Genomic DNA, 52233 nt, shown 5'->3' with positions numbered 1-52233 from the left:
GGCTTTTTGCTTTCTGCCGCCACCTTGCGGAGCATTTCCGGTCGATTGTCTCCGCGCAGTGTCAGTACACACTCGACGGCCTCCGCACCACCCCGCCACGCTCGATATTTCCACCCCCCCCCCCCCCCCCCCCCCCCCCACCCCCCCCCCCCCCCCCCCCCCCCCCCCCCCCCCGCCGCTGCACGACCCGCGCCGCCGCCTGCGCTGCCGCCGCAATCAGTCAACGCTATCCAGTTCCAGTCCATGTCGAAAACGCCACACGAGGCGCCCGCACTCACCGCTCACGAGGATCACCCCGGCTGGCGCGCCTACCTGAACACGCACATGCTGATCTGCGTGTTCCTCGGTTTCACGTCGGGTCTGCCCCTCTTCACGCTCGTCTACCTCGTGCAGGCCTGGCTGCGCTCCGAGGGCGTGAACCTGAAGGAAATCGGCCTGTTCGCGCTGATCCAGTTCCCGTACACGTGGAAGTTCCTGTGGGCGCCGCTGATGGACCGCTACGTCCCGCGCCTGCCCGGCTGGCGGCCGGGCCGCCGGCGCGGCTGGCTGCTGCTCACGCAGCTGCTGGTCGCGGGCGCGATCGCCGCGCTCGGCTTCGTGTCGCCGCGCGACTCGATCTGGACGGTCGCCGCGCTCACCACGCTCGTCGCGTTCTTCGGCGCAAGCGCCGACATCGTGATCGATGCGTACCGCCGCGAATTGCTGCGCGACACCGAGCAGGGCCTCGGCAACGCGATCCACGTGAATGCGTACAAGCTCGCCGCGCTGATTCCCGGCTCGCTGGCGCTGATCCTGTCCGACCACCTGCCGTGGGACGTCGTGTTCGCGCTCACCGGCGCGTTCATGCTGCCTGGCATCCTGATGACGCTCGTGGTGCGCGAGCCCGAAGTGATCGGCGCGCCGCCGCGCAACCTGCGCGACGCGATCGTGCTGCCGTTCCGCGAATTCATCCAGCGCGACGGCTGGGCCGGCGCGCTGCTCGTCATCGCGTTCATCTTCCTGTTCAAGATCGGCGACACGATGGCCACCACGCTGTCGACGTCGTTCTTCCTCGACATCGGCTTCTCGCGCACCGAGATCGGCATCGTCGCGAAGACCACCGCGCTCGTCGCGAGCGTCGCCGGCGGCATCATCGGCGGCGTCTGGCTCGTGAAGATCGGCATCGGCCGCGGGCTGTGGATCTTCGGCGCGCTGCAGATGGTGTCGACGCTCGGCTTCGCGTGGCTCGCGCAGCTCGGCCCCGGCTCGCCCGTGCTCGCGGTGCTCTACGACTTCACCGTATCGACGAGCCATGCGATCGCGTCGGTGCTGTCGGTGTTCGGCATTGCGGTCACCCCGCAATTCAGCCCGATGACGGTCGCGCTCGCGCTCGTCTACGGCGTCGAAACCTTCACCACCGGCCTGACGATGGCCGCGTTCGTCGCGTACATCGCGAGCACGACCGACCCGCGCTATACGGCCACGCAGTTCGCGCTGTTCACGAGTCTCGCGTCGGTGCCGCGCACGCTCGCGTCGGCCGCGAGCGGCTTCATCGTCGCGAAGATCGGCTGGTTCGACTACTTCATCGTGTGCACCGCGCTCGCGATTCCCGGCATGCTGCTGCTGTTCAAGATCGCGCCGTGGAACGGGACCGCCCGCAATGGCGAGGCCAGCCGTGCGCAGTAACGGCCTGCACCGCCTCGCGCGCGTTGCGGCTTCGTTGAGCGTCGGCGCCGCGGCGCTCGCCGCGGGGTTCGCCCATGCGACCGACACCGCCGCAGGCTCCGCGCCGGCCGCTGCTTCACCGTCGGCGAATTCAACGCCCGCCGCCCCTGCTCAGCCGCCCACCGCCGAACCCGCGCAGCCGACCGGCGCCGCCGCATCGACGAAGGCGTATGCGCAGACATCGCAGCAGGTCCGCTACGGCGACGCCATTGCCTTCCGCACGCTGATCCCGTCGCCGCTGCTCGAGCAGCTCACCGCGAACGAATACGCGCAGATCGTGCAGGCGGCCGCCGACAGCAACCGCCTGCTGCCGGCGAACCAGCCGCGCGTGAAGCGCCTGCGCGCGATCGTCGCGAAGCTCGCGCCGTATTCGGTGAAATGGAACGACCGCGTGAAGAGCTGGGCGTGGGACGTCAACGTGATCCGCTCGCGCGACATTCGCCTGACCTGCCTGCCGGGCGGCAAGGTGCTCGTGTACGGCGGCCTGCTCGACCGCGTCCGCCTGAACGACGACGAGCTCGGCGTACTGCTCGCGCACGGCATCGCGCATGCGCTGCGCGAACACGCGCGCAGCAACTTCAGCGCGACCTCGCAGACGTCGCTGCGCGCGGCCACGTTGCCGCCGCTGTTCGGCGTCGGCGAGCCGCTGCCGCAGGCACTGAATCTCGGCGAACGCCTGCAGTCGCTCCACTACGACCCGACCGACGAGACCGAAGCCGACGTGATCGGCGGCGACATCGCCGCCCGTGCGGGCTTCGATCCGCGCGCGGCGATCACGTTGTGGGACAAGCTCGCGGTCGCGACACGTGGCAACAAGGCAACGGGCTTCATCTATACGCACCCGTACAGCACCGCCCGCCGTCAGGACCTGCTGAACCGCCTGCCGGATCTCATGCCGCTGTACGCGAAGGCCGTGGGCAAACGCGTCGACACACTGCCCGACTACGCGGGCATCAGCGCGCAGCGGCGCAAGGTCGTGCGGCGCTGAGCGACCCGCGCGGCCGCTCGCGACGCCGCCCTACCCATCCACCTCCGCCGCGACCGGCCGGGCGCCGCTTTCGCGCATCCAGCGCACCTCGTCACCCGGGCTGCGGCCGAACAGCCGTTTGAACTCGCGGCTGAACTGCGACGCGCTCGCATAGCCGACACGCAAGGCCGCCGCACCGGCGCCGACGCCGTCCTGCACCATCATCAGCCGCGCCTGGTGCAGCCGCGCGGCCTTCACGTACTGCATCGGCGACGTCGCCGTCACGTGCTTGAACTGCGCGTGGAACACCGCGAGGCTCATGCCCGCCTCGCGCGCGAGCGTCTCGACGTCGAGATCGGCCTTCAGGTCCGCATGGATGCGCCGCAGCGCCTTCGCGATGCGGCCGAAGTGATGCTGCTGGACGAGCGCCGCGCGGATCGCGTCGCCCTGCTCGCCCGTCAGCACCCGATACGCGATCTCGCGCATGATCGCGGGGCCCAGCACGCGCGTGTCGTGCGGCGACGCGAGCGCTTCGAGCAGTCGCAGCACGGCATCCGCCAGCGGCGCGTCGAGCGGCGTCGAATCCACGCCGAGCGGCTCGCTGACGGGCGCACCGAGCGTCTCGTCGAGCAGGATCGCGAGCTCGGCGATCACCGCGAGATCGACGCGGATCGAGATCGCGAGAAACGGCTCGTCCTGGCTCGCGAAGGTCTCGCATTCGAACGGCAGCGGCACCGACAGCACGAGATACTGCTGCGCGTCGTACACGAACGAACGCTCGCCGAGATAGCCGAGCTTGCGCCCCTGGCACACGACGACGATGCTCGGCTCGTACAACACGGGCATGCGCGGCGCCGGACGGCTCACGCGGATGAAGCGCACGCCGTCGAGCGCCGCGAGCGTGTCGCCCTCGTTCGGCGCGAGGCGCGTATGCAGCTCGACCATGCGGCGCTGCACACGATCGCCCGTGTCGGTGAAAAGGGGCTCGAAGCTCATCTGCGTGGTCCTGTCCGGCAAGAGAATCTGGCTCGCAATGTAGCACCTTGAACGTGTTTTGACGGCTGTTTGCATGCAGTTCGAGAGGAATAGGCAAATCTTCCAGACCTTCGGGTATTTCACTGCGGCGCCGCGCTCCTTACGATGACGTCCTGCCTCGCCGCATCGCCACATGATGCGACGGCAGTCTGTTTCGCCGGATGCTTTCCGGACAAGGAGCCCATCGCATGAGCACTACCTATGCCTACGCGGCGACCGATTCGCGCTCGCCGCTCGCCCCGTTCGAATTCCAGCGTCGCGCGCTGCGCGACCTCGACGTCCAGATCGACGTCCTCTACTGCGGCGTCTGCCACTCGGACCTGCACCAGGCCCGCAACGAATGGCGCAACACGATCTATCCGGTCGTGCCGGGCCATGAAATCGTCGGCCGCGTGACCGCGACCGGCCCGGATGTGACGCGCTTCAAGGTCGGCGAGCTGGTCGGCGTCGGCTGCCTCGTCGATTCGTGCCGCACCTGCGCGAGCTGCGAAGAAGGCCTCGAGCAATATTGCGAAAACGGCTTCGTCGGCACCTACAACGGCCAGGATCGCGTGACGGGCGACATCACGTTCGGCGGCTATTCGACGCAGCTCGTCGTCGACGAGGCGTTCGTGCTGCGCGTGCCCGAGACGCTCGACCCGGCCGGCGCCGCGCCGCTGCTGTGCGCGGGGATCACGACCTACTCGCCGCTGCGGCAGTGGAACGTCGGCCCCGGCAAGAAGGTCGGTATCGTCGGGCTCGGCGGCCTCGGCCACATGGGCGTGAAGCTGGCGCGCGCGATGGGGGCGCACGTCGTGCTGTTCACCACGTCGCCGTCGAAGATCGAGGACGGCAAGCGGCTCGGCGCGCACGAAGTCGTGATCTCGAAGGACGAGGCGCAGATGAACGCGCACCTGAACAGCTTCGACTTCATCCTGAACACGGTCGCCGCGCAGCATGACCTGAACCCGTTCCTGCACCTGCTGAAGCGCGACGGCACGATGACGCTGGTCGGCGCGCCGGAGCACGACCATCCGTCGCCGCAGGTGTTCAACCTGATCTTCAAGCGCCGCCGCCTCGCCGGCTCGCTGATCGGCGGGATCGCGGAAACGCAGGAGATGCTCGACTTCTGCGCGGAGCACGGGATCACGTCGGATATCGAAACGATTCCGATGCAGCAGATCAATGCGGCCTACGAGCGGATGCTGAAGAGCGACGTGAAGTACCGGTTCGTGATCGACATGGCGTCGATCAAGCAGTAAGCGCCGAAGGCGACACGCACGATCGCCGCTCCAAACGAAACGGGCCGCATGTTCGACATGCGGCCCGTTTTCGCCTCCGGCTGCTGCGCGCGCGGCGCAGCGCGGAACGTCACTCGCGGAACATCACTTCTTGTAGTCGTAGTCCACCGTCAGCGGCGCATGGTCGCTGAACTTGATGTCCTTGAAGATCGACGTGCTTTTCGCGGTGCCGGCGATACCCGGCGTCGCGATCTGGTAATCGATCCGCCACCCGACGTTCTTCGCATACGCCTGGCCGCGGTTGCTCCACCACGTGTACTGCTCCGGGCGCGGATCGAGCGTGCGGAACACGTCGACATAGCCGACATCGTCGAACAGCTTCGTGAGCCACTCGCGCTCTTCCGGCAGGCAGCCCGAATTCTTCTGGTTGCTCTTCCAGTTCTTGATGTCGATTTCCTTGTGGACGATGTTCACGTCGCCGCACAGGATCACCTCGCGCTTCTTCTTCAGCGCGGCGAGGTGCGGCATGAACTCGTCCATGAAGCGGTACTTCGCCTGCTGGCGCTCTTCGCCGCTCGAGCCGGACGGCACGTACACCGACACGACCGACAGCTTGCCGTAGCGCGCCTCGACATAGCGCCCTTCGGCATCGAATTCGCTGCTGCCGAAGCCGATGATCACGTCATCGGGCTCGCGGCGGCTGTACACGCCCGCACCGCTGTAGCCCTTCTTCTCGGCGTGGTGGAAATAGCTCTTGAAGCCGTGCGGCTCGACGAATTCGCTGGGCAGGTCGTCGGCCGAGACCTTGATTTCCTGTACGCACACGCAATCGGCGTTCTGTTCGCCGAGCCACTCGAAGAAGCCCTTCTTCGCGGCGGAGCGGATGCCGTTCAGGTTGGCGGTAATCACTCGCATCATGTCGGATTCCGTTCAGTTCGATGTTTTTCAGGGGGGCAGCTTAGCGGATCTTCACGCCTTCGAGTTCGGGCTTCGGCGGCGGGAATTCCAGCTTCATGTCGGTCATCGTGCGCAGCAGCAGCTCGGCGATCATCACGTTGCGGTGCGTCTTCGAGTTCGCCGGGATCACGTACCACGGCGCATGCTCGGCGGACGTCGCGGCGAGCGCGTCGCGGTAGGCGGACTGGTACGCGTCCCAGTGCTTGCGCGCGTCGAGATCGGAGATGTCGAACTTCCAGTGCTTGGCCGGATCGTCGATACGCGCCTGCAGCCGCGCGCGCTGCTCGTCCTTCGAGATGTGCAGGAAGCACTTGATGATCGTCGTGCCGTTCTCGACCAGCATCGTCTCGAAATCGCGGATCTGCCGGTAGCGGCGCTCGCATTCCTTCGTGTCGATCAGGTCGAGCACGCGCGGCACGAGCACGTCTTCGTAGTGGCTGCGGTTGAAGATCGCGAGCTCGCCCGCGGCCGGCACCTGCGCATGCACGCGCCACAGGAAGTCGTGCGCGGCCTCGATCGGCGTGGGCGCCTTGAACGGCACGACGCGCAGGCCGAGCGGATCGACCTCGCGGAACACCGCGCGCACGGTGCCGTCCTTGCCGCTGGTATCCATCCCCTGCAGCACGAGCAGCACGCGCTTCTTCTGCTGCGTGTGCAGGCGCTCCTGCTGCACGTCGAGCTCGGTCGACACGGCCGACAGCCGTGCGCGGTCGTCGTCCTTCGAACCGGACGAGAACGGCTTCGCGGCCGGGTCGAACGCATCGAGCTTGAATGCTGCGGCTTCCTTCTCGCGCGTGCAGTACGGCACGCGGAAATCGTCGAGCGACGGTTGTTTCGCCATTCGTTCCTCCGTTGGACGCTGTAGTGCATACGATAACGCATCCACCAAACGCAACGGGCCGCCCCGATCCGGTTCGGGGCGGCCCGTCGTCATGCGCGGGTCAGGCGCGCGGTCATGCTCAGCCGAGCTTCTTCTTCAGCAGTTCGTTGACCTGCTGCGGATTGGCCTTGCCCTTCGTCGCCTTCATTGCCTGGCCGATCAGCGCGTTGAACGCCTTTTCCTTGCCCGCGCGGAATTCCTCGACCGACTTCGCGTTCGCCGCGAGCACTTCGTCGATGATCGCTTCCAGCGCGCCGGTGTCGGAGATCTGCTTCAGCCCCTTCGCGTCGATGATGCGGTCGGCCGCCCCTTCGTCGTCGGCCTTCTCGTCCCAGATCGTCGCGAAGATTTCCTTCGCGATCTTGTTCGAGATCGTGCCGTCGGCGATGCGCTGCAGCACGAGTGCGAGCTGCGCGGCCGAGACCGGAATCGCGTCGATTTCGATGCCGTCGCGGTTCAGCTGCGACGAAACGTCGCCCATCAGCCAGTTCGCGGCAATCTTCGCATTCGCGGTGCCGGCCTTCGCGACCACGGCCTCGAAGTACGCGGCCATCGCCTTGCTCGACGTCAGCACGCCTGCGTCGTACGCGGACACGCCGTATTCGTCGGCGAAACGCTGCTGCATCGCGGCCGGCAGCTCGGGCATCCCGGACTGCACGCGCTCGATCCAGTCCTGGCCGATCACGAGCGGCATCAGGTCGGGGTCGGGGAAGTAGCGGTAGTCGTGCGCGTCTTCCTTGCTGCGCATCGAACGCGTCTCGCGCTTGTCCGGATCGTAGAGGCGCGTTTCCTGCACGACTTCGCCGCCGTCCTCGATCAGCTCGATCTGGCGACGCACTTCGTAGTTGATCGCTTCCTCGAGGAACCGGAACGAGTTCAGGTTCTTGATTTCCGCGCGCGTGCCGAACTTCTCCTGGCCGACCGGGCGCACCGACACGTTCGCGTCGCAGCGGAACGAGCCTTCCTGCATGTTGCCGTCGCAGATACCGAGCCACACGACGAGCCCGTGCAGCGCCTTCGCGTAGGCCACGGCCTCGGCCGCGCTGCGCATTTCCGGCTCGGTGACGATCTCGAGCAGCGGCGTGCCCGCGCGGTTCAGGTCGATCCCGGTCATCCCGGCGAAGTCTTCGTGCAGCGACTTGCCTGCGTCTTCCTCGAGGTGCGCGCGGGTCAGGTTGACGGTCTTCTCATACGCTTCCTTGCCGGCCTTCTCGTTGGCGGGCACCTGAATCGTGATCCGGCCGCCCTGCACGACCGGAATCTCGTACTGGCTGATCTGATAGCCCTTCGGCAGATCGGGGTAGAAATAATTCTTGCGCGCGAAGATGCTGCGCGGCGCGATGGTCGAGCCGATCGCGAGGCCAAAGCGGATCGCGCGTTCGACCGCGCCGCGGTTCAGCACCGGCAGCACGCCCGGCAGCGCCAGGTCGACCGGGCAGGCCTGCGTGTTCGGCTCGGCGCCGAACTGCGTCGATGCGCCCGAGAAAATCTTCGAGACGGTCGACAGTTGCGCGTGCGTCTCGAGACCGATGACGACTTCCCATTGAGTTGCCATATGCTTACACCCCTGCCGGAACTTGCTTGTGCCAGTCGGTCGCGCGCTGGAACGCGTCCGCGACCTGCAGCATCCGGGCTTCGTTGAAATAGTTGCCGATGATCTGCAGGCCGACCGGGCGCTTCGCATTCGCGCCCGCGCCGAAGCCGCACGGCACGCTCATGCCGGGCAGGCCGGCGAGGCTCACCGACAGCGTGTAGATATCCGCGAGATACATCCGCACCGGATCGTCGCCCTTCGAGCCGAGATCCCATGCGACCGTCGGCGACGCCGGGCCCATGATCACGTCGCAGGACTTGAACGCTTCCTGGAAATCGTTCGCGATGATGCGGCGAATCTTCTGCGCCTGCAGGTAGTACGCGTCGTAGTAGCCGTGCGACAGCACGTACGTGCCGACCAGGATCCGGCGCTTCACTTCAGGCCCGAAGCCTTCCGCGCGCGACTTCTTGTACATGTCGAGCAGGTCGCCGTACTGCGCGGCGCGGTGGCCGAAGCGCACGCCGTCGAAACGCGACAGGTTCGACGACGCTTCAGCCGGCGCGATCACGTAGTACACGGGGATCGACAGTTCCGTCTTCGGCAGCGACACCGGCACGAGCGTCGCGCCGAGCGCTTCGTATTGCTTCAGTGCCGCGTCGATCGCCGCGCGCACGTCGTCGGCGAGGCCATCGCCGAAATACTCGTTCGGCAGGCCGATGCGCAGGCCCGCGAGCGGCTTGCCCGCGTCGTTGCCGGCGGCCCACGGCTGGCCGAGGTGGCGCGTGAAATCCTCGTCGTCGCGCTCGAGGCTCGTCGAGTCGCGCTCGTCGAAGCCGGCCATTCCGTTCAGCAGCAGCGCGCAGTCGGACGCGCTCTGCGCCATCGGGCCGCCCTGGTCGAGCGACGACGCGAACGCGATCATCCCGTAGCGCGACACGCGGCCGTAGGTCGGCTTGATGCCCGTCACGCCCGCGAACGACGCGGGCTGGCGGATCGAGCCGCCGGTGTCGGTGCCGGTCGCGGCCGGCGCGAGGCGCGCGGCCACCGCGGCCGAGCTGCCGCCCGAGCTGCCGCCCGGCACCGCGTTCGTGTCCCACGGGTTCTTCACCGCACCGAACGCCGAATTCTCGTTGGACGAGCCCATCGCGAACTCGTCCATGTTGGTCTTGCCGAGCGTGACCATGCCGGCCGCCTGCAGGCGGGCGACGACGGTCGCGTCGAAGGGGCTCTCGTAATTCGCGAGCATCTTCGAGCCGGCGGTCGAGCGCCAGCCGCGCGTGACGAAGACATCCTTGTGCGCGATCGGCAGGCCGGTGAGCGCGCCGCCCGCGCCGCGCGCGAGCTCGGCATCGGCGGCTTTCGCCTGCGCGAGGGTGAGATCGGCGTCGACGTGGACGAACGCGTTCAGGTCGCGCGCGGCTTCGATCCGTTTCAGGTAGAGCTGCGCGAGCTCGACGGCCGAGCATTCCTTGGCGGCAAGCGCGGCGCGCAGTTCGGTCAGGCTTTTTGCGTGCATTGAGTGGTTTTCCTGGGAATTCTGGGTGGCGCGCGGCGCAGCAGCGGCGGCGCGCTTGTCATCGAATGCTTACTCGATCACCTTCGGCACGAGATAGAGGCCGTCCTGGACGGCCGGCGCCGGACGCTGGTTGTCGTCGCGATTGACGACTTCCGTCACGGCGTCGTCGCGCAGGCGCTGCGCGACTGCCTGGATCTGTTCGATCGGGTGGGCGAGCGGCGCGATGCCGGCGGTGTCGACCGCCTGCATCTGCTCGACGAGGCCGAAGAGTTCATTGAGCTGGCCGAGCATGTGCTCGGCGTCGGCGTCGGCCATTTCGAGTCGCGCCAGGTGCGCGATGCGTTTCACATCGGTCAGGGTCAGGGCCATGCGATCACCGGAAAAACAAGGCTGCGCAGCGCATCGAAAGCAGCGCTGCGGCGGGGGGTTGGAGGGTGCGATCCCACCCTCAAAAATCGGGGCCGAAGCGGCAAAAATACCGCCCGTTTCGATTCAAATACCGTGAAATTATAAGGTATCATTACGCGTTCGACCCAAACCCGGCAGCCTTTTCCCGCACCGTTTCGCCCCGCTTCGGCAGGCCGTGCGTGCATCGTGCGATCCCCGGTAGACATCACTCGCAGCTTCGTGCGCCGCGGCGGCCGCTTCCGCCACGCTTCCCGAGGCTGTTATTTTTTCCGCTGCCGCCCTCAGCGCTCGCTATGCAGGGCCGGCCCAGAGCGAAACAGGATTCTGAATGTTCGGTTTTTTGCGCAGCTACTTCTCCAACGATCTCGCGATCGACCTCGGCACCGCAAACACCCTGATCTACATGCGCGGCAAGGGCATCGTGCTCGATGAGCCCTCCGTCGTGTCGATCCGCCAGGAAGGCGGCCCCAACGGCAAGAAGACCATCCAGGCAGTCGGCAAGGAAGCCAAGCAGATGCTCGGCAAGGTGCCGGGCAACATCGAGGCGATCCGCCCGATGAAGGACGGCGTGATCGCCGACTTCACCGTCACCGAGCAGATGATCAAGCAGTTCATCAAGACGGCCCACGAGTCGCGCATGTTCTCGCCGTCGCCGCGCATCATCATCTGCGTGCCGTGCGGCTCGACCCAGGTCGAGCGCCGCGCGATCAAGGAAGCCGCGCACGGCGCCGGCGCCTCGCAGGTCTACCTGATCGAAGAGCCGATGGCCGCTGCGATCGGCGCGGGCCTGCCGGTGTCGGAAGCCACCGGCTCGATGGTCGTCGACATCGGCGGCGGCACGACGGAAGTCGGCGTGATCTCGCTCGGCGGCATCGTGTACAAGGGTTCGGTGCGCGTCGGCGGCGACAAGTTCGACGAGGCGATCGTCAACTACATCCGCCGCAACTACGGGATGCTGATCGGCGAACAGACCGCCGAGGCGATCAAGAAGGAAATCGGCTCCGCGTTCCCGGGCTCCGAAGTCAAGGAAATGGAAGTGAAGGGCCGCAACCTGTCGGAAGGCATTCCGCGCAGCTTCACGATCTCCAGCAACGAAATCCTCGAAGCGCTGACCGATCCGCTGAACCAGATCGTGTCGTCGGTGAAGATCGCGCTCGAACAGACGCCGCCGGAACTCGGCGCCGACATCGCCGAACGCGGGATGATGCTGACGGGCGGCGGCGCACTGCTGCGCGACCTCGATCGCCTGCTCGCGGAAGAAACCGGCCTGCCGGTGCTCGTCGCGGAAGATCCGCTCACCTGCGTCGTGCGTGGTTCGGGCATGGCGCTCGAGCGCATGGACAAGCTGGGCAGCATCTTCTCGTACGAGTGATCGTCCAGGCAGTTCCCTGACATGACGCAACCGCGGCGTGGCCGGCTCGCTCGTTTAGAACGAACCGCCGCGCCGTTTGCGCGTCTGAGCATCATTTAACCGATCATTCGCGCCCGGCGCCGACCATGGAATACAGTCCGCCGCCCCTCTTCAAGCAAGGTCCGCCCGCGCTCGCGCGGCTCATCTTCTTCGTTGCCCTCGCCATCGCGCTCCTCGTCTCGGACGCGCGCTTCAGCACGCTCGAAATCGTCCGCGGCGTGCTCGGCACCGTGCTCTATCCGCTGCAGCGCGCCGCGCTCGTGCCGCGCGACCTGTTCATGGGTGCGGCCGACATCGCCGTCACCGGCGCATCGCTGCGCCACGAGAACGACGACCTCCGCAAGCGCAACCTGCAGCTGTCCACGCAAGCCAACCAGGCCGCCGTGCTCACGCAGGAGAACGCGCACCTGCGCGCGGTGCTCGAACTGCGCCAGCACATCGCGACGCAATCGACGCCGGCCGAGATCCAGTACGACACGAGCGATCCGTTCACGCAGAAGATCGTGATCGGCCAGGGTTCGCAGCAGGGCATCCAGAACGGCGCGCCCGTCGTGAGCGAAAACGGCGTGGTCGGCCAGGTCACGCGCGTGTTCCCGCTGCAGTCCGAAGTCACGCTGGTCACCGACCGCGATCTCGCGATTCCCGTGCAGGTGCTGCGCACCGGCCTGCGCAGCGTGATCTACGGCACGCCGAAGGGCGATTCGCTCGATTTGCGCTTCGTGCCGACCAGCGCGGATCTCGTCGTCGGCGACGAGCTCGTCACGAGCGGCCTCGACGGCGTCTATCCGCCCGGCCTGCCGGTCGCGAAGGTCGTGCGCGTCGACAAGCTCGCCGATACGGCGTTCGCGCGCGTGACCTGCGCGCCGATCGCCGCCGTGCGCGGCGCGCGCCAGATGCTCGTGCTGCATTACCAGAACGACATCCCGCCGCGCCCGGCCGAGCCCGATCCGGCCGCCGACAAGAACACGAAGGGCAAGAAAGGCGCGAAAGCCGCCGCGAAGGGCGAGAAGAGCGAAAAGGCCGACAAGGCTGACGCGAACGCGAAGCCGGCCGCCGCGGCCCAGCCCGGCGCGAAGCCTGCGGCGCCGGCCGCGCCGGCCAAGCCCGCCGCCACGCCCGCGAAGCCCGGCGCCGGGCAATCAGGAGCCCAGCGATGAATCGCCCGCAATACATCCTGCAGCCGGTCAATCCGTACTTCATCGTCTTCAGCCTCGCCGCCGCGTTCCTGCTGAACCTGATGCCGTGGGGCCGCCTGCCCGGCGTGCCCGACTTCGTCGCGCTCGTACTGCTGTTCTGGAACATCCACCAGCCGCGCAAGGTCGGGATGGGCGTCGCGTTCGCGCTCGGCATCCTGATGGACGTGCATGACGCGGGGCTGCTTGGCGAGCATGCGCTCGCCTATACGCTGCTGTCATATGGTGCGATCACGATCCACCGCCGCGTGCTGTGGATGCCGATCGGCGTGCAGGTGCTGTACGTCACGCCGCTCCTGGTCGTCGCGCAGCTCGTGCCGTTCCTGATCCGCCTCGTGATGGGCGCCGCGTTCCCGGGCTGGCGCTACCTGGTCGACGGCTTCGTCGAAGCCGCGCTGTGGCCGATCGCGAGCCACCTGCTGCTGATGCCGCAACGCCGCCCGGTCGATCCGGACGATACGCGCCCCATCTGAGCCAGGGGCCTGCCTTGAATACCCGCCGCCTCCACGCCCGCCGCGCGCCGCGTTCCGGGGCGGCACCTCGCCCGCGCCCGCTCGGCGTGCGCGTGCCAGATAGACCCTAGCCGCATGACCGAATTCAACGACACCCAACAGCAGCTCTCGAAGTTCCGCCTGCGCGTCGCGGCGGCGGGCGTGTTCGTGTTCGTCTGCTTCGGGCTGCTCGCGAGCCGCTTCTTCTACCTGCAGTTGATGCAGCACGGCAAATACGCGCTGCAGGCCGAGGAAAACCGCATCTCCGTCGCGCCGATCGTGCCGAACCGCGGGATCATCACCGACCGCAACGGCGTGATCCTCGCGAAGAACTATTCGGCGTACACGCTCGAGATCACGCCGTCGAAGCTCGACGACACGCTCGACAACACGATCGACAAGCTGTCCGAGATCATCCCGATCGACGCGCGCGACCGCCGCCGCTTCAAGAAGCTGCAGGAAGACTCGAAGAACTTCGAGAGCCTGCCGATCCGCACCCGCCTCACCGACGCCGAAGTCGCGCGCTTCACCGCGCAGCGCTTCCGCTTCCCCGGCGTCGACGTGCGCGCACGGCTGTTCCGGCAATATCCGCTCGGCACGACGGCCGCGCACGTGATCGGCTACATCGGCCGGATCTCGAAGCGCGACCAGGATCGCATCGACGCGATGAGCGACGACAACGACAGCGATCAGGAAAACTACGATCCGCGCCGCGACGCGAACAACTACAAGGGCACCGACTACATCGGCAAGATCGGCGTCGAGCAGAGCTACGAGACCGAGCTGCACGGGCTGACGGGCTTCGAGGAAGTCGAGGTGACGGCCGGCGGCCGGCCCGTGCGCACGCTGTCGCGCACGCAGGCGACGCCCGGCAACAACCTCGTGCTGTCGCTCGACATCGGGCTGCAGCAGGTGGCCGAGCAGGCGTTCGCCGGCAAGCGGGGCGCGCTGGTCGCGATCGAGCCGAAGACGGGCGACGTGCTCGCGTTCGTGTCGTCGCCGAGCTTCGACCCGAACTCGTTCGTCGACGGCATCGACCAGCAGACCTGGGACGAGCTGAACAACTCGACCGACAAGCCGCTGCTGAACCGCCCGCTGCACGGCACCTATCCGCCCGGCTCGACGTACAAGCCGTTCATGGCGCTCGCCGGCCTGACGCTCGGCAAGCGCACGCCGGGCTGGGGCTTCCAGGATCCCGGCTACTTCACGTTCGGCGGCCACACGTTCCGCAACGACGTGCGCTCGGGCCAAGGCTGGGTCGACATGAACAAGGCGATCATGGTGTCGAACGACACCTACTTCTACATGCTCGCGCGCGACCTCGGCGTGAATTCGATCGCGAACTTCATGAAGCCGTTCGGCTTCGGCCAGATCACCGGGATCGACATCCAGGGCGAGGCGCGCGGGATCCTGCCGTCGACCGACTGGAAGAAGAAGGCGTTCAAGAAGGCCGCGCAGCAGAAGTGGTTCGACGGCGAGACGATCAGCCTCGGGATCGGCCAGGGCTACAACTCGTTCACGATCCTGCAGCTCGCGCACGCGACCGCGACGCTCGCGAACAACGGCGTCGTGATGAAGCCTCACCTCGTGAAGGAAGTCGAGGATCCGATCACGCGCGGGCGCCGCCTGACCGTGCCGAAGGAAAGCGAAACGATCCCGCTCAAGCAGGCCGACATCGACGTCGTGAAGCGCGGGATGGAGAACGTGATCGAGAACCCGTCCGGCACCGCGTACAAGGTGTTCCGCGGCGCGCCGTACCTCGCCGCCGGCAAGACCGGTACCGCGCAGGTGTTCTCGCTGCAAGGCTCCAACTACAAGGGCCACCTGCTCGCCGAGCACCTGCGCGACCACGCGCTGTTCATCGCGTACGCGCCGGTCGACCATCCGCAGATCGCCGTCGCGCTGGTTGTCGAGAACGGCGGCTGGGGTGCGCAGGCCGCCGGCCCGATCGCGCGCCGCGTGCTCGACTTCTTCCTCGTCGACCGCCAGAACCCGCAGAACGAGGCCGCGGCCGTGGCTGCCGCGGCGTCGGCGACCGAACCCATCAACGCACCGGTGACCGGCGACGCGAACAAGCCGGCTGCCGTCGCCGCCGGCTTCACCGCGCTGCCGCAGCCGGTCGTTCCGACCGCGGCCAGCGCGGCGGAAGCGGCATCGGCCGCGGCCGCCTCCGAAGCTGCGGCTGCCGCGAGCGCCAGCGCTGCCCCGCCGGCCAGCGCCGGTGCCGCTGCGCCGAGGGCCGCGAGCCTGCCGCCGATCAGGCGCCCGCACCGGCCACGCCGGCCCGCCAGCGATGCGCAGCCGCTCGTCGCCACGCCGCGCGACGACAATCACCGTGCAACGGCCCCCGCGAAGGCGGCGGACGCCGGCACCGCTCATTAACGGAGAAAGGCATGCAATTCGACAAGCGCGCCTGGCTCGACAAGATCAAGCAGATGTTCGCGGGCTTCGACCGCCCGCTCGCCCTCATCGTGTTCCTGCTGCTGTGCGTCGGCATCGTCACGCTGTACAGCGCGGCGATCGACATGCCCGGCCGCGTCGAGGACCAGTTGCGCAACATCCTGCTGACGTTCGTGCTGATGTGGGTGATCGCCAACATCCCGCCCACGACGCTGATGCGCTTCGCGGTCCCGCTCTACACGTTCGGGGTCGCGCTATTGATTGCGGTCGCGCTGTTCGGGATGACCAAGAAGGGCGCGAAGCGCTGGCTGAATGTCGGCGTCGTGATCCAGCCGTCGGAAATCCTCAAGATCGCGACACCGCTGATGCTCGCGTGGTACTACCAGCGCCGCGAAGGCGGGCTGCGCTGGTACGACTTCATCGTCGCGTTCGGGATCCTGCTGGTACCGGTCGGGCTGATCGCGAAGCAGCCCGACCTCGGCACGGGCCTGCTCGTGTTCGCGGCCGGTTTCTTCGTGATCTATCTCGCCGGCCTGTCGTTCAAGCTGATCGTGCCGGTGCTCGTCGCGGGCGTGATCGCGGTCGGCTCGATCGCCGTGTTCGAAGAGCGCATCTGCCAGCCCGAAGTGCAGTGGCCGCTGATGCACGATTACCAGAAGCACCGCGTGTGTACGCTGCTCGACCCGACTTCCGATCCGCTCGGCAAGGGCTTCCACACGATCCAGGCCGTGATCGCGATCGGCTCGGGCGGCGTGCTCGGCAAGGGCTACCTGAAAGGCACGCAGGCGCACCTCGAATTCATTCCGGAGAAGCACACCGACTTCATCTTCGCGGTGTTCTCCGAGGAATGGGGGCTCGTCGGCGGGCTCGTGCTGCTGACGCTGTACATGGCGCTGATCGCACGCGGGCTCTATATCGCCGCGCAGGGCGCGACGCTGTTCGGCCGCCTGCTCGCGGGCTCGCTCACGCTCGCGTTCTTCGTCTATGCGTTCGTCAACATCGGGATGGTGAGCGGCGTGCTGCCGGTCGTCGGCGTGCCGCTGCCGTTCATGAGTTATGGCGGCACCGCGCTCACGACGCTCGGCATCGCGATCGGGATGATCATGAGCGTCGGACGGCAGCGGCGGTTGATGAAGAGTTGACCGCGCGGCACGCACCGCATAAAGAAAAACGGCGCTTCGGCGCCGTTTTTTTCCACTGTGCATGGCGAACACGGCAGCCCTTCGCAGCGCCGCTCCCGCTCACGGCGGCGGCACGTGCGCCCCGCCCGGCTCCGCGCCGGCGCCCGATGCCGGCCCCTGCGCCTTCAGCCGCGCACTCAGCTCCTTGAATTTCAGCCCGGCCGTCTCGTCGCCCTGCGCGGCCGCCGCCGCGTAATACGCCCGCGCGATGTTGAGGTTCTGCGCGACACCGTCGCCGCCGCGCTCGTAGAACGATGCGGTCACGTACTGCGCGGTCGGCTCGCCCGCGTCGGCGGCCTGCTTGTACCACGTGAACGCCTGCCGGTTGTCGCGCGGCGTGCCGCGCCCGTCGAGGAACTGGTTCGCGAGCGACAGCTCGGCCTGCACGTGCCCCTGCTTCGCCGCTCGCAGGAACCAGCGGTGCGCTTCGGCCGGATCGCGTGCGACGAACTCGCCGTCGTCGAACATCCGGCCGTATACGTACTGCGCATGCGACATGTTCGCGTCGGCCGCGCGCTTCAGCCAGCGCAGCCCTTCGTCGACGTTCGCGGTCACGCCTTCGCCCGTCAGCAGCATCATCGCGTAGTTGAATTGCGCGAGACGGTCGCCGCGCTCGGCCGCGTCGTGGAACTGCACCAGCGCCGCACGAAAGTCGCCGGCGTTATAGTCGGCGACCGCCGACTGCGTCTCGTGCGACGGATCGGGCTTCGCTTGCGGCGCGCCCTGCGCGGCGGCCGCGATCCACACGATCCACAGGCCGAACACCGCGCCGACCTGCCGGCGCCTCCCCAACCCACCCTGCGCGCGCCCACGGCACGCGCCATCGCCACCGCTCATGACCGCACCTCCTGCAGCGCCTGCCGCGTGGCGCGCAACAACCAGCTGACGTCGGCCGACACCGTGATCATCCGGTAGCCGGCCTCGCGATACTGGCGCGCGGCAGCCGTATCGCCCGCGAAGATCCCCACCGCGACGCCCGCCTGCCGGCCGGCCGCGAGCACGCGCGCCATCGCGGTTTCGACGTCCGGGTGACGGATGTCGCCAAGGTGCCCGAGGCTCGCCGCAAGATCGGCCGGGCCGACGAACAGGCAATCGATGCCGGGCAGCGCCGCAATCCGCTCGACTTCGTCGACGCCGCGCGCCGATTCGATCTGCACGATCACCGCGACCTGCGCATTCGCCGTCTGCACGTAGTCGCGACGCATGCCGAACGCCGCCGCGCGCACCATGCCGGCGACGCCGCGCAGCCCGTCCGGCGAATCGGGCGACGGATAGCGCGTGAGCCGCACCGCGTGCGCGGCGTCGTCGAGCGTCTCGATGCAGGGAAACATCAGCGTGCGTGCGCCCGCATCGAGCGCGCGCTTCACGAGCCACGGCTCACGCGCCGGCACGCGCACGACGGGCTCGCTCGGCAGATGGGCCGCAGCGATCGCGCGCAACTGCGATGCAACATCGCGGCTGTCGTTCGGCGCGTGTTCCATGTCGATGCAGAGCCAGTCGTAGCCGGCATGCGCGAGCGCTTCCGCGGCCGAGTCGCTGCCGAGCGACAGCCACAGGCCGTACAGCGGCTCGTCGCCGTCGCGCAGGCGTTGTTTGAGGGAATTGGTGAGCGTGCTCATCGATACGGCCTCCTGGACGGAACGGCAATCGAACGGGACAAGCAACGGGCAAAACGGAGCGCGACACGCCGGGCAGCATTGCACGGCGGCGCCGGGACCGGGCCCTGGAACGTTGGTCGGTTGTGGGCGGCCGATCTGACAGCGCCGGCCGAACGACCGCGCACGGCAGCGTTTTTCGGCGCCACGCAACGATCATAGCGCGGCGTTACGCGGAATGTGGAAACGGACGGGGAGCGAGGCGGGACGGGGCCGCGGGGTGCGGCGTCAGGCAGCCCGCACCGGCTGGCGGGGCTGCCGGGAAGGCGGGATCAGCGGCCGGGCTGGCGCTCGACGTCGGCCCAGCAGTTCGGCGTTTCGTACAGGCGCACGCGCTCGAGCCGCAGGTTCACGCCGTAGTGTGCGTCGTACACGTTCGCGAGGATGTCGAACGCGATCGCCGCGAGGTTCTCGACGGTCGGAATCCGGTCGATCACGACCGTCTTGTGGTCGGCCATCTGCTCGAGGAACGAGCGCACGACGTCGTCGCGCGCATAGACCAGGAACGCGTGGTCCCACTTGCCGACCAGGTGCTCCATCGCGAGCGCCTTCACGTCGGCGAAATCCATCACCATGCCGCGGTCGGGCGCCCCCTCGGTATCGACGAGATCGCCGCGCAGCGTGACTTCGAGCACATAGCGATGGCCATGCAGGTTCCGGCACTGGCTGCGGTGGTCGGGAATGCGGTGGCCCGCGTCGAATTCGAGTTTTCGGGTAATCAGCACGATGTCAAAAGCCGGGGCTCAGGGAATGTTCAGATATTTATGGGTCTGCATGGACAGCCGCCACTGCGGATGACGCTTGCACCAGTCGATCGCGAGCTTCGTATTGAGGTCGCGCGACGGGCCGTCCATCGGCTGGACGAGGTAATACTCGAAGTCGAGCTTCGCGTAGTCGGCCAGCCGCTGGTTGTCCTGCGGGATCACGACCTTCAGCTCGTTGCCCTTCGTGACGACGAGCGGCGCGTCGGCCTTCGGGCTCACGCAGATCCAGTCGATCGATTCGAGCACCGGCAGCGAGCCGTTGGTCTCGATCGCGATCTCGAAGCCGGCCGCGTGCAGCGCGTCGACGAGCGGCTGGTCGAGCTGCAGCATCGGCTCGCCGCCCGTGCAGACGACGAAGCGGTGCGCCTCGCCCTCCGGCCACAAGCCGGCGATCGTCGCAACGAGCGCGTCGGCATCCTTGAACTTACCGCCGTTCTCGCCGTCGGTGCCGACGAAGTCGGTATCGCAGAAGCGGCACACGGCCTCCGCACGATCCTCTTCGCGGCCCGACCACAGGTTGCAGCCGGCGAACCGGCAAAACACGGCCGGCCGGCCCGCGTTCGCGCCCTCGCCCTGCAACGTGTAGAAAATTTCCTTGACCGCGTAAGTCATCGTCCTTCGTCCGGCTCGCGCCGCTCGTTGTCGATCAGAATCCGTTAATCACCAGGCGCTGCCGTTGCCGCTGCATCACAGCGGCGCTTCGGTCACCCGCTCGCCCCTCAGGTAGGCCTCGTAGCCGCGCTTGCGCAGCTTGCAGGCCGGGCATTCGCCACAGCCGAAGCCCCAGTCGTGCAGTTCCGCGCGCTCGCCCACGTAGCACGTGTGCGTCTCGACGCGGATCAGTTCGACGAGCGCTTCGCCGCCGAGCTGTTCGGCGAGCTGCCAGGTTTGCGCCTTGTCGAGCCACATCAGCGGCGTCTCGAGCACGACGCGCGTATCCATCCCGAGGTTCAGCGCGACCTGCAGCGCCTTCATCGTGTCGTCGCGGCAGTCGGGATAGCCCGAGAAATCCGTCTCGCACATCCCGCCGACCAGCACACGCAGCCCGCGGCGATAGGCGATCGCCGCGGCGATCGTCATGAACATCAGGTTGCGGCCCGGCACGAACGTGTTCGGCAGGCCGTTCGCCGCCGTCTCGATCTCGATCGTGCGCGTCATCGCGGTATCGCTGATCGCACCGAGCACCGACAGGTCGATCATGTGATCGTCGCCAAGCCGGTTCGACCAGGCGGGAAAGTCACGCTTCAGCGCTTCGCGCACGCCTTCGCGACATTCGAGCTCGACGCGGTGGCGCTGGCCGTAATCGAAGCCGAGCGTCTCGACCGTCTGATAGCGTTCGAGGGCCCATGCCACGCACGTGGCCGAGTCCTGCCCGCCGGAAAACAACACGAGCGCGCCGTCTTTAGCGTCTGTCCGAATCACCGTGATACTCCGTGAATGTGTAGGCTCGCGTCGCGCTGCGCCCCGGGGCCGGCTGCCGCCGGGCGGCCCGACGCGTGCCGGCCTGGGCCGGCTCGACCAGTATAGGCAGCGCAATTGGCCGCGAACGCGGCGGAGCGCTTATACCGCCCATCGCGCGGCATCGTTGCCGCGCGCCACGGCGGCGCCACGCTGGCAGCCTGCCGTGCGCATGAAGCGATGCGCTAAGTTATTGAGCGGACAAGGATTTTATCATGCCCTCATGAACACTGCCGGGCACATCATCCCACGCCACTGGTCACGCAAACCCCACCACAAACGAAAAACCCCAAGAATCTTCCGATTCTTGGGGTTTTAATTCTGGTGGCCTGGGTCGGAATCGAACCAACGACACGCGGATTTTCAATCCGCTGCTCTACCAACTGAGCTACCGGGCCAACGAAGAAGAGAAAGTATATCCACCCTTCGTTACTTGATCAAGTACTTTCACGAAATATTTTATACGGCACCTTCGGACGGCTTCTTGCCGAGCTCGACACCGAGCTGCTTGAGCTTGCGATACAGGTGCGTGCGCTCGAGGCCCGTCTTCTCCGCGACGCGCGTCATGCTGCCGTTTTCGCGCGCGAGGTGATATTCGAAGTACGCGCGCTCGAACGCATCGCGCGCTTCGCGCAACGGGATGTCGAACGGGATCGCGGCCGTCTGACCCGCGAGGCCGAGTGCCGAAGCCATGTCGTCGCCGAGCGTCGGCAGCGCAGCCGCGGACGCAACGGCCGCGGGCCCCGCCGCCTGCCCCGCACCGGCCTTCGCCGCCGCGTTCGCGGACACCGGCGCCGCACCGCGTGCGAGACCGTGCTCGACGGACTTCAGCAGCTTCTGCAGCGCGATGGGTTTCTCGAGGAAATCGAGCGCGCCGATCTTCGTCGCCTCGACGGCCGTATCGATCGTCGCGTGCCCGGACATCATGATCACGGGCATCGTCAGCAGCCCCTGCGCTGCCCACTCCTTGAGCAACGTCACGCCGTCGGTATCGGGCATCCAGATATCGAGCAGCACGAGATCGGGCGCCTGATTCAACCGGTATTCCCGCGCGGCCTGCGCGTTCTCCGCCGCCTCGACGACGTGTCCTTCATCGCTGAGGATCTCCGAGAGCAATTCCCGGATGCCCATTTCATCATCTACCACCAGGATGGTTGCCATTTACGCTGCCTTTGTCTGCTCACTTGCTTTTGTCTTGGCGGGGGCCGTCCCGTCCTGCACGCCCGATTCGGCGCCTGGCGCATCGCTCGCCATCTGCAGGAACAGGATCGACACCTGCGCACCCTCGACGGTCTCGCCGTGCATGCGATTGCGCAAATCGATCCGCGCACCGTGCTCATCAACGATCTTCTTGACCGTGGCCAACCCCAGACCCGTGCCCTTCGCCTTCGTCGTCACATAAGGCTCGAACGCGCGAGTCAGGATGCGCGCCGGAAAACCGGGCCCGTTGTCGGACACGGTAAGACGTACCGCGACGCGCGTTTTGCCCTCGGCGTCGGGATCGCCATATTCTACTGTCTTGGTTTCGATCAACACACGCGGATGCGCCGACTCCGCGACCGAATCCTGCGCATTCTGCAGCAGGTTGTGAATCACCTGGCGCAGTTGCGTCGCATCACCGCGTATCACCGGCAGCGACGGCGCGAGCTCGGCGACGATCGCGCTCTTGCCTTCGCCCACCCCGTACAGCCCGAGCACCTCGCTCGCCAGTTCGTTCAACTGCAGGTTCGAGAGCACCGCGGGCGGCGTGCGCGCGTACTCGCGGAAATCGTCGACCATTCGCTTCATCGCGGCGACCTGATTGACGATCATCGTCGCGCCGCGCTTGAGCACATCGGCATCGGGCGGGGCGAGCTTGTCGGACAGCTTCATCTGCAGCCGCTCCGCCGACAGCTGAATCGGCGTCAACGGATTCTTGATCTCGTGCGCGAGCCGGCGCGCGACCTCGCCCCACGCGACCGAACGCTGCGCGGAAATCACGTCGGAGATGTCGTCGAACACGACGACGTAACCGGACGTCTGCGGATCGTCGGCCTGCCCCTCGACCGTCGACACGAGGCGCGTGCCGCGCACGAGCAACGTCAGCGGATCGGCTTCGCCCGGCACCTCGATCGCGAACTGCTGCTGCCAGTGGCCGCGATCGCCGCTGCCGCCGTCGGACGCCGCCTCGCGATCGGCGAACGCCTTGCGCACCATCGCGCCGAACCCGGCGGCCACGCCGATCCGGTCGAGCGTCGTGCCGATCAGCGCGTTGAACGGCTGCCGGAAAATCCGCTCGGCGCCGCGATTGGCCGTCGTCAGCCGGAACTGCCGGTCGAGCACGAACACGCCGGCCGTCAGGTTCGCGAGGATGCTCTCGAGATACGTCTTCGAATGCTCGAGCGCGACGCGGTTTTTCTCGACCGCGAGCCGCGCCTCGGACAACTGACGCGTCATCGCATTGAACGACTGTGTGAGGAAGCCCAGCTCGTCGCGCGTCTTGATCTCGCGCTTCGGCGTGTAGTCGCCTTCGGTGACCTCCTTCGTGCCCTGCGCGAGCAGGAACAGCGGCCGCGCGAGCTGCTGGCCGAGCGCGAGCGCGAGCATCATCGCGATGAAGGTCGCGAGGAACAGCGCCAGCGTCAGCGTGCCGATGTACATCTTGCGCAGCCCCGTGCGGCCGAGCGACTTTTCCTGGTACTCGCGATACGCGCGCTGCACGGCGTCCGCGTTGTGGGCAAGCGTCGGCGGCACCGGCTGCGTGAGCTGCAGGAAGCGTTCCGCCGGCTGCAGCAACGACGTCGATGCATCGGGAATCGGCCGCACGACGCGCAACCGCAGCGCGCCCTTCGCGCCGTGCGCGCGCGGGTCGCCGTCGACTTCACCCTCGATCGCCGCGTACGCGCCGTGTTCGCGCGCCTGGTTCAGCATCAGCGGCGTCGGCAGGTCGTCCGGAATCAGTGCCGCGAAATTGCCCGACGCCTGCGCGACGATATGCAGGTCGGGGGCCGCACCCGAGCCGCCGCGGCTCGGCTCGACGATCGTCGCGTCCTGCACGCCGAACTGGTCGCGCAACCGCAGCAGCGTGAGCGTCGTGCCGTTGGTGTTCACATCGACGCTCGCGAGCTGGTCGGACATCAGCCGCGCCTTCGTCTGCAGATCGGACAGCGAAGCATCGAGCATCCCGCGGCCGAGGTTCAGGCCGGCCGTCAGCGCCGTCTCGACGTTCACGTCGAACCACGACTCGATACTGCGCGACACGAACTGGTACGACACGATGTAGATGATCCCGCCCGGCACCACGCCGACGAGCGCGAAGAACACCGCGAGCTTCGCGAGCAGCCGCGTGCCGAACTTGCCCTTCCTCAGGCGCACGACGATCATCCCGATCAGCCCGAGCACCACGAGCAGGAACACGAGCGCGACGACGATGTTCGTCGCGTACAGCCACGAGTAGTAGCGGTCGAAGAATTCGGTGTTCGCGCTCGCGGCCGCGAGCAGCACGAGCAGCAGCAGCGCGGTGAGCGCGACGGTCGAGACGATCACGCGAATGAGGAGGCTCTTCCCGCTGGCCGCGCGGCGCACTTTATTTAGCACGTTCGGTCACCGTGAAGTTGAAGCGCTTCCAGTCGGACCCGAGCGTCCAGTCGCGGTTGTTCACGGCATCGACCTGGAACGGCTTCGGCATCAGCGCCGTATCGAGCTGCATCCGCACCGATGCCGTGTAGGTTTCACCGGCGCGCACCTGGTTGCGGTCGATCACATGCCACGACGTGATGTGACGGACCACCGCGAGCGCATCCTTCAGCGACGGGAAACCGAGCTGCAGGCCGCCCGTCGACACGCGATATTCGCGCGTGAGCGGCTGGAACGACAGGCGGATCGTCTGCGTCACCGCCACCGGCTGCTCGTCGAACCAGTACCAGCGCGCACGGCTCAACTCGAAGTCGGTCGTGAAATAAAGCGGAATGCCCTTGTTGACGGCATCCTCGAGGTTCGGGTTCAGCTCGAAATCGAAGCGTGCGTCGAGCGCCCAGCCGCTTCCGTCGGACTGGAGCGACGCGCGCTGCACGGCGATCGACTCGGCATGCGCCGGCCGGACGACAGCCAGGCACAGCGTCAACGCGACCATCAGGACGGCCGCGAGCCGAAGTGGAAAAAGGTGTTTGATCGTCACCGTTTCTGAAACCGCGCGTAGAAAAATCCGTCGTGATCGGTGTTCTGGTCGAGTGCGCCGGCGGCCGCCCCTCCCTGCACTCCGCCCGGCAGCAGTTGGCCGGGGGCGTCCAATCGTACCGCATCTTCACAGGCCGCTTCAAACCAGCGGGCCTGCCATTCGCCTTCCTCGGGGAAGACCGAACAGGTCACGTAAAGCAGTTCGCCGCCCGCCTTCACGAGCGGCCACAACGCCGCCAGGATGCGGCGCTGTTCCGCGACGAGCGCCGGGATGTCGGCCTCGCGGCGCAGCCAGCGAATGTCGGGGTGCCGACGCACGATGCCGGACGCCGAGCACGGCACGTCGGCGAGGATGCGGTCGAACGGGCGCCCGTCGTACCAGGCGTCGGGGGCGCCCGCATCGCCGACACGCACGTCCGCTTCGAGCGACAGCCGCACGAGGTTCTCGCCGATCCGTGCCGCGCGCGCGGCATCGCTTTCCAGCGCGACGACTTCCGCATCGGCCAGCTCGAGAATGTGGCCGGTCTTGCCGCCGGGCGCCGCGCATGCGTCGAGCACGCGCATGCCGTCGCGCGCGCCGAGCCATTCGGCTGCGAGCTGCGCGCCGGCGTCCTGCACCGACACGACGCCATCGGCAAACCCCGGAATGCGATCGACCGGCAGCGCCGATGCGAGCCGCACCGCATGCCGGCCGATCGCGGTCGCCTCGATCCCGTTCTCGCGCAGCGTATCGAGATACGCGTCGACGCTCGCGCGGCGCGCGTTCACGCGCAGCGTCAGCGGCCCTTGCCGCTCGCCGGCCGCGAGGATCGACTGCCATGCGTCGGGCCACGCGCGCTTCACCGAGTCGACCCACCACGCGCGGTAGTTCCAGCGCGCGACGACATCGTCCTGCAGCGCCGCGACGAGCGCGTCGCGCTCGCGCAGGAAACGGCGCAGCACCGCGTTGACCATCCCCTTCGCGAACGCGCATTCGCGGCGGGCGCCGATCACGGTCACGGCCTGATCGACCACCGTGAACGCCGGATACGCGGCCTCGTCCGCCGGGTCGAGCAACAGCGCGAACGCACCGGCGAGCACCGCGTGCACGTAGGCGGGCGGCGCCTTGCTGATGAGCCGCCCGATCAGCCAGTCCGCACTGCCGAGGCGGCGCATCGTCCGATAAGCGACGTCCTGCGTCGCCCCGCGCGCGAGCGCCTGCGCACCGGACGGCATCTGCGCGAATACCGCCGACAACGCCGCCGGCAGCGCGGTGCCGCGCCGCACCGCATCGACCGCCTGCGCGGCCGCATCGAGCGCGAAGCCGAGCGAATCGGGCGCGAGATGCAGCGCGGACAGGCGCGCCGGGCGGCCGGAAGAAGACGGAGCGGTAGAACGGGTTCGTGTCATCGGAGCAAATTCGGCAAACAAACGCGGCCAGCGGGCACAGCAAGCCAATGCGGCAAACGGCGGGATCGCGGCGCCCGTGGGCCCTGCCATCCCAAACCGGGCATTGTAGCGTGCGATGCGGCAGGCCCTTTGGCCCCTTTACGGCACGCGCAAATGAAACACCCCGCAGCGCGGAGCGTGCGGGGTGGTGTGACGGCTCCCGCGCGGCAACTGCCGCACGGTGTGCCGTGGCTTAGTCGAAGCGGCCGGTACGCGCCATCTCCATCAGGCGCGCGATGCGCTCCTCGGTGGCCGGGTGCGTCGAGAACAGATTCTGCAGGCCGCCACCGTGCAGCGGGTTCATGATCATCATCTGCGCGGTGGCCGGATGCTGCTCGGCCGCCTGGAACGGGATGCCCGCCGCATAGCGATGGATCTTGTCGAGTGCGGTCGCGAGCGATTGCGGATCGCCGGAAATCTGCGCGCCGCCGCGGTCGGCCTCGAACTCGCGTGCCCGCGAAATCGCCATCTGGATCAACGCGCCTGCGATCGGTGCGAGCAGCGCGACCGCGATACCCGCGATCGGGTTGGCCGGCCGGCCATTCTCGTCGCGCCCGCCGAAGAACATCGCGAAGTTCGCGATGGCTGAAATCGCGCCCGCCATCGTCGCGGTGATCGTCGAGATCAGGATGTCGCGGTGCTTCACGTGCGCGAGCTCGTGCGCCATCACGCCGCGCATCTCGCGCTCCGACAGCACGCGCAGGATGCCCGTTGTCGCGGCGACTGCCGCGTGCTCGGGGTTGCGGCCCGTTGCGAACGCGTTCGGCGCGTCCTCGTTGATCAGGTAGACGCGCGGCATCGGCAGGTTCGCGCGCGTGGCCAGTTCGCGCACCATCCGGTAGAACTGCGGCGCCGTGTTCTCGTCGACTTCCTGCGCGTTGTACATGCGCAGCACCATCTTGTCCGAGAACCAGTAAGAGAAGAAATTCATGCCGAGCGCGAACAGCAGCGCGATCGTCATGCCCCGCGAGCCGCCGATCATCCCGCCGATCACGATGAACAGGGCCGTGATCGCGGCCATCAGCATCGCCGTTTTGACCCAATTGAACATACCCACTCCTTATCCGTCAGGGGACCCGCCGCGCATCAAAAGGGCGCGGCGGAAAATTGTAAGCGTTTTGTTAGATAAGGTCTTGCCGGAAAAATTCAATCTCACCGTTGCGATGTTGCAAGACGAAGACCGAGGCCGACGAAAGCGCTGCCGACCGTGCGGTCAAGCCACTTCTTGACGCCCGGCTTGCCGGAGAAGCGCGCCGTGACACTGCCCGCGACCCACGCGACGAGGCTGGTCCACACCGTGCTCATCACGACGAACACACCGCCGAGGGTCAGGAACGCCCATGCCTTGTGCGGGCTGTCGGCCGACACGAACTGCGGGAAGAACGATACGAAGAACAGCACGACCTTCGGGTTCAGCACGTTGGTCCAGAAGCCCTGCATGAACAGCTGGCGCAGCGGCTTCGCGGCTTGCGCGGCCGCCGTGCCCGACGGCTCGGCCGCCTGCTTCGCGATGATCATCCGCACGCCCAGGTAGATCAGGTAGGCGGCGCCGACCAGCTTGATCACCGTGAATGCGGCAGCCGACGCCGCGAGCAGCGCGGTCAGGCCGAATGCGCAGGCGAGCGCGTGAACGCAGCAGCCGGCCGAAATGCCCAGCGCCGACATCAGCCCCGCGCCGCGGCCCTGCGCGACGCTGCGGCCGACGATATAGGCCGTATCGGGGCCGGGCGTGACGTTCAGCAGGAAGACTGCCAGCACGAAGAAGCCGAAATGGGTGATGCCGAACATGAAAACCTCGAAACCGGGGAGCGCAGGGAAATTCTACGCGCGCCTGCCGCGCCGCGCGACTCGACCATCCGGCCGATTGCGCACGCCCGGCAGGCCGTGTCGAATGGCGGTCAGGCCGCGTCAGGCAACGTCGGTCAGCGCGAAACGCTGGCCCGCGGCGAGCGGCGAGCCGGCCAGGAATTCGCGCGCGGGCAGCCGCTTGCCGCCCGGCTTCTGCAACTGCGTGACGCGCAGCGCACCGCTGCCGCACGCGACGACCACGCCTTCCGGCGCGGCTTCGACGATCGTGCCGGGCGCCGCGTCGCCGCGCGCCGCCACCGGCTCGGCTGCCCACAGCTTGATCGCCGCGCCGTCGAGCGTCGCGACGCCGCCCGGGAACGGATCGAACGCCCGCACCTGGCGCGCAAGCACGTCGGCCGGCTTGCGCCAGTCGAGTGCCGCTTCGTGCTTGCCGATCTTTTCCGCATAGGTCACGCCGTCGGCCGGTTGCGGCGTCGCCGGCAGCACGCCGTCGCGCTCGAGCTTCACGAGCGCGTCGACGATCAGTCGCGCGCCTTCGGCGGCGAGCCGGTCGTGCAGCGTCGCGGTGGTCTCGTCGGGCGCGATCGCGATGCGCGCTTCCTCGATCATCGCGCCGGTGTCGAGGCCGATGTCCATCTGCATCAGCGTGACGCCCGTCTCGGCGTCGCCGGCCTCGATCGCACGGTGGATCGGCGCGGCGCCGCGCCAGCGCGGCAGCAGCGACGCGTGAATGTTGATGCAGCCGTTGCGCGGAATGTCGAGCACTTCCTGCGGCAGCAGCAGGCCGTATGCGGCAACCACCATCACGTCATGCGGCGTCGAGCGCAGCAGCTCGATCGCGTCGGCCGCCTCGGCCGGGTACTTGCCCGCCCGGCGCAGCGACGGCGGTTGCGCGACGGGCATCCCGTGCTCGACGGCGTAGCGCTTCACCGCGCTCGCCTGCAGTTTCATCCCGCGCCCGGCGGGGCGATCGGGCTGGGTGAGCACGAGCGGCACCGGAAAACCGGCCTCGTGGATCGCGGCGAGGGCAGCCGCGGCGAATTCCGGCGTGCCGGCAAAAACTACGCGCAACGTATGGGTCATGACAGCGTTCGGGGTCGGGCTGGGCGAACGCGCGTTACATCGCGCGTTCGAGTTTCTTCATCTTCGTCTTGATGCGCGTCTGCTTGAGCGGCGACAGGTATTCGACGAACACGCGGCCCATCAGGTGATCCATCTCGTGCTGGACGCACACGGCCAGCAGGCCCTCGCAATCGAGTTCGAAGGTCTCGCCCTGCTCGTTGAGCGCACGCACGCGCACATGATCGGGACGCTCGACTTCGTCGTAGATGCCGGGCACCGACAGGCAGCCCTCTTCATAGATCTGCTTTGCATCGCTCGACCACACGATCTCCGGGTTGATGAACGCGCGCAGCTCGTTCTTCTCCTCGGAGACGTCGATCACGATCACGCGCTCGTGCACGTCGACCTGCGTGGCGGCAAGGCCAATGCCCGGCGCCGCATACATGGTCTCGGCCATGTCGGCGACGAGCTTGCGGATCCGGTCGTCGACCTTGTCGACGGGCTTCGCGACCTTGTGCAGCCGCTTGTCGGGGTAATGAAGAATATTGAGTAAAGCCATGGCGTTCGGTATTCGGTGGAGCGGCGTGCCGCATCGGCCATCCGGCCGGCTGGCGCTGCCGCCGGGATGCAATGAAGATGAGGCGGACGCGCGGCGAATCAATGCCGCGGATCACGCCTCCTGCAATTGGCCGGGCGCCTGCGCGCGCGGCCCTGTCGAGTATTTCGGATGATGAAAATTTTATCATGGCGCCACGCGGTCCGCTGGCCGCCGCATTCGAGGGGCGCCTCATGTCGCCGCACGCGCTGACCACCTCCGCCGTGCGCGCATGGCTGCAGCTCGCGCATGCGCCCGGCCTCGCCCCCGCCGCACTGCAGGCACTGCTCGATGCGTTCGGCTCGCCGGACGCGCTGCTGCGTGCGCCCGATCACGCCATCACCGCCGTGACCAGCGCCGCCGCCGCCCTGGCCGTGCGCGCAAGCGAGCGCGGCGATCTCGACGCGCGCACCGACGCAGCGCTCGCGTGGCTCGACGCGCCAGGCAATGCGCTCGTCACGCTCAACGATCCGGCCTACCCGCCGCGGCTGCGCGACCTGCACGATCCGCCACTGCTGCTATATGTAAAGGGCCGGCTCGACCTGCTGCATGCGCGCAGTCTCGCCGTGGTCGGCAGTCGTCACGCCACGCCGCAGGGGCTCGCCGACGCAACGCACTTCGCACGCGAACTGTCCGACGCCGGGCTGCCGATCGTGTCGGGCCTCGCGCTCGGAATCGACGCCGCCGCACATCGTGGCGGGCTCGACGGCCGGTCGGGCACGGTCGCGGTGATCGCGACCGGCGCCGATCTCGTCTACCCGGCGCGGCACCGCGCACTCGCCCACGAGATCGCCGCGCACGGCGCGATCGTGTCGGAATGGCCGCTCGGCACGCCGGCCCGCGCCGCCCACTTCCCGCAGCGCAACCGGCTGATCGCCGCGCTCGCGGTCGGCGCGCTCGTCGTCGAGGCCGCGCCGCGCTCCGGCTCGCTGATCACCGCGCGGCTCGCGAACGAACTGGGGCGCGATGTGTTCGCGATGCCGGGCTCGATCCATGCGCCGCTCGCGCAGGGCTGCCACGCATTGATCCGCGACGGCGCGAAGCTCACGGCGGCGCCGCTCGATGTACTCGAGGAATACGGGCTGGGAGAATCGAAAGCCGGCACGGCGGGCGGTGCGGCGTGTTCCGGGCATCCGTGCAGGGGTACCGGCGACCTTCGCGAAACCGAAACCGCCACTCGGCGTGCCGCTGCCGGTGTGATCCAACATGGCGATGCCGTTCCGGCCACCGCGTCCGCCCGAGACGACGCACCGGCGCCGGCGCCACCGCTGCCCGCCACCCCCGCCGAGCAGGCCGTCCTTGCCGCATTGGGATACGGCCCCGTCACCTACGAATGGCTCGCCGAGCACAGCGGCCTGCCTGACGACGTGCTGCACCGCGCGCTGCTGGCGCTGGAACTGGTCGGCCGCGTCGCCAGCCTCCCCGGCGGACGCTTCGCGCGGCTTGACGCAGCGCGCACCCCGCCCGTGGACGGCGTGCTACATTCCCCCGCATAGGGGCGGCCAGGCCGCCGACGATACTCAAGGAAACCCATGCCCGCGCTGAATCTCGACACCGATGCGGATCGGATCGCCGAGCGCCTCGCCGATCCCGGCACGTTGCTCGTCGCCTGCCTGTGCGCCGAGTGGTGCGGCACGTGCCGCGACTACCGGACGGCCTTCGACCAGCTCGCCGACGCGCATCCGGACGCCTGCTTCGCCTGGATCGACATCGAAACGCATGCCGACCAGCTCGACGATCTCGACGTCGAGAACTTCCCGACCATCCTGATCGAAGATACCCACACCGCCCGCTTCTTCGGCACGGTGCTGCCGCATGCGGCGATCGTCGAGCGGATGCTGTCCGACCTGAGCGCAGTACCCGGTGCGCCGCACGCACCGAAATTGCGCAATATCCTGGCCGTCGAAGCCTGACTTCGCGAGGCGGCCCGGTGGTTTAGCGCACATTTGCGCGCCCCGCCGCGCCGGGCGCTTGCCGCCGCTGCGGCCCCCCTCTATGATGGGCCGCTTTTTGCACGCCGAGCCGCCATTGCTGCGGCGTGTGCTATAAAGCGGTCGTAAAAGGGACCCACAACCGGCGAACCCGGTCTACCAACACACACCTGTCATGTCCAAAGCACTGATCATTGCGGAAAAGCCTTCTGTCGCGAACGACATCGCACGCGCTTTGGGCGGCTTTACCAAGCATGACGAGTATTACGAAAGCGACGATTTCGTCCTTTCGTCCGCTGTCGGCCACCTGCTGGAAATCGCCGCCCCGGAAGAGTACGAGGTCAAGCGCGGGAAATGGAGCTTCGCGCATCTGCCCGTCATCCCCCCGCATTTCGACCTGAACCCGATCGCAAAAAGCGAGTCGCGCCTCAAGGTGCTCACCAAGCTGTTGAAGCGCAAGGACGTCGACCGCCTGATCAACGCATGTGACGCGGGGCGCGAGGGCGAGCTGATTTTCCGCCTGATCGCGCAGCACGCGAAGGCGAAACAGCCGGTCCAGCGCCTGTGGCTGCAGTCGATGACCCCGCAGGCGATCCGCGACGGCTTCGCGAACCTGCGCAGCGACGCGGACATGCTGCCGCTCGCCGACGCCGCACGCTGCCGCTCGGAAGCCGACTGGCTCGTCGGGATCAACGGCACCCGCGCGATGACCGCGTTCAACAGCAAGGGCGGCGGCTTCTTCCTGACGACAGTGGGCCGCGTTCAGACGCCAACGCTGTCGATCGTCGTCGAACGCGAAGAGAAAATCCGCCGCTTCGTCCCGCGCGACTACTGGGAAGTGAAGGCCGAATTCGCGTGCGCGGGCGGCTTCTACGAAGGCAAGTGGTACGACCCGAAATTCAAGCGCGACGAATTCGATCCGGAAAAGCGCGACTCCCGCCTGTGGAGCCTGCCGGCTGCCGAAACGATCGTCGCTGCGTGCCGCGACCAGGTCGGCACGGTCTCGGAGGAATCGAAGCCGTCGACGCAGCTCTCGCCGCTGCTGTTCGACCTGACGAGCCTGCAGCGTGAAGCGAACAGCCGCTTCGGCTTCTCCGCGAAGAACACGCTCGGCCTCGCGCAGGCGCTGTATGAAAAGCACAAGGTGCTGACCTACCCGCGTACCGACGCGCGCGCGCTGCCGGAAGACTACCTGTCGACGGTCCAGTCCACGCTCGAGATGCTCAAGGAGAGCAACAACTACCTGCCGCACGCGAAGCAGGTGCTCGACAAGGGCTGGGTGAAGCCGAACAAGCGGATCTTCGACAACTCGAAGATCAGCGACCACTTTGCAATCATCCCGACGCTGCAGGCGCCGAAGTCGCTGTCCGAGCCGGAGCAGAAGCTGTACGACATGGTCGTGAAGCGCTTCCTCGCCGTGTTCTTCCCGGCCGCCGAATTCCGCGTCACGACGCGGATCACCGAAGTCGCCGGCCATCACTTCAAGACCGAAGGCAAGGTGCTGGTCGAACCGGGCTGGCTGCAGGTGTACGGCCGCGACGCCGAAGGCGCGGATGCGAACCTCGTGCCGGTGCAGAAGGACGAGAAGGTGAAGACGGACGAAATCGCCGCCGTCGCGCTCGTCACGAAGCCGCCCGCACGCTACTCGGAAGCGACGCTGCTGTCCGCGATGGAAGGCGCGGGCAAGCTCGTCGAGGACGACGAACTGCGCGAGGCGATGGCCGCGAAGGGCCTCGGCACGCCGGCCACGCGCGCGGCGATCATCGAAGGCCTGCTCGGCGAGAAATACCTCGTGCGCGAAGGCCGCGAACTGATCCCGACCGCGAAGGCATTCCAGCTGATGACGCTGCTGCGCGGGCTCGGCGTGAAGGAACTCACCGCGCCCGAGCTCACCGGCGAATGGGAATACAAGCTGTCGCAGATGGAGCGCGGCAACCTCGGGCGCGAAGCGTTCATGCAGGAAATCGCCCGCATGACGCAGCAGATCGTGAAGCGCGCGAAGGAATACGATTCGGACACGATCCCCGGCGATTACGCGACGCTCGAGACGCCGTGCCCGAACTGCGGCGGCCAGGTGAAGGAAAACTACCGCCGCTTCGCGTGCACGAAGTGCGAGTTCTCGATCTCGAAGATCCCGGGCAGCCGGCAGTTCGAGATCGCGGAAGTCGAGGAGCTGCTGCGCGAGAAGACGATCGGCCCGCTGTCCGGCTTCCGCAGCAAGATGGGCCGCCCGTTCTCGGCGATCCTCAAGCTGTCCTTCGACGACGAGACGAAGAACTACAAGCTCGAGTTCGATTTCGGCCAGGACACCGGCGGCGAGGAAGGCGAAGCGCCCGACTTTTCCGCACAGGAGCCGGTCGGCGCGTGCCCGAAGTGCAAGGGCCGCGTGTTCGAGCACGGGATGAGCTACGTGTGCGAGCACTCGGTGGCCAACCCGAAGACCTGCGATTTCCGCTCGGGCAAGGTGATCCTGCAGCAGGAAATCACGCGTGAGCAGATGGGCAAGCTGCTGGCCGACGGCCGCACGGATCTGCTGCCGAACTTCAAGTCGTCGCGCACGGGCCGCAACTTCAAGGCCTTCCTCGTGAAGCAGCCGGACGGCAAGATCGGCTTCGAGTTCGAGAAGAAGGAGCCGAAGGCCGCTGCCGCGAAGAAGACGGCAAAATCGGCGACGAAGGATGCTGAAACCGTGACGGAAGGCGCCGAAGAGAAACCGGCACCGGCTCGCAAGACCGCCGCCCGCAAGACGACGGCGCGCAAGACGGGCTCGTGACGGCCTGACGGCCGGGGCTCCCCCGGCCAGGCACCCATAAAAAAACGCGGATCGATTGCTCGATCCGCGTTTTTCTTTGCGCCGGGGGCAACCGCCGCCCGGCCGTCGCGCCGTTACAGCGGCGACGGCGCCGCAACGCGCGTGCGCGGCGAACGCGGCAGGCGCGGCGATAGGTTCGGGTCGGCCGCTTCCGGCTGCTCGGCACGTGTCTCGACACCGATCGGCGCGAGCGCCGAACTCTGCGCGGCCCACTGCTCGCCCATCGTCGCGTCGGTCGAGTGGCTGAAATGCTCGACGAGGTGGTCGATGAACGTGCGCACCTTCGCGGGCAGATGGCGCCGGCTCGGGTAAGCGATGTTGATCTCGACCTGCGGCAGCCGGAAATCCGGCAGCAGCCGCACGAGCGCGCCGCGCGCGATATCGCCGCCGATCAGGTAGCTCGGCAGAATCGCGACCCCCATCCCGAGCAGCGCGAACTGGCGCAGCATCGCGGTGTTGTTCGCGACGATCACATTGGTCGGGCGCACGCGCACTTCGCCGTCCGGCCCCGTGAACACACGCTCGTCACCCCAGTATTCGGTCGGCAGGCTCAGGCTCGGGTGCTCGGCGAGATGCTCCGGATGGGTCGGCACGCCGTGCTTCTCCAGGTAGCTCGGCGTCGCGCACACGGTCATGCAGCCGGTGGTCAGGCGCCGCGTGACGATGCTCGCGCTGCGCATCTGGCGCGTGACGACGATGCCGACATCGAAGCCTTCCTCGACGAGATCGACCTGCCGGTCGACCAGCGTGAGATCCGGCACCACTTTCGGGAAATTCTCCGTGTACGACTGCAACACGGGCGCGAGGTTGTGCAGGCCGAACACGACCGGCGCAACGATGCGCAACGTTCCGACCGGCTCGTGATTGCGCGCAACGACCATCTGCTCGACGTCCTCGAGCTCATCGAGGATCTGGCGAGCACGCTCCAGATAGACCTGGCCCGACTCCGTCAGGGAAAGGCTGCGCGTGGTGCGGTTCAGCAAACGCGTGCCGAGCCGGCCTTCCAGATCGGCGACGTGACGCGTCGCGACCGCGTTGGAGATATCCATTGCACTCGCGGCCCGCGCAAAACTGCCGAGATCTGCAACCTTGACGAACACGCGCATCGACTGCAAATGATCCATAAACGACTCCTGCCGCTGTTACAACTTCAAAAAGATGAAGCAAATGCGTAATTCTCCTACGACAGCGGAAATGATGCAGAGTTGCTCAACAAGGCCCCGGTTGACGATAAAAATAGTCAAAAATCCTCGCCCTCTGCGGATAGTTGATCCAATTATTCTGATTGAAGCAACAATTGGGTGAACCTCGTCGAGTATGTGGCCGAATCAGGAAGGACGTATTTGATGCGACACAACAGCGCACCCTTCCACCCGTCGCGCAAGCGGCGCCGGGTCAGGCCGCCGCCAATTGCGGCGGAGCGTAACAACCTGTTAAAAAGACACCATGAAGGCGGCCGACGTAGCATCATGTCGGCCCCGGCCGGGCGGGACGGGTGCGCGACGTGCGCCGCCGCCACCGCCGCTTTCAACGCGCGACACCCGCTCACCATGAAAATTGCCATCCTCGACGACTACCAGGACGCCGTCCGCAAGCTGAACTGCTTCGAGATGCTTGCCGACCACGACGTGAAGGTCTTCAACAATACGGTGCGCGGATTGGGACAACTCGCCAGCCGTCTGGCGGAAGTCGAGGCGCTCGTGCTGATTCGCGAACGGACCCCAATTTCGTCGCAACTGCTCGCCAAGCTGCCGAACCTGCGCATGATCAGCCAGACCGGCCGCATTTCGAGCCACATCGATCTCGACGCGTGTACCGACCGCGGCATCGCCGTGCTCGAAGGCACGGGCTCGCCGATTGCCCCCGCCGAACTGACCTGGGCGCTCGTGATGGCCGCCCAGCGCCGCATTCCGCAATACGTCGCGAACCTGAAGCAAGGCGCGTGGCAACAGTCGGGCCTGAAGACGTCGGCAATGCCGCCGAACTTCGGCCTCGGCCAGGTGCTGCGCGGCCAGACGCTCGGCATCTGGGGCTACGGCAAGATCGGCCGGCTCGTCGCCGGCTACGGCAAGGCGTTCGGGATGAACGTGCTGATCTGGGGCCGCGAGCATTCGCTCGAGGCCGCACGCGCCGACGGCTATACGGCCGCCGAAAGCCGCGAAGCGCTGTTCGAGCAGAGCGACGTGCTGTCGCTGCACCTGCGCATGCATGACGACACGCGCGGGATCGTGAAGCAGGAAGACCTGATGCGGATGAAGCCGACGTCGCTGCTCGTCAACACGAGCCGCGCCGAACTGCTCGAGGAAAATGCATTGGTCAACGCGCTGTCGCACAACCGTCCGGGAATGGTCGCGATCGACGTGTTCGAGAGCGAGCCGATCCTGCAGGGCTACAGCCTGCTGCGGATGGAAAACGTGATCTGCACGCCGCACATCGGCTACGTCGAGCGCGAAAGCTACGAGCTCTACTTCAGCGCGGCATTCCGGAACATCCTGGCGTTCGACCAGGGCGACATGTCGAGCGTCGTCAACCCGGAAGCCCTGACGCCGCGCCGCGTGCGCTGAGCGCTGCGGGCCGCGCCTGCCGCGCGGCTCCGCTTCCTGCTTCCCGTCTTCAGGCGGCCACGCGGCCGCCCGTCATCGCGCCGACGCGCGTGAGGAAATGCTCGCCGTCGCGCCGCCCGAGATCGTACGCATGCCGCATCTGCGACGGGCTCGTGTAATCCCAACTCGAAATCGGTACCTTGCTCGACGGCTGCACGTACAGCCGCCGCTGCTCGCCGTGCGCGACCGTGAACATCTGCGGGCGCGGGTACAGCCGCGTGACGAGCACCAGCACGTCGCCGGGCGTCGGGTCGAGCGCGTCGACCGGCACGTTGTCGACCATCCCGCCGTCGAGCACGGGCCGGCCGCCGCGGCGCAGCACCGGCGTGAACGGTGGCGTGCAGGACGACTGCAGGATCAGGTCGGCGAGATCGTCGACGCGCGTGCAGGCCTGCGCGCGCACGAATTCCGGCCGAAAGCCGAGCGAGCGCCCGAGCGTCGGATGCAGCGTCTTGCGCACGTACTTCTCGATGTTGTACGCGACGAGGCCGGCGGCCACCGCGCTGCGCGCGCCGAGCCAGCGCGGCACGTGCGACACGCCGATGCGGATCTCCGGCGCCGCGGCCAGCTTCGCGAACGGCTCGCCGTAGATGTCGAGCAGCGCCTGACGGTAAATCCGGTAATGCGGAAACACGGGCTCGCGCCCGAACAGGTTGCCCCAGTACGCGTTCTTCCGGTTGTGGCGCAGCGCCTCTTCGTAATAGCGCATCACCCAGGCGGCGTCGCGCGTATACAGCATGCACGCGGTCGCCGCGCCGGCCGAGATGCCGGTGATCACGCGCGGGCGCAGGCCGAGGGCCGGCTGGGCGACGTCCCAGAAGCCAGCCTGCCACCAGCAGCGATTGCCGCCGCCCGCAAAGACGATCTGGTCGAACATCGCGCCGCTCAGCTGACGAGCGCGTAGGTCGACGTCGCGTGAACGGCCATCTTGCCGTCCTCGTCGAACAGCTCGACTTCGCCGAATACGAGATTGCGGCCCATCCGCAGCACGCGCGCGGTGACGAGCACGTCGCCCTTGCGCACGGGCCGCATGAAGTTCGTGTTCAGCGATACGGTGGTCATCGGCCGGAACTCGCCGAGCGCGACCGAGATCGCGACCACCATCGCGGTGTCGGCGGCCGCCGTGAACACCTGGCCGCAGATGATGCCGCCCGAATGGCGGAATTCGCCGGAAAACGGCAGGCGCAGCGTAACGCTGTCGTCGCCGATCGACACGGGGACCAGACCGAGCGAGCGGACCCAGGGGGCCAGCAGGCGATCCAGCAATTCGCGGACTGCGTTTTCGTCCATCTTCGAAAGCCCAGAAAGCGTTGCGCGACCGCCGCGCAACACGTGTGGCGTCATCATACCGGGAGCGCGGAAACTGCGATCGCTCGTGCTCGGGCCGGCACCTGCCGTAGCGGTGACGAAATATTTTCAGGAAATTTGCAGAAAGGGCTTGCAAGACCTCAAATACCCATGCATAATCTTTCTTCTGTTGGGGGCGTTAGCTCAGTTGGTAGAGCAGCGGACTCTTAATCCGTAGGTCGAGTGTTCGAGTCACTCACGCCCCACCAAGCATTTGAAGCCCGGTTAGCGAAAGCTGACCGGGCTTTTTGCTTTCTGCCGCCACCTTGCGGAGCATTTCCGGTCGATTGTCTCCGCGCAGTGTCAGTACACACTCGACGGCCTCCGCACCACCCCGCCACGCTCGATATTTCCACCCGCCCGCCCAGCCCGCCCCACTTCGCCGCCGAACATCGATGTAGGTCGGTGTAGGCGCTCGCGCGGCGCGAATTTTCGCCCTCCCCTCCCTCCACTGCGCACGATTCGGTCGCCGCATTCGCACACATCGAGTGCATAAAATTGGACTAGACCAAGCAGACATCATCAGACCGACTGACTCAGTTCGGCCAGAAGCAGATGGTCCCAATTACATCATCCGAGTTGCCTTTGGCAGCAGCTTCATGTCACCACCCGTTACCTTCCGTGACCATTGATCAGAGTTCGCTATAGTTCATATGTTGCGGTTTGAGTTGCCCACCCTCGTCCATGGCTTGCCTCAGCATTGCTGAGCGCCGTGATTTAGAAATAATTTCAGCCACGACCACGGCATTTGCAGATTTACCAAAAATCCACAAATAACGAAGTGAAATTATGCACATTAACCAACCCCTTCAAAACGCAGATCTGAAAAAATCACTATCAAACAAGTTAAATGGTGCGCTAAGAAATTGTGCAAAGGAAAGCAACCGTTTGAACCTGTGGTCGAGTCATCTGGATCAATTTTACAAAAATGCATCGAAAGCGCTAAGTGAGTGGATCAGCGAAGATGATCTAAGGGAAATTATATATATTCAAACCGTAAAATACTTTGGCTCTGATAATTTATTTAACAATTCCAACGAAACCCTGGACGCAATACTTAACGAAGAGGTTGTTCGAGAGATTACGGCTCGCATTATTGAAAAGCTTGAGAGTCTACCGCGGTCCTATTCATTTGAATTTCCAGCGCCAAGCCTTGAAGGACTTTCTGGCATTGTAGAGATGGGGGATTCAGTCCGACTGATACCAGGAAAAGAATTGAATCTCGAAAATTTGAACTTAAAAGACAGAGCGCCAAAGATCAGTGTTGACGCACGCGGCTATGCGCAGGGTTCGCAACATAACTCTGCCGCCAGGAATGCCTTGGCAAGACTCAAAGTGGCTTGCAAAATAGGACAACTCTTCGGCCTATTCATGAGTAGACCTGGACGCACTCCGATGACTTTCAATCTCTTTGGAACGCAAACAAAGTCGATTTTTTTGGCAAATATTAAAGAATCGAAAACAAATTCAACGAATATTGGCGTGTTTGAGCTTGGCCTTGGAATTTCAAATTATTTAAATAACCTTTTCATGTGCTTTTTGGTTGATCTGCCAGAATACTCAGAAAAAATCCAGCAAATCAAGCTTGCCATTGAAGTATTGAATAATCCGGAGGCCGAGGAAAATGTAAGATCAATTCGGCGAGCGTTAGAGTGGTCTTTTGACGCAGCAATAGACGAAGATGTGACCACGAGCTTCGTAAAAACCTGCATCGGCTTAGAAGCCGTTTTGGCAGAGCAAAGTCAAAATTTAGGAATTACAGAGCAGCTGGCCGACAGGTGCGCATTCATACTAAACAAAACAACAGAAGATAGAAGAAAGACGCGCGAGGAAATGAGGGGAATATACCAGCTACGCTCAAAGATAGTACACGGCGTTTCGTCAGGCTTGACACATAAGGAAGCGAAAATCGTAACGCTAGCACAGGGCTATTTGAATCGAGTTTTGCGTACCGAAATAAGCTCAGTGGTTGACTGGTGGAAGGTTAAACAACAGCGAGAAAGGCGAGCTTCTTAAATCTGATTTCAGAATTATTTAACGGCCCGCTTCGGGTCGATCACGGCCCTTGACGGGGTGACGTTCATGCAACTCAGACCTGATCTGACGCTGACTGACATCCCCTCCACGCGCTTCGGTCACCGCACTCGCAGGCATTAGGTTTCCGTCAGCCCTTACGCGGACGCGCCTTCTCCGGCCGTCTCGCCCGAAGCATATCGGCGAACTGCTGCACAAAATTCACCACCAGCACCCGCTCGTCCTCCCGTAGCTCTGCCAGTGACGCCGCTACGACCGACAACTGGTCATCCGCTCGCCGCGATCCACGCTGAAGCAATTGATCCACCGAGCAGTCCAGCACATCACTCAACTGCTGGAGCCGGTACAGAGTCGGCGCTCTTGTCCCGCGCTCCCATCGGCTTATCGCTTCTTGCTCCAGGCCGATCATTTCAGCCAGCTTGGCCTGCGTCAGTCCACGCGCACGCCTGCGCTCTGCAATCGCACTACCAACGCGGACAGCCAGCATCGCGTCATCATGCTCGTCGGGGGAAGGGTTCGGGCGGGTTGTCATAGCGCTGTAATGGTCGCCTTCATTCCAATTTTGATGAATGTCAAATTTGGAATTCAATATTCCAATTGGGTTGTGTCGACCTGAGCTTTGTCGTATCTTTTCAGAGACTCCACGGCGGGGCGGGGACTGAAGCTCCGTCGGGCGGTCGATCGCAGACCGAGATGCGGTCTTGCCTCTTCCAGAAAAGCAATGAACCACGGCCATGAACGACTCCCTCACTAAATTCCACGCCTTCATTACCGTCTATGAAGGATGCCGCGCCTCAGCACTCAGCAACGCTTTGCAAATGACACCAATCGCAGCTCGCGCGCTTACGTTGATATGTGCATTTCCCGGCATGACCCTGCACGAACTGAGCTGCACTTTGGGCGGGAGTCACGGACAGGTGATTGGTGCTGTATTCGACCTCCAGCAATTCGGATACATCGAAATCCGCGAAGAACTCAACGACGATCGGCGACGCATACTCACCCCCCTCAGAAACCGGATGTTCGGTTTCGACGGGTATCAGCACCTTGTGAACAACCTTGCAGCGGATGCCGGAATCGCCGAACCGCTCGCCACACTACTACCCTTGTATCAGGACGTTTTGACGACGGCTCTAGAAGAACTACAGGGTGACTCGCACAGCGTCCAGTATCAGGCCCAGCGGCGAATTCTGGCGCGCGTCGCATAACGCTCAACCCGGCCCGGAAGCACGTTAATGGGCATCCCTGCACAATTAGGACGCTGTCGCTACCTCGTCGTAGGCGAAACAATTCCCATCATCGAGGGGTGCCGATGGTGTACAACAAATTGGCATTAGCAAGGCGAGTGAGTTAGGCCATGACCCGATACGTGATTTTCGATGGCGATCATACGACGGTGGCAGGCTTGGTACAGGCCAAGGCAACGTCATTCCCGCTCGGTGGTCGACAGATCGCACATGAGGACGACATTGTGTTCTGTCCAATGTGCAGAACGATCGGCAGAATACAGTGCGATGGCCTCCGACTTCCAGTGACGGGGCCGGACGGTCGCCGCGTGGCACTGAGCGATGATTTGTGCATTTGTAAATGCTCGACCCCACCTAGGCTCGTCGCATCACAGAAAGTGACGAGTGTTATCGCTTAGCGCCTCGAAACTCAGGTCAATCATCATTCTTACCTAACTATGTCGACAGAGATCGATTTTTCCGGACACTACAGCTTCGACGTCCAGGTAACCCATGACGAACTAGGCGAACTCGGGGAGGCAACCCTTAGGTTTGGCGCGGACCACTGGCCACACCTCCATTTCGAAGATTGGCGGACGTATGATCGTTTCCGTGAGGATCAAAAATACGAGCGATTGATCGCGACCACGAAGAAAGGTGACGTCTTCACGCTGTTCGACTGTTCAGTCATCGGATATTCCTTAGCAATTGATTACGTCGTTGCTGGAGAGGTGACCGGAGATTTCAAAGCAATCAGCGTCCGCTTCGATGACATCAACGAATGGTTCATGCCGTTTCGACGCATTGAGGAGAAGATAGATCCGGAGGCAGGAGGCGCAGATAAGCTGAAGCAGATTACCGTATCACTGGAAAATGATGCGCAATCATTCACCCTATCAACCGAAACAGTTGTCAGCATCGACCACAAGGGTGAAGATCACATCATCCACGAGCATGTGCTTTTCAATTTTGAGAGTGCTGACGGATTTTTTTCAGCCAAGGATATAAAGGAAAAGCCACATGAATTGTCAACATTGCTATCAATCTTGACGGCCATCCCCTTAACCATCGTCAACATATTGACCACTTGCAAAGATGGCAAATACCACTACGCCTTCTTCTCAACGTTCAAAAAACAACCTCAGGATGGAAAAAGCCGAGGCTGGTCCGATTACTTTGCCAGGAAATCCCTTTTTGATGGGCGATGGCAGACCGTATTCGAGAACTATTACCGATCTACGTATCGCAAAGTCTCGTGGGTCCGACTGGCCGGGATGCAACGATATGATGGGTTCTGGGAATACAAAGCTCTTGGCTATGTGAGCCTTTTGGACAAGTATGTCGACCAGCGAACGAAGGGCCAGAAAAGAAAGCCGTCGAAAGGCCAAGAACTTAAAGGCACGAAACTGCATACGGCATTGAAGAAGGTCGTGCCGCAGCTATCCGAAGAACAGGAGAGCGCAGTCTTTTCAGCGGTTGCGGAAATTTTTTTAAAGAGCGGGGATTTATCATTCGGCGAACAATATAGACTCGTCCTTGACACCATGGATGAGGATATTCGGTCAATCATAAATCTGACCAATCACGACTTCGATCAGATAAAAAGCATCAGAGATGCGGTTGCTCATGGCGACGCACCTGATTTGATAGAATCCGACTTTGGCCGCATTGGAATAATAGTAAGCAAAATAGCGTTGATGCTAACGTACTGGGCCTTCATAGATTTCGGAATGACCCCCGATGATTTTCTTGGTTGCTTCAAAAACCACAGTCACCTACATCTTCGCGCCAATGTTGATAGAGTGCAACTAGCGAGAGTTACAGAATCGGCCGGATTTTTCAAATTGACCGAAGAGCAATTTGACGAGCTTTCGAAAATCAACGGAATCAAAACCCAGTCATGTTTCCTACGATATCGAGATGGACGAATTGAATATTCATCGCATCACGTTGATGCGCTTAAGGCGTGGTACCGAATGCGAAAAAGCGGCATCATTCCCGTCGCACAAATATTCGGCCAAAGCGAGGAAAAAATTAAATGCTGGGGCGAAGCATTTTTAGAAACCGAAACAAGACGACTAGAGCTGACGCAGGCCTACTTCATCGAGAGCACCTGAAGGTTGTGTGCCAATACGGCAAGCCTGGAAAACCCACGAGAAACGCCCCTCGTTATCAAACATAAATATAGCTACCTGGAGGCCATACCCCGCATGGATTCCGGGTTTTTATGATTTATGCATGTAGGATAACGAATGAATACACATCGATACCATCTCGTAGACGCCCAAGCAAGAAACATGATCGACCTGCGCGATCACGCACCCGAGATCCAGCGAGCATTTCGGTACACCCGGTTCCGTCACTGTGGCCTCAAGGTCTATCCCGACCACTTCGAATTCACCACACCACACCCGCTTACCGCGACAGACTCCCGGCTCATGGGTAAGGCCATCGCCGCCTCAGCGACGTCACTCGCCACTATGGCATTGAAAGTGTACGAAGCAGCGCCAAACATCAAACGGAACGCATCGAGGCAGCTTTTCAAGCGCAGGATCGACGCCCCGTAATAAACCGATCTTCATGGATACATTCTTTTTGTGAGGCTTTGACGAAGCCTTTGCCCTTCTCGCCAGACGAGGGACGCCACATCAACGAGGTATCCATGAATCGATCATCCAGCACCAAGCATTACACCCCATCCCATTCCCCCAAGCCGTCCAGCAGCAGCCTTGCGTCTCTCGGCACATCCTCCGTGATCGAGAACATCAAGCAGACCGCACTCCCCAAGGAAGTGTCGTTCGGCGTGTATTTCAGCTACAAGCGCTGACCCTCACTTTCCCGTCTTTTCCGGCCTTTTCGGCCACTTCCCCTGATTCCCTTTCCTGATGCCCCTTCGCGGTCATCAGGGCCTTTTCACGCCTTTTTCTGGGCCCATTCCCATGACTACGCAAACCCAATCCGCTCATATTCTTCTGCGTTCCGGCGAAGCGCGTAAGGTCGGACAGCGATCGACCGGCGTGATCCGATACGACATCGTGTCGGACAGCGAGCGGACCAAGGTGTTCATCCGCATCACCGGTAACGACGGCGGCGGCTACTTCTCCCGTGAATTCATCGACTTCGACAAGGCCATCGACAGCGTCGCATCGTACAAGGACGGTAGCCCGTTCCCCTCCAAGGTATTCGCTTCCGCATTCGTCGGCAAATCCAGCAACAACGCGGGCTTCCTCGCTGCTGTTCTGCGCGAGGAACAACTCCTGGACGCCGCACCCGGTAGCGACTTTCAGCATGTCATCGCCGGCGAGTGGGCCGACTGGAAGGCCGCCGCACTCCAGCTCGAAGGCACGCCGATCGAGGAACCCAAGCCAGCCGACACCAAACCGGCTGACGCTGCCAATAAAGTCCAAGCAAAACGGAGCAAATCGAAGAAAGACAATGCCGGGGAGACAGCAGAATGACCATGCCGAACCGGGTTCAGTCTATCGACGGGTTGGCGAGCGACGTGAAGCGGCTGCTGATTCCACGAGTTTTATCAGCCGACGTTTATTCGCCCGCTTTCCGTGACGCGCTCGACGCCCCCGAGCAACGCGACCGAAGCATCGGAGATGACGTTTCCGAGACGCTGATCAAATTCTGTATCGAGTACGGCATCCAGCCCGAGAACGTCATTTCGTGTCTTTCTATGATCCGCCTCGGCTGGTGTGTGCTGCACGCAGGCAGTCCGACGTTCATGCTGGGATTCTCAGCCACGCGCGACAGGTTCATCGCGAGCATGGATGCGGATATCCCGGACGAGTGGTGCGACCTGTCCGAATCGAAAGCGACGCTGCTGTTGCTGCTGCTCGCCTCCGAAGTGCAGCGGCTACCGGTACACGCCGACGATTGGGGAGTCATCCGGTTCCGCGATCCGATGCTTCTCGAATTCGAATCACCCGATCAGACGAGCGTCAAGCGCTACCAAGGCTATCTCGCCGGCAAGCGCGACGACCTGGACGAATACGAGCAAAAACTCGCCCAATCGTTCTTCGCGATCCGCGACGCAATGCGTATTTAGCACCTGCCCGCCCTGTCCTACCCGCCCTCCCATCACATCATCTTCTCAATAGGGGATTCAATCATGTCCGCCTCTGCCGAACTGGCTCCGGCTGAACGTCTTGTACTTGAATCGCTAGACGCAAATCAGAGGGAATTCTTCGAGGAAAGAGCCGCCATCATCGAGGAAGGCGACGGCGTAACGCGTGTCGAAGCGGAACGACGCGCTCTTGTGCTGACCTGCCAGTGGTTCGGCCTATCACCACCGAGCTAGCCCCCCGCTCTCCCGTCCGATACTGGGCGGGCAGGGCGGGCGGTCCCACAGTTCTGCTTTTTGTGCGGTCACGCCTCCGCCATCCACACTCACCGACGCCGCGCAGACCGGATATGGCCCAGATCTTCAGCACGAAGCCCCTCAACTCGTCCAACGAAATTCTTCACTTTCCCAACATTTCCAAGGTTTGTTGCAACTCAGCAACACCCCATCAATCTTTTCAGCCTCACGGACTAAAGAATCGCGCGACAAACCGGTCAGGGATGTTCCGGTGGAAGTCCTGGACAAAACCATGTCGCAGTCCTGATTGATCATCGAAAAAAAGCTGAAATTAGACGGATTTAGCCCACTTTTCGACCAATTTCATGATTGACCGGCCCTCTCGGCTCCCCGAGAATTCACTTCACCGATGCAGCGCAACGCATCGAACGAACGACCTTCCCGCACCGGCGGGACCATCGACGGCGGGCCATTCTGCCGCCGTCGCATGGGCTCTTTAAAAATTTGAAAACACACCCCTATGCTTAAGAAATTTTCATTCAGCAAGCGGAATATTGCTGCGCTGTCACACGTCGGCCCAAGCAAAAGTACCGAATGCTCGGACACCCAAGTCGTCGGCCTCAAGATCGAGATCTACCCTTCAGGCCGCAAGACTTGGTTCTTCCGATACACGTTCGACGGTAGGAAGTCGGCAATCCGTATCGGTGAGTACCCAGCAATCGATCTGGATGAAGCACGCTCCACTGCCTTGCAACACCGCGCAGAGGTCGATCGTGGCTTCAACCCGGCCGAAGCACGGCGGATCAAGCGTGATGAGCTAACGTTCAAGGAATTCGCCGAATCGGCGTATATCCCGCACGCGTTGTCTCGTAAGCGCTCTGCCAAGGACGACGTAGCCAAGCTCCGCCTGCACATCTATGCCGTGCTCGGCGACAAGAAACTGTCGGCGATCAGCCGGCAAGAACTTATGACGTATCACGAGAAGATCAAGCAGACGCATTCCCCGGCCTACGCCAATCGTCACCTTGCTCTGATCCGCCGCATGCTCAACCTCGCTGTCGAGTGGGGACACGTCAATGTCAATCCAGCGCAGGGTATCAAGCTCTTCAAGGAAGACAATCATCATGAGACGTTTCTCACACAGGATGAAGCCAAACGCGTCATTGTCGCGATGGCCAATGAACGTAACTCGGTCGCGAGTGCCGCTCTGAAAGTGATGTTGCTCACGGGCGTTCGCCGTCAGGAAGCGCTCTCGGCACGCTGGGACCATGTGAATCTAGAAAAAGGCGTCTGGCTGCTCCCGCATACGAAAGCCGGTAAGCCGCGTCACGTGCAGTTGAGCGCAGCGGCACAGCAAGTCTTCCGGGAGCTTCGCGATAGTGCGCTGGATTCGCCATTCGTGTTTCCGGGCCGTAATGCCGACAAGCCCCTATCCGATCCTCGAAAAGCGCTCCGGCGCATCCTGGACGCTGCTGGCATCGACAAGCCGTTCCGTATCCACGACACCCGACACACGTTTGCATCGCTGCTGGTCGCGAGCGGAATCTCGCTCTACACGGTACAGAAGCTTCTCGGCCATGCACAAATCAGTACAACACAACGGTACTCGCACCTCGCCGATGCAACCCTGCGTGATGGCGTCGAGACAATCGGGCAAATGATCGCCTGATGCACCACCCTCCTCGCCCCGGATTCGGGGCGATTTTTTAGTAATCCTACTTTTTCGGAATCAATCTATTCATGAACAACAGTGACCCAATGCTATCCCTGTCTGCAATCGAGAACATCGAACGTTCCAGCAAGGTTAAAACAACAACACATCCATTCGAGGACATCGTCACGTTTCTCTCTGAGGATGGCCATCCTGTGCTTGACGACAAGATTCAAGCCCCTGCCTTCAACTTTTCTCGATACCAACGGAACCGACGGCGGAAGGATTCAATCGTTGACGTGAGTGCTGCAGTCCTCGACCTTGACAACTTACCCGTCGACAAGCTTGCCCTCGTTCGTCAGTCGATCCAATCCTTCAAGTCACTCTGCCACACGACGTACTCGCACACCTCAAAGGCTCCCAGGCTTCGGATCATCGTGCCATTTCACAGTCCGGTTAGCCCGCCCTCCTACGCCGACTACGTCAGACGGCTCGCACAGTTTTTGGATGTTCAATACGATCCGGTGTCTGAGAACCCCAATACCTTGTATTTCATGCCGTCGCGACCAGAATCGAACCCGGACGATCACTTCATTGATGTCCATGTCGATGCAGAGTTTCTGGATTTCGATACGCTACCGCCAGCGCAGCCTCGTGTCGCTAGCAAGACGTCTGCGGGTACCGATTCGGACGAGCGAAATTACTACGACCTCGCCGCTGAAGCTCAAGCGGCCATGTATAGCAATGGACTCACTTTCGTAAACGGCGAGTTTTACGCATACAGCGGCGGCATCTGGGCACCGGTGTCCGTCTTGGCGATGCAGAAGGCGTTCTCACGCAAGGGCTCCCAGTTGCATGATGTCCTGACCTCGCCCGCGACAATGCGTAGCCTCATAGATGCCTTAAGGGCACATGCTCACCTTGATGAATTTCCTGACGCCACTCCCATGACAGTTTGCGTACTCAACGGCGTGGTAAATCTCAACACCGGGAAGCTCCGCACCCATGCTGCGAACAACTGGCATCGAAACCGCCTCGAAATCGAGTATCGTGAAGATGCAACCTGCCCACGATGGCTAAAGTTTGTCGAGGAAGTTTTCGAACTGGATCAAGACAAGGAGGAAAAGACCCTGTTTTTACAGGAGTTCATGGGATATCTGCTAGTGCCGTCAAACAAACACCAAATCATGCTGTGGTGTATCGGCGAAGGTGCGAACGGGAAGAGTGTCGCCATTGAAGTGATGCAAGCCTTACTAGGCACGGAAAACTACGCCACTGTGCCGCTCCACACCTTCGGCCAAGCGTTTCGAAATGCGGTGCTACTAGGCAAGCTCGCCAATTTTTGCAGCGAAATTTCCGGGACCCATCGCGTGAATGAAGGGGCAATCAAGGAGATCGTCGGCGGTGACGCGGTCTACGCCGAGAAGAAGGGCAAAGATGGCTTCTCGTTCAAACCCTATGCGCGCATCGTGGCGACCGGGAACACGCTGCCTGAACTGAGCGATACGTCAGACGGCTTCTCTCGCCGCCTCGCCATTTTGACGTTTAATCGGCGATTTGCGGAGCACGAGCGAGAACACGACCTCCACGAGAAATTGCTTGATGAACTACCGGGCATCTTCGTTTGGGCAATCCAAGGTCTCCGGCGACTGAACAGAACTGGAAAATTCACTCGCGTCTCGTCCAGCGTGCAAGCCGTCACGGAGTACAAGCTAGATTCGAACCCCGTGGCTCAGTTCATGAACACTGTGGCCACAAAGAGCACCCAGCCCAGTCGAATCAAGACGACTGATCTCTACGAGAGCTATAGCAAGTTCTGCAAGGCCAACGGCTACACCAACGTGAAGTCCGATTCGCAGTTCGGGAACGAACTCAGGCGGATGGGCATCACAGTGCAAAAGAGCGGCAACAATCGTTACTATCGCCCCGTCGAATGGCGCTCGGTCACGCCAACGACCCCACCCGTCAAGAAGGTTTCGCTGGCGGACGAACTGAGCCTCGAAGATGACGAAAAAACGGAATTCAGGGATGTGGAGACGGAGGCGTAACCTGTCAGATACGCAAAAGGGCCTAGCGGCGAAAGCTAGGCCCTTTTTTGCTTCTACTGGCGCCCCAATCTCAGTCTCAAAGCGAGCCGCATGTCAGTGGATCGAGACGTGTCGAATCCGCTGCCGAACATCACCCGTCCGAAGTCGCTCCCCCCACGCCCAGCGCCGCTGGAATTGACATCAACCTGAGATAGATCATGATCGACTCGACTACACGAGCCGCAATTTCGGCGGAACTCTGGGCGCAGCCCCCATATCAGCAGTTCCTGAAACCACAGACAGATTGGTCAGTTGGAAAGTCAGCGCATTGATCTCATCCACGCTGAGACTAAGGCTCTCAGCGATTTCACGGCGTCCCTGCTTTCGGCTTTGCAGAATGTCGAGCACCTTGGTGAGGAGCTGAGAAGTTTCTCTGCCCATCGGCTCTGGCTCGTTCGTGCGATAGCCGCTCTTGGCAATCTCGATGCATAGGCTTCGATAGTTCCATTCACTGACTAGCCCAAGCGAGTTGAATCGAAAGGCCAGCGCTGCCAGCGACACCCCCCAATAGTGCTTCAGCTTCAATAGGTACTTAATGGTGTAGGCGGGAGGCTGGTTTGCCTCCACGCTTTCCTTCGGCATGAGAAAAGCTGAGGCAAATGCATCGGCCTGGCGCTCCATCTCTGGCCCGTGGGGCTGACCATGCTGCATGGTGTAGATGTCCCGCACCAGATGGCCGAGTTCGTGAGCAGCATCGAAGCGGCTGCGCTCGGCAGACTTAACGGTGTTGAGAAAGACGAAGGGCTTACCTTCATACCAAGTGCAAAAGGCATCCACCTCACGGGTTTCTTCTGCCAGAGAAAACACACGAATCCCTTTTGACTCCAGCAGATGGACCATGTTGGGGATGGGGGCATTACCGAGGCCCCATGCTCTTCGCAGGGTAGCAGCAGCTTCCTCTGGGCTCAGATCGGACAAGTCCGGCAGATCAGCTTGGGGCAGGCTGAAGCGGTCTTCGATCCACTGATTGACTTTGAAGGCAATCGCGCCAGCCGCAAACGCACATGCCTTCATACCGTCCGTCATTTTTGAGAGCTTGCGAAAACTCGCCGCATGCTCTTTGATTTCTGGCATGTCTTCGTCAATGAAAAAAAACTGCTGAGGAAATTTCAGCAGCTTTGCGATACGGGCCAGAAGTTCCAGGTCGGGAGCCGATGCACCAGTCTCATAGTTCTGTAGGCTACGGCTGGTGACACCCAACTCCTTGGCTAATTGCGCCTTGGTCAAGCGCCTTCTTACCCTGGCAAATGTGATTTGCTTGGGGTTAATTTCGGACATGATCAACTACTCAAAACGTACCTGTCTTCGGCTCGACTTCCACCATGGCGGGCGCGTTAGGTACGTCCTTGCGAATAGTGAAGTCAGCCGGGTTGTTGGGGATGCTGCCCAGAATCAAGCGAACACCCCAATCAGTGATTTTCTTGTTGTTGAATCCTGTCGGCAAAGACAGCTCGAAACGAACCTCGTTCAATGCCTTGTCGTAGTGGTACAGCAGAGCCCAAACCTGAGTTTCCTTCTGCTTTTCTTTTGCAAGCATGAACGAGTCACGGTTGAAGAGCTCCAACTGACTGTTCTGCTGGACAAAGCCCTCCGCCACGGCCCCCTTCTCGGCTTGGTTCGTGGGATCCTCAATGCCATTCTTCCCCGTTTCACCGTTACCAGTCATCACCACGATGGAGATGGAACGATCGGGCGCACTGATGAAAGGACAGTTCTGCTGCTCGTGGATATGCCATTGGAGCGCCGCGAGCAAAGTACGCAGATCTTCAACAGTTTTCAGCCACTGCTGCACGCCTGCTGCCGTCGGAGCCGATGCACGCGTGACCTCGTTGCGTCCTCCCAGACCGCCCCTGACGGCATCCTTGAAGAGAATGGTGTTCAAGTCAGGATGCAATGCCTGCAGCCGTGCTTCCACCAACGCCGGATCATCAACAATCGTGGCACGGCGAACAAAGGCATTGGCGGCTGTCAGTTCAAAGTTGCGCATAGAGGCTCCTCTCACGTTTCCGGAAAGTGTACCTCAAATTGAGGTCAATAAAGCGGAAAAACGAGTCCGCGAGTGACGGATGCTCCCCCGGAAGCGATCAGCCAAGAAAATGCATCGAGCGGACTGTTTCCGGCCGATCCCAGCCCCCGGCACTTGATGTAGCACCTCTCACCCGTTCGGTATCTGGTCGAGCGGCACATCGCCTGCCTCACGAAAAACTATGCATCCGGCGGTTTTCGCCTATTGATCCTTCCGATAACCAGCAGAGCTAAGCCCCTATCCGATCCTCGAAAAGCGCTCCGGCGCATCCTGGACGCTGCTGGCATCGACAAGCCGTTCCGTATCCACGACACCCGACACACGTTTGCATCGCTGCTGGTCGCGAGCGGAATCTCGCTCTACACGGTACAGAAACAGCATAAGCAA

At 63.6% G+C, this 52233-nt stretch carries 48 protein-coding genes and 2 tRNA genes (1 of these 50 cut by a window edge); 24 read left to right on the top strand and 26 right to left on the bottom strand.

The window, feature by feature from the left end; translation table 11 throughout:
- Positions 1–243: 243 nt before the first annotated feature.
- Together LGM56_RS34350 and LGM56_RS34345 are read left to right on the top strand one after the other, a co-directional pair.
- Entirely contained in the window at positions 244–1665 is a 1422-nt protein-coding gene (locus tag LGM56_RS34350; RefSeq protein ID WP_089426578.1) for an AmpG family muropeptide MFS transporter, read from the top strand.
- Positions 1655–2692 carry a M48 family metallopeptidase gene (locus LGM56_RS34345; RefSeq protein ID WP_226208003.1) on the top strand — a complete coding sequence of 346 codons (1038 nt, stop codon included), beginning with the start codon at positions 1655–1657 and terminating at the stop codon, positions 2690–2692. The genes LGM56_RS34350 and LGM56_RS34345 overlap by 11 nt, the downstream gene beginning before the upstream one ends.
- Before the next feature lie 30 nt (positions 2693–2722).
- Here the strand turns inward: LGM56_RS34345 and LGM56_RS34340 are convergent, their stop codons facing one another.
- Entirely contained in the window at positions 2723–3667 is a 945-nt protein-coding gene (locus tag LGM56_RS34340; protein ID WP_226208002.1) for an AraC family transcriptional regulator, read from the bottom strand.
- Between the two features lie 227 nt (positions 3668–3894).
- Between LGM56_RS34340 and LGM56_RS34335 the strand changes: the two genes are divergently transcribed.
- A complete protein-coding gene (locus LGM56_RS34335; RefSeq protein ID WP_226208001.1) occupies positions 3895–4947 on the top strand; it encodes an NAD(P)-dependent alcohol dehydrogenase in 1053 nt (350 codons plus the stop codon).
- A 123-nt stretch (positions 4948–5070) separates the two neighbouring features.
- On the opposite strand, the gene LGM56_RS34330 is transcribed toward LGM56_RS34335, so the two are convergent.
- The 5 genes from LGM56_RS34330 to gatC form a co-directional block, all read right to left on the bottom strand.
- The gene (locus LGM56_RS34330; RefSeq protein WP_226208000.1) at positions 5071–5844 is read right to left on the bottom strand and encodes an exodeoxyribonuclease III; all 774 of its coding nucleotides are present in this window, start codon (positions 5842–5844) and stop codon (positions 5071–5073) included.
- 40 nt (positions 5845–5884) lie between these two features.
- The gene (locus tag LGM56_RS34325; protein WP_226207999.1) at positions 5885–6724 is read right to left on the bottom strand and encodes a polyphosphate kinase 2 family protein; all 840 of its coding nucleotides are present in this window, start codon (positions 6722–6724) and stop codon (positions 5885–5887) included.
- 118 nt (positions 6725–6842) lie between these two features.
- Positions 6843–8318, bottom strand: coding sequence for an Asp-tRNA(Asn)/Glu-tRNA(Gln) amidotransferase subunit GatB (gene gatB / locus LGM56_RS34320; RefSeq protein ID WP_089495843.1), 1476 nt, complete (start codon positions 8316–8318; stop codon positions 6843–6845).
- Between the two features lie 4 nt (positions 8319–8322).
- On the bottom strand, positions 8323–9813 hold the full coding sequence (gene gatA / locus LGM56_RS34315) for an Asp-tRNA(Asn)/Glu-tRNA(Gln) amidotransferase subunit GatA (protein WP_226207998.1): 1491 nt from the start codon (positions 9811–9813) through the stop codon (positions 8323–8325).
- Between the two features lie 69 nt (positions 9814–9882).
- On the bottom strand, positions 9883–10182 hold the full coding sequence (gene gatC, locus LGM56_RS34310; RefSeq protein WP_089426585.1) for an Asp-tRNA(Asn)/Glu-tRNA(Gln) amidotransferase subunit GatC: 300 nt from the start codon (positions 10180–10182) through the stop codon (positions 9883–9885).
- 367 nt (positions 10183–10549) lie between these two features.
- Here gatC and LGM56_RS34305 point away from each other — a divergent pair, with 367 nt between their 5' ends.
- The 5 genes from LGM56_RS34305 to rodA all read left to right on the top strand — a co-directional run bounded on the left by LGM56_RS34305 (position 10550) and on the right by rodA (position 16858).
- Complete coding sequence (locus LGM56_RS34305; RefSeq protein WP_004189550.1) at positions 10550–11593, top strand: rod shape-determining protein; 1044 nt, start codon at positions 10550–10552, stop codon at positions 11591–11593.
- 125 nt (positions 11594–11718) lie between these two features.
- A complete protein-coding gene (gene mreC, locus LGM56_RS34300; protein ID WP_226207997.1) occupies positions 11719–12789 on the top strand; it encodes a rod shape-determining protein MreC in 1071 nt (356 codons plus the stop codon).
- Complete coding sequence (gene mreD / locus LGM56_RS34295) at positions 12786–13298, top strand: rod shape-determining protein MreD (protein ID WP_060255153.1); 513 nt, start codon at positions 12786–12788, stop codon at positions 13296–13298. The genes mreC and mreD overlap by 4 nt, the downstream gene beginning before the upstream one ends.
- Positions 13299–13412: 114 nt before the next feature.
- A complete protein-coding gene (gene mrdA / locus LGM56_RS34290; RefSeq protein ID WP_226207996.1) occupies positions 13413–15698 on the top strand; it encodes a penicillin-binding protein 2 in 2286 nt (761 codons plus the stop codon).
- 11 nt (positions 15699–15709) lie between these two features.
- A complete protein-coding gene (rodA, locus tag LGM56_RS34285; protein WP_089426588.1) occupies positions 15710–16858 on the top strand; it encodes a rod shape-determining protein RodA in 1149 nt (382 codons plus the stop codon).
- Between the two features lie 99 nt (positions 16859–16957).
- Here rodA and LGM56_RS34280 read toward each other — a convergent pair whose 3' ends face one another.
- From LGM56_RS34280 to def, 14 genes are all read right to left on the bottom strand, one after another.
- Complete coding sequence (locus tag LGM56_RS34280) at positions 16958–17734, bottom strand: tetratricopeptide repeat protein (protein ID WP_226207995.1); 777 nt, start codon at positions 17732–17734, stop codon at positions 16958–16960.
- Positions 17731–18516, bottom strand: a complete 786-nt coding sequence (locus LGM56_RS34275) for an HpcH/HpaI aldolase family protein (RefSeq protein ID WP_089457119.1) — start codon at positions 18514–18516, stop codon at positions 17731–17733. The genes LGM56_RS34280 and LGM56_RS34275 overlap by 4 nt, the downstream gene beginning before the upstream one ends.
- A gap of 308 nt (positions 18517–18824) precedes the next feature.
- The gene (gene queD, locus LGM56_RS34270; RefSeq protein WP_011353563.1) at positions 18825–19277 is read right to left on the bottom strand and encodes a 6-carboxytetrahydropterin synthase QueD; all 453 of its coding nucleotides are present in this window, start codon (positions 19275–19277) and stop codon (positions 18825–18827) included.
- Positions 19278–19295: 18 nt separating this feature from the next.
- Complete coding sequence (queE, locus tag LGM56_RS34265) at positions 19296–19928, bottom strand: 7-carboxy-7-deazaguanine synthase (RefSeq protein ID WP_226207994.1); 633 nt, start codon at positions 19926–19928, stop codon at positions 19296–19298.
- A 75-nt stretch (positions 19929–20003) separates the two neighbouring features.
- Positions 20004–20738, bottom strand: a complete 735-nt coding sequence (queC, locus tag LGM56_RS34260) for a 7-cyano-7-deazaguanine synthase QueC (protein WP_226207993.1) — start codon at positions 20736–20738, stop codon at positions 20004–20006.
- A gap of 358 nt (positions 20739–21096) precedes the next feature.
- Positions 21097–21172: transfer RNA gene (locus tag LGM56_RS34255), tRNA-Phe, on the bottom strand.
- A gap of 61 nt (positions 21173–21233) precedes the next feature.
- Entirely contained in the window at positions 21234–21935 is a 702-nt protein-coding gene (gene esaR, locus LGM56_RS34250) for a response regulator transcription factor EsaR (RefSeq protein ID WP_021163978.1), read from the bottom strand.
- On the bottom strand, positions 21936–24350 hold the full coding sequence (esaS, locus tag LGM56_RS34245) for a sensor histidine kinase EsaS (RefSeq protein WP_089495849.1): 2415 nt from the start codon (positions 24348–24350) through the stop codon (positions 21936–21938).
- A complete protein-coding gene (locus LGM56_RS34240; protein WP_039353770.1) occupies positions 24340–24930 on the bottom strand; it encodes a DUF4390 domain-containing protein in 591 nt (196 codons plus the stop codon). Before LGM56_RS34240 ends, esaS begins: the two co-directional genes overlap by 11 nt.
- On the bottom strand, positions 24927–26318 hold the full coding sequence (gene rsmB / locus LGM56_RS34235; RefSeq protein ID WP_226207992.1) for a 16S rRNA (cytosine(967)-C(5))-methyltransferase RsmB: 1392 nt from the start codon (positions 26316–26318) through the stop codon (positions 24927–24929). Before rsmB ends, LGM56_RS34240 begins: the two co-directional genes overlap by 4 nt.
- 232 nt (positions 26319–26550) lie before the next feature.
- Positions 26551–27408, bottom strand: a complete 858-nt coding sequence (gene htpX / locus LGM56_RS34230; protein ID WP_011353570.1) for a zinc metalloprotease HtpX — start codon at positions 27406–27408, stop codon at positions 26551–26553.
- Between the two features lie 101 nt (positions 27409–27509).
- On the bottom strand, positions 27510–28145 hold the full coding sequence (locus LGM56_RS34225) for a LysE family translocator (RefSeq protein WP_226207991.1): 636 nt from the start codon (positions 28143–28145) through the stop codon (positions 27510–27512).
- Between the two features lie 120 nt (positions 28146–28265).
- Complete coding sequence (fmt, locus tag LGM56_RS34220; RefSeq protein WP_089441279.1) at positions 28266–29249, bottom strand: methionyl-tRNA formyltransferase; 984 nt, start codon at positions 29247–29249, stop codon at positions 28266–28268.
- A gap of 34 nt (positions 29250–29283) precedes the next feature.
- Positions 29284–29787 carry a peptide deformylase gene (def, locus tag LGM56_RS34215; RefSeq protein ID WP_006477461.1) on the bottom strand — a complete coding sequence of 168 codons (504 nt, stop codon included), beginning with the start codon at positions 29785–29787 and terminating at the stop codon, positions 29284–29286.
- Positions 29788–29972: 185 nt separating this feature from the next.
- Between def and dprA the strand changes: the two genes are divergently transcribed.
- The 3 genes from dprA (at position 29973) to LGM56_RS34200 (ending at position 34527) form a co-directional block, all read left to right on the top strand.
- On the top strand, positions 29973–31319 hold the full coding sequence (gene dprA / locus LGM56_RS34210; protein ID WP_226207990.1) for a DNA-processing protein DprA: 1347 nt from the start codon (positions 29973–29975) through the stop codon (positions 31317–31319).
- A gap of 36 nt (positions 31320–31355) precedes the next feature.
- Positions 31356–31736, top strand: coding sequence for a thioredoxin family protein (locus tag LGM56_RS34205; RefSeq protein ID WP_039353754.1), 381 nt, complete (start codon positions 31356–31358; stop codon positions 31734–31736).
- A gap of 193 nt (positions 31737–31929) precedes the next feature.
- Positions 31930–34527, top strand: coding sequence for a DNA topoisomerase III (locus tag LGM56_RS34200; RefSeq protein ID WP_039353751.1), 2598 nt, complete (start codon positions 31930–31932; stop codon positions 34525–34527).
- Positions 34528–34640: 113 nt separating this feature from the next.
- Here the strand turns inward: LGM56_RS34200 and LGM56_RS34195 are convergent, their stop codons facing one another.
- Positions 34641–35690 (bottom strand): LysR family transcriptional regulator, encoded by a 1050-nt coding sequence (locus tag LGM56_RS34195; RefSeq protein ID WP_089426598.1) that lies wholly within the window; start codon positions 35688–35690, stop codon positions 34641–34643.
- A gap of 426 nt (positions 35691–36116) precedes the next feature.
- Between LGM56_RS34195 and LGM56_RS34190 the strand changes: the two genes are divergently transcribed.
- Positions 36117–37130 (top strand): D-2-hydroxyacid dehydrogenase family protein, encoded by a 1014-nt coding sequence (locus LGM56_RS34190; RefSeq protein ID WP_089495855.1) that lies wholly within the window; start codon positions 36117–36119, stop codon positions 37128–37130.
- A 49-nt stretch (positions 37131–37179) separates the two neighbouring features.
- Here the strand turns inward: LGM56_RS34190 and LGM56_RS34185 are convergent, their stop codons facing one another.
- Positions 37180–38046 carry a patatin-like phospholipase family protein gene (locus LGM56_RS34185; RefSeq protein WP_089441282.1) on the bottom strand — a complete coding sequence of 289 codons (867 nt, stop codon included), beginning with the start codon at positions 38044–38046 and terminating at the stop codon, positions 37180–37182.
- An 8-nt stretch (positions 38047–38054) separates the two neighbouring features.
- On the bottom strand, positions 38055–38459 hold the full coding sequence (locus LGM56_RS34180; RefSeq protein ID WP_059232891.1) for a PaaI family thioesterase: 405 nt from the start codon (positions 38457–38459) through the stop codon (positions 38055–38057).
- Positions 38460–38649: 190 nt separating this feature from the next.
- On the opposite strand from LGM56_RS34180, the gene LGM56_RS34175 reads away from it, so the two are divergent.
- Together LGM56_RS34175 and LGM56_RS34170 are read left to right on the top strand one after the other, a co-directional pair.
- Positions 38650–38725, top strand: a tRNA-Lys gene (locus LGM56_RS34175).
- Between the two features lie 679 nt (positions 38726–39404).
- Entirely contained in the window at positions 39405–40532 is a 1128-nt protein-coding gene (locus tag LGM56_RS34170; RefSeq protein ID WP_226207989.1) for a HEPN domain-containing protein, read from the top strand.
- A 148-nt stretch (positions 40533–40680) separates the two neighbouring features.
- Here LGM56_RS34170 and LGM56_RS34165 read toward each other — a convergent pair whose 3' ends face one another.
- The gene (locus LGM56_RS34165; protein WP_226207988.1) at positions 40681–41139 is read right to left on the bottom strand and encodes a helix-turn-helix domain-containing protein; all 459 of its coding nucleotides are present in this window, start codon (positions 41137–41139) and stop codon (positions 40681–40683) included.
- 145 nt (positions 41140–41284) lie between these two features.
- Between LGM56_RS34165 and LGM56_RS34160 the strand changes: the two genes are divergently transcribed.
- The 9 genes from LGM56_RS34160 (at position 41285) to LGM56_RS34120 (ending at position 49781) form a co-directional block, all read left to right on the top strand.
- Positions 41285–41758, top strand: a complete 474-nt coding sequence (locus LGM56_RS34160) for a MarR family transcriptional regulator (RefSeq protein ID WP_226207987.1) — start codon at positions 41285–41287, stop codon at positions 41756–41758.
- A 149-nt stretch (positions 41759–41907) separates the two neighbouring features.
- Positions 41908–42195, top strand: a complete 288-nt coding sequence (locus tag LGM56_RS34155) for a PAAR domain-containing protein (RefSeq protein ID WP_226207986.1) — start codon at positions 41908–41910, stop codon at positions 42193–42195.
- A 39-nt stretch (positions 42196–42234) separates the two neighbouring features.
- Complete coding sequence (locus LGM56_RS34150) at positions 42235–43893, top strand: HEPN domain-containing protein (protein ID WP_226207985.1); 1659 nt, start codon at positions 42235–42237, stop codon at positions 43891–43893.
- Positions 43894–44073: 180 nt separating this feature from the next.
- Positions 44074–44343, top strand: a complete 270-nt coding sequence (locus LGM56_RS34145; RefSeq protein WP_226207984.1) for a hypothetical protein — start codon at positions 44074–44076, stop codon at positions 44341–44343.
- Positions 44344–44438: 95 nt separating this feature from the next.
- Complete coding sequence (locus LGM56_RS34140; RefSeq protein ID WP_226207983.1) at positions 44439–44603, top strand: hypothetical protein; 165 nt, start codon at positions 44439–44441, stop codon at positions 44601–44603.
- A gap of 112 nt (positions 44604–44715) precedes the next feature.
- Positions 44716–45234, top strand: a complete 519-nt coding sequence (locus tag LGM56_RS34135) for a hypothetical protein (RefSeq protein ID WP_226207982.1) — start codon at positions 44716–44718, stop codon at positions 45232–45234.
- A complete protein-coding gene (locus LGM56_RS34130) occupies positions 45231–45830 on the top strand; it encodes a hypothetical protein (protein WP_226207981.1) in 600 nt (199 codons plus the stop codon). The genes LGM56_RS34135 and LGM56_RS34130 overlap by 4 nt, the downstream gene beginning before the upstream one ends.
- 772 nt (positions 45831–46602) lie before the next feature.
- Positions 46603–47751, top strand: coding sequence for a tyrosine-type recombinase/integrase (locus tag LGM56_RS34125; protein ID WP_226207980.1), 1149 nt, complete (start codon positions 46603–46605; stop codon positions 47749–47751).
- 71 nt (positions 47752–47822) lie between these two features.
- Positions 47823–49781 carry a phage/plasmid primase, P4 family gene (locus tag LGM56_RS34120; protein WP_226207979.1) on the top strand — a complete coding sequence of 653 codons (1959 nt, stop codon included), beginning with the start codon at positions 47823–47825 and terminating at the stop codon, positions 49779–49781.
- Positions 49782–49991: 210 nt separating this feature from the next.
- Here LGM56_RS34120 and LGM56_RS34115 read toward each other — a convergent pair whose 3' ends face one another.
- Complete coding sequence (locus LGM56_RS34115; protein ID WP_226207978.1) at positions 49992–51098, bottom strand: XRE family transcriptional regulator; 1107 nt, start codon at positions 51096–51098, stop codon at positions 49992–49994.
- Positions 51099–51108: 10 nt separating this feature from the next.
- Positions 51109–51807 carry a hypothetical protein gene (locus LGM56_RS34110; RefSeq protein ID WP_226207977.1) on the bottom strand — a complete coding sequence of 233 codons (699 nt, stop codon included), beginning with the start codon at positions 51805–51807 and terminating at the stop codon, positions 51109–51111.
- 243 nt (positions 51808–52050) lie between these two features.
- On the opposite strand from LGM56_RS34110, the gene LGM56_RS36895 reads away from it, so the two are divergent.
- Positions 52051–52233: the 5' portion of a tyrosine-type recombinase/integrase gene (locus tag LGM56_RS36895; protein WP_264171067.1), read on the top strand. Its footprint extends 60 nt past the window's final position; the window shows 183 of its 243 coding nt (coding positions 1–183); its start codon is at positions 52051–52053; its stop codon lies beyond the right edge, outside the window.

Origin of the sequence: Burkholderia sp. AU38729, assembly GCF_020419725.1 — a bacterium.
Taxonomy (GTDB): Bacteria; Pseudomonadota; Gammaproteobacteria; order Burkholderiales; family Burkholderiaceae; genus Burkholderia.
This window is presented reverse-complemented; position numbering and strand designations above follow the sequence as displayed.

Coding starts and splice junctions, on each gene's coding strand:
- LGM56_RS34350 (WP_089426578.1), top strand. CDS start 244: ATGTCGAAAACGCCACACGAGGCGCCCGCACTCACCGCTCACGAGGAT.
- LGM56_RS34340 (WP_226208002.1), bottom strand. CDS start 3,667: ATGAGCTTCGAGCCCCTTTTCACCGACACGGGCGATCGTGTGCAGCGC.
- LGM56_RS34335 (WP_226208001.1), top strand. CDS start 3,895: ATGAGCACTACCTATGCCTACGCGGCGACCGATTCGCGCTCGCCGCTC.
- LGM56_RS34330 (WP_226208000.1), bottom strand. CDS start 5,844: ATGATGCGAGTGATTACCGCCAACCTGAACGGCATCCGCTCCGCCGCG.
- LGM56_RS34325 (WP_226207999.1), bottom strand. CDS start 6,724: ATGGCGAAACAACCGTCGCTCGACGATTTCCGCGTGCCGTACTGCACG.
- gatB (WP_089495843.1), bottom strand. CDS start 8,318: ATGGCAACTCAATGGGAAGTCGTCATCGGTCTCGAGACGCACGCGCAA.
- gatA (WP_226207998.1), bottom strand. CDS start 9,813: ATGCACGCAAAAAGCCTGACCGAACTGCGCGCCGCGCTTGCCGCCAAG.
- gatC (WP_089426585.1), bottom strand. CDS start 10,182: ATGGCCCTGACCCTGACCGATGTGAAACGCATCGCGCACCTGGCGCGA.
- LGM56_RS34305 (WP_004189550.1), top strand. CDS start 10,550: ATGTTCGGTTTTTTGCGCAGCTACTTCTCCAACGATCTCGCGATCGAC.
- mreC (WP_226207997.1), top strand. CDS start 11,719: ATGGAATACAGTCCGCCGCCCCTCTTCAAGCAAGGTCCGCCCGCGCTC.
- mreD (WP_060255153.1), top strand. CDS start 12,786: ATGAATCGCCCGCAATACATCCTGCAGCCGGTCAATCCGTACTTCATC.
- mrdA (WP_226207996.1), top strand. CDS start 13,413: ATGACCGAATTCAACGACACCCAACAGCAGCTCTCGAAGTTCCGCCTG.
- rodA (WP_089426588.1), top strand. CDS start 15,710: ATGCAATTCGACAAGCGCGCCTGGCTCGACAAGATCAAGCAGATGTTC.
- LGM56_RS34280 (WP_226207995.1), bottom strand. CDS start 17,734: ATGAGCGGTGGCGATGGCGCGTGCCGTGGGCGCGCGCAGGGTGGGTTG.
- LGM56_RS34275 (WP_089457119.1), bottom strand. CDS start 18,516: ATGAGCACGCTCACCAATTCCCTCAAACAACGCCTGCGCGACGGCGAC.
- queE (WP_226207994.1), bottom strand. CDS start 19,928: ATGACTTACGCGGTCAAGGAAATTTTCTACACGTTGCAGGGCGAGGGC.
- esaR (WP_021163978.1), bottom strand. CDS start 21,935: ATGGCAACCATCCTGGTGGTAGATGATGAAATGGGCATCCGGGAATTG.
- rsmB (WP_226207992.1), bottom strand. CDS start 26,318: ATGACACGAACCCGTTCTACCGCTCCGTCTTCTTCCGGCCGCCCGGCG.
- htpX (WP_011353570.1), bottom strand. CDS start 27,408: ATGTTCAATTGGGTCAAAACGGCGATGCTGATGGCCGCGATCACGGCC.
- LGM56_RS34225 (WP_226207991.1), bottom strand. CDS start 28,145: ATGTTCGGCATCACCCATTTCGGCTTCTTCGTGCTGGCAGTCTTCCTG.
- fmt (WP_089441279.1), bottom strand. CDS start 29,249: ATGACCCATACGTTGCGCGTAGTTTTTGCCGGCACGCCGGAATTCGCC.
- def (WP_006477461.1), bottom strand. CDS start 29,787: ATGGCTTTACTCAATATTCTTCATTACCCCGACAAGCGGCTGCACAAG.
- dprA (WP_226207990.1), top strand. CDS start 29,973: ATGGCGCCACGCGGTCCGCTGGCCGCCGCATTCGAGGGGCGCCTCATG.
- LGM56_RS34205 (WP_039353754.1), top strand. CDS start 31,356: ATGCCCGCGCTGAATCTCGACACCGATGCGGATCGGATCGCCGAGCGC.
- LGM56_RS34200 (WP_039353751.1), top strand. CDS start 31,930: ATGTCCAAAGCACTGATCATTGCGGAAAAGCCTTCTGTCGCGAACGAC.
- LGM56_RS34195 (WP_089426598.1), bottom strand. CDS start 35,690: ATGGATCATTTGCAGTCGATGCGCGTGTTCGTCAAGGTTGCAGATCTC.
- LGM56_RS34190 (WP_089495855.1), top strand. CDS start 36,117: ATGAAAATTGCCATCCTCGACGACTACCAGGACGCCGTCCGCAAGCTG.
- LGM56_RS34185 (WP_089441282.1), bottom strand. CDS start 38,046: ATGTTCGACCAGATCGTCTTTGCGGGCGGCGGCAATCGCTGCTGGTGG.
- LGM56_RS34180 (WP_059232891.1), bottom strand. CDS start 38,459: ATGGACGAAAACGCAGTCCGCGAATTGCTGGATCGCCTGCTGGCCCCC.
- LGM56_RS34160 (WP_226207987.1), top strand. CDS start 41,285: ATGAACGACTCCCTCACTAAATTCCACGCCTTCATTACCGTCTATGAA.
- LGM56_RS34155 (WP_226207986.1), top strand. CDS start 41,908: ATGACCCGATACGTGATTTTCGATGGCGATCATACGACGGTGGCAGGC.
- LGM56_RS34150 (WP_226207985.1), top strand. CDS start 42,235: ATGTCGACAGAGATCGATTTTTCCGGACACTACAGCTTCGACGTCCAG.
- LGM56_RS34145 (WP_226207984.1), top strand. CDS start 44,074: ATGATCGACCTGCGCGATCACGCACCCGAGATCCAGCGAGCATTTCGG.
- LGM56_RS34140 (WP_226207983.1), top strand. CDS start 44,439: ATGAATCGATCATCCAGCACCAAGCATTACACCCCATCCCATTCCCCC.
- LGM56_RS34135 (WP_226207982.1), top strand. CDS start 44,716: ATGACTACGCAAACCCAATCCGCTCATATTCTTCTGCGTTCCGGCGAA.
- LGM56_RS34130 (WP_226207981.1), top strand. CDS start 45,231: ATGACCATGCCGAACCGGGTTCAGTCTATCGACGGGTTGGCGAGCGAC.
- LGM56_RS34125 (WP_226207980.1), top strand. CDS start 46,603: ATGCTTAAGAAATTTTCATTCAGCAAGCGGAATATTGCTGCGCTGTCA.
- LGM56_RS34120 (WP_226207979.1), top strand. CDS start 47,823: ATGAACAACAGTGACCCAATGCTATCCCTGTCTGCAATCGAGAACATC.
- LGM56_RS34115 (WP_226207978.1), bottom strand. CDS start 51,098: ATGTCCGAAATTAACCCCAAGCAAATCACATTTGCCAGGGTAAGAAGG.
- LGM56_RS34110 (WP_226207977.1), bottom strand. CDS start 51,807: ATGCGCAACTTTGAACTGACAGCCGCCAATGCCTTTGTTCGCCGTGCC.